The sequence below is a fragment of the Aurantimonas sp. genome (assembly GCF_964217435.1).
Classification (GTDB): domain Bacteria; phylum Pseudomonadota; class Alphaproteobacteria; order Rhizobiales; family Rhizobiaceae; genus Aurantimonas; species Aurantimonas coralicida.
In genome coordinates this window covers 112,179-167,417 of the sequence record NZ_CAXPJM010000020.1, presented here as the reverse complement: position 1 = coordinate 167,417, position 55,239 = coordinate 112,179, and the positions used below count along the sequence as shown (strand labels likewise).

The 55,239-nt window shown below is 68.8% G+C and carries 54 protein-coding genes (2 of these 54 running past the window's edge); 24 read left to right on the top strand and 30 right to left on the bottom strand.

What is annotated here, in order from left to right:
* Together addA and trxA are read left to right on the top strand one after the other, a co-directional pair.
* Nucleotides 1–2,591, top strand: the 3' portion of a protein-coding gene (gene addA, locus ACEQX1_RS09190; protein WP_370196753.1) for a double-strand break repair helicase AddA. Its footprint begins 1,039 nt before the window's first position; 2,591 of the gene's 3,630 nt are visible here — the last part of the coding sequence; the start codon falls outside the window, past its left edge; the stop codon is at nucleotides 2,589–2,591.
* Between the two features lie 54 nt (nucleotides 2,592–2,645).
* Nucleotides 2,646–2,966 (top strand): thioredoxin, encoded by a 321-nt coding sequence (gene trxA / locus ACEQX1_RS09185; protein ID WP_370196752.1) that lies wholly within the window; start codon nucleotides 2,646–2,648, stop codon nucleotides 2,964–2,966.
* Nucleotides 2,967–3,061: 95 nt separating this feature from the next.
* Here the strand turns inward: trxA and ACEQX1_RS09180 are convergent, their stop codons facing one another.
* The 8 genes from ACEQX1_RS09180 to ACEQX1_RS09145 form a co-directional block, all read right to left on the bottom strand.
* Nucleotides 3,062–4,396, bottom strand: a complete 1,335-nt coding sequence (locus ACEQX1_RS09180; RefSeq protein ID WP_370192442.1) for a folylpolyglutamate synthase/dihydrofolate synthase family protein — start codon at nucleotides 4,394–4,396, stop codon at nucleotides 3,062–3,064.
* A 44-nt stretch (nucleotides 4,397–4,440) separates the two neighbouring features.
* Complete coding sequence (gene accD / locus ACEQX1_RS09175) at nucleotides 4,441–5,385, bottom strand: acetyl-CoA carboxylase, carboxyltransferase subunit beta (RefSeq protein ID WP_187389945.1); 945 nt, start codon at nucleotides 5,383–5,385, stop codon at nucleotides 4,441–4,443.
* A gap of 135 nt (nucleotides 5,386–5,520) precedes the next feature.
* Nucleotides 5,521–6,354, bottom strand: coding sequence for a tryptophan synthase subunit alpha (gene trpA, locus ACEQX1_RS09170; RefSeq protein ID WP_370192439.1), 834 nt, complete (start codon nucleotides 6,352–6,354; stop codon nucleotides 5,521–5,523).
* 1 nt (nucleotide 6,355) lies between these two features.
* The gene (gene cutA, locus ACEQX1_RS09165) at nucleotides 6,356–6,676 is read right to left on the bottom strand and encodes a divalent-cation tolerance protein CutA (RefSeq protein ID WP_230788899.1); all 321 of its coding nucleotides are present in this window, start codon (nucleotides 6,674–6,676) and stop codon (nucleotides 6,356–6,358) included.
* Nucleotides 6,677–6,775: 99 nt separating this feature from the next.
* A complete protein-coding gene (gene trpB, locus ACEQX1_RS09160) occupies nucleotides 6,776–7,996 on the bottom strand; it encodes a tryptophan synthase subunit beta (RefSeq protein ID WP_187389948.1) in 1,221 nt (406 codons plus the stop codon).
* Nucleotides 7,993–8,679: a phosphoribosylanthranilate isomerase gene (locus ACEQX1_RS09155; protein ID WP_370192435.1), complete on the bottom strand. Its 687-nt coding sequence runs from the start codon at nucleotides 8,677–8,679 to the stop codon at nucleotides 7,993–7,995. The genes trpB and ACEQX1_RS09155 overlap by 4 nt, the downstream gene beginning before the upstream one ends.
* Before the next feature lie 89 nt (nucleotides 8,680–8,768).
* Nucleotides 8,769–9,521, bottom strand: coding sequence for a M48 family metallopeptidase (locus ACEQX1_RS09150; RefSeq protein WP_370192433.1), 753 nt, complete (start codon nucleotides 9,519–9,521; stop codon nucleotides 8,769–8,771).
* Between the two features lie 142 nt (nucleotides 9,522–9,663).
* Nucleotides 9,664–10,095 (bottom strand): DUF2852 domain-containing protein, encoded by a 432-nt coding sequence (locus tag ACEQX1_RS09145; protein ID WP_370192487.1) that lies wholly within the window; start codon nucleotides 10,093–10,095, stop codon nucleotides 9,664–9,666.
* A gap of 168 nt (nucleotides 10,096–10,263) precedes the next feature.
* Here ACEQX1_RS09145 and ACEQX1_RS09140 point away from each other — a divergent pair, with 168 nt between their 5' ends.
* From ACEQX1_RS09140 to ACEQX1_RS09130, 3 genes are all read left to right on the top strand, one after another.
* Nucleotides 10,264–10,707: a YqaA family protein gene (locus ACEQX1_RS09140; RefSeq protein ID WP_187389952.1), complete on the top strand. Its 444-nt coding sequence runs from the start codon at nucleotides 10,264–10,266 to the stop codon at nucleotides 10,705–10,707.
* Between the two features lie 105 nt (nucleotides 10,708–10,812).
* On the top strand, nucleotides 10,813–11,223 hold the full coding sequence (locus ACEQX1_RS09135) for a VOC family protein (RefSeq protein WP_024349451.1): 411 nt from the start codon (nucleotides 10,813–10,815) through the stop codon (nucleotides 11,221–11,223).
* Between the two features lie 21 nt (nucleotides 11,224–11,244).
* A complete protein-coding gene (locus ACEQX1_RS09130; protein ID WP_370192430.1) occupies nucleotides 11,245–11,919 on the top strand; it encodes a ceramidase domain-containing protein in 675 nt (224 codons plus the stop codon).
* 140 nt (nucleotides 11,920–12,059) lie between these two features.
* On the opposite strand, the gene ACEQX1_RS09125 is transcribed toward ACEQX1_RS09130, so the two are convergent.
* Complete coding sequence (locus ACEQX1_RS09125; RefSeq protein ID WP_370196751.1) at nucleotides 12,060–12,785, bottom strand: L,D-transpeptidase; 726 nt, start codon at nucleotides 12,783–12,785, stop codon at nucleotides 12,060–12,062.
* Nucleotides 12,786–13,031: 246 nt separating this feature from the next.
* Between ACEQX1_RS09125 and cueR the strand changes: the two genes are divergently transcribed.
* Both cueR and ACEQX1_RS09115 read left to right on the top strand, forming a co-directional pair.
* A complete protein-coding gene (gene cueR, locus ACEQX1_RS09120) occupies nucleotides 13,032–13,430 on the top strand; it encodes a Cu(I)-responsive transcriptional regulator (protein ID WP_188075198.1) in 399 nt (132 codons plus the stop codon).
* A 122-nt stretch (nucleotides 13,431–13,552) separates the two neighbouring features.
* Nucleotides 13,553–14,062 carry an MmcB family DNA repair protein gene (locus ACEQX1_RS09115; protein WP_370196750.1) on the top strand — a complete coding sequence of 170 codons (510 nt, stop codon included), beginning with the start codon at nucleotides 13,553–13,555 and terminating at the stop codon, nucleotides 14,060–14,062.
* Between the two features lie 21 nt (nucleotides 14,063–14,083).
* Here the strand turns inward: ACEQX1_RS09115 and ACEQX1_RS09110 are convergent, their stop codons facing one another.
* Together ACEQX1_RS09110 and ACEQX1_RS09105 are read right to left on the bottom strand one after the other, a co-directional pair.
* Nucleotides 14,084–14,659: an ActR/PrrA/RegA family redox response regulator transcription factor gene (locus ACEQX1_RS09110; protein WP_188075200.1), complete on the bottom strand. Its 576-nt coding sequence runs from the start codon at nucleotides 14,657–14,659 to the stop codon at nucleotides 14,084–14,086.
* A gap of 134 nt (nucleotides 14,660–14,793) precedes the next feature.
* Nucleotides 14,794–16,149: an ActS/PrrB/RegB family redox-sensitive histidine kinase gene (locus tag ACEQX1_RS09105; protein ID WP_370196749.1), complete on the bottom strand. Its 1,356-nt coding sequence runs from the start codon at nucleotides 16,147–16,149 to the stop codon at nucleotides 14,794–14,796.
* 210 nt (nucleotides 16,150–16,359) lie between these two features.
* Here ACEQX1_RS09105 and ACEQX1_RS09100 point away from each other — a divergent pair, with 210 nt between their 5' ends.
* On the top strand, nucleotides 16,360–16,854 hold the full coding sequence (locus ACEQX1_RS09100; RefSeq protein WP_370192424.1) for a ferritin-like domain-containing protein: 495 nt from the start codon (nucleotides 16,360–16,362) through the stop codon (nucleotides 16,852–16,854).
* Between the two features lie 75 nt (nucleotides 16,855–16,929).
* Here the strand turns inward: ACEQX1_RS09100 and ACEQX1_RS09095 are convergent, their stop codons facing one another.
* The 3 genes from ACEQX1_RS09095 to ACEQX1_RS09085 all read right to left on the bottom strand — a co-directional run bounded on the left by ACEQX1_RS09095 (nucleotide 16,930) and on the right by ACEQX1_RS09085 (nucleotide 19,625).
* A complete protein-coding gene (locus ACEQX1_RS09095; protein WP_370196748.1) occupies nucleotides 16,930–17,931 on the bottom strand; it encodes a 4-hydroxyproline epimerase in 1,002 nt (333 codons plus the stop codon).
* 19 nt (nucleotides 17,932–17,950) lie between these two features.
* On the bottom strand, nucleotides 17,951–19,219 hold the full coding sequence (locus ACEQX1_RS09090) for an NAD(P)/FAD-dependent oxidoreductase (protein WP_370196747.1): 1,269 nt from the start codon (nucleotides 19,217–19,219) through the stop codon (nucleotides 17,951–17,953).
* 112 nt (nucleotides 19,220–19,331) lie between these two features.
* Nucleotides 19,332–19,625 (bottom strand): hypothetical protein, encoded by a 294-nt coding sequence (locus ACEQX1_RS09085; protein ID WP_370192420.1) that lies wholly within the window; start codon nucleotides 19,623–19,625, stop codon nucleotides 19,332–19,334.
* Nucleotides 19,626–19,776: 151 nt separating this feature from the next.
* On the opposite strand from ACEQX1_RS09085, the gene pabB reads away from it, so the two are divergent.
* Genes pabB through ACEQX1_RS09070 form a run of 3 tightly spaced genes read left to right on the top strand, consistent with a single transcriptional unit; the run spans nucleotide 19,777 to nucleotide 22,614 of the window.
* On the top strand, nucleotides 19,777–21,180 hold the full coding sequence (pabB, locus tag ACEQX1_RS09080) for an aminodeoxychorismate synthase component I (protein ID WP_370192419.1): 1,404 nt from the start codon (nucleotides 19,777–19,779) through the stop codon (nucleotides 21,178–21,180).
* Nucleotides 21,177–21,773, top strand: a complete 597-nt coding sequence (locus ACEQX1_RS09075) for an aminodeoxychorismate/anthranilate synthase component II (RefSeq protein WP_370192418.1) — start codon at nucleotides 21,177–21,179, stop codon at nucleotides 21,771–21,773. Before pabB ends, ACEQX1_RS09075 begins: the two co-directional genes overlap by 4 nt.
* The gene (locus tag ACEQX1_RS09070) at nucleotides 21,754–22,614 is read left to right on the top strand and encodes an aminotransferase class IV (protein ID WP_370192416.1); all 861 of its coding nucleotides are present in this window, start codon (nucleotides 21,754–21,756) and stop codon (nucleotides 22,612–22,614) included. Before ACEQX1_RS09075 ends, ACEQX1_RS09070 begins: the two co-directional genes overlap by 20 nt.
* Before the next feature lie 15 nt (nucleotides 22,615–22,629).
* On the opposite strand, the gene ACEQX1_RS09065 is transcribed toward ACEQX1_RS09070, so the two are convergent.
* The gene (locus ACEQX1_RS09065; RefSeq protein ID WP_370192415.1) at nucleotides 22,630–23,040 is read right to left on the bottom strand and encodes a dihydrofolate reductase; all 411 of its coding nucleotides are present in this window, start codon (nucleotides 23,038–23,040) and stop codon (nucleotides 22,630–22,632) included.
* Nucleotides 23,041–23,320: 280 nt separating this feature from the next.
* On the opposite strand from ACEQX1_RS09065, the gene ACEQX1_RS09060 reads away from it, so the two are divergent.
* From ACEQX1_RS09060 to ACEQX1_RS09035, 6 genes are all read left to right on the top strand, one after another.
* Nucleotides 23,321–23,809, top strand: a complete 489-nt coding sequence (locus tag ACEQX1_RS09060; protein ID WP_029702777.1) for a MarR family winged helix-turn-helix transcriptional regulator — start codon at nucleotides 23,321–23,323, stop codon at nucleotides 23,807–23,809.
* Between the two features lie 88 nt (nucleotides 23,810–23,897).
* Complete coding sequence (locus ACEQX1_RS09055; RefSeq protein ID WP_370192413.1) at nucleotides 23,898–24,866, top strand: aldose epimerase family protein; 969 nt, start codon at nucleotides 23,898–23,900, stop codon at nucleotides 24,864–24,866.
* A gap of 178 nt (nucleotides 24,867–25,044) precedes the next feature.
* Nucleotides 25,045–26,607, top strand: coding sequence for a glucan biosynthesis protein (locus tag ACEQX1_RS09050; RefSeq protein ID WP_230788950.1), 1,563 nt, complete (start codon nucleotides 25,045–25,047; stop codon nucleotides 26,605–26,607).
* Nucleotides 26,604–26,921, top strand: a complete 318-nt coding sequence (locus ACEQX1_RS09045) for a hypothetical protein (RefSeq protein ID WP_370192411.1) — start codon at nucleotides 26,604–26,606, stop codon at nucleotides 26,919–26,921. Before ACEQX1_RS09050 ends, ACEQX1_RS09045 begins: the two co-directional genes overlap by 4 nt.
* A 64-nt stretch (nucleotides 26,922–26,985) precedes the next feature.
* The gene (gene mdoH, locus ACEQX1_RS09040; RefSeq protein WP_277024637.1) at nucleotides 26,986–28,779 is read left to right on the top strand and encodes a glucans biosynthesis glucosyltransferase MdoH; all 1,794 of its coding nucleotides are present in this window, start codon (nucleotides 26,986–26,988) and stop codon (nucleotides 28,777–28,779) included.
* Between the two features lie 40 nt (nucleotides 28,780–28,819).
* The gene (locus ACEQX1_RS09035) at nucleotides 28,820–30,007 is read left to right on the top strand and encodes an OpgC family protein (protein WP_370192410.1); all 1,188 of its coding nucleotides are present in this window, start codon (nucleotides 28,820–28,822) and stop codon (nucleotides 30,005–30,007) included.
* A gap of 69 nt (nucleotides 30,008–30,076) precedes the next feature.
* On the opposite strand, the gene ACEQX1_RS09030 is transcribed toward ACEQX1_RS09035, so the two are convergent.
* Nucleotides 30,077–31,576 (bottom strand): CoA-acylating methylmalonate-semialdehyde dehydrogenase, encoded by a 1,500-nt coding sequence (locus ACEQX1_RS09030; RefSeq protein WP_370196746.1) that lies wholly within the window; start codon nucleotides 31,574–31,576, stop codon nucleotides 30,077–30,079.
* A 127-nt stretch (nucleotides 31,577–31,703) separates the two neighbouring features.
* Here ACEQX1_RS09030 and ACEQX1_RS09025 point away from each other — a divergent pair, with 127 nt between their 5' ends.
* From ACEQX1_RS09025 to ACEQX1_RS09015, 3 genes are all read left to right on the top strand, one after another.
* On the top strand, nucleotides 31,704–32,591 hold the full coding sequence (locus ACEQX1_RS09025) for a LysR family transcriptional regulator (RefSeq protein WP_370192408.1): 888 nt from the start codon (nucleotides 31,704–31,706) through the stop codon (nucleotides 32,589–32,591).
* 177 nt (nucleotides 32,592–32,768) lie between these two features.
* Nucleotides 32,769–33,182 (top strand): universal stress protein, encoded by a 414-nt coding sequence (locus tag ACEQX1_RS09020; protein WP_370192407.1) that lies wholly within the window; start codon nucleotides 32,769–32,771, stop codon nucleotides 33,180–33,182.
* 162 nt (nucleotides 33,183–33,344) lie between these two features.
* Nucleotides 33,345–35,771: an EAL domain-containing protein gene (locus ACEQX1_RS09015; protein WP_370192406.1), complete on the top strand. Its 2,427-nt coding sequence runs from the start codon at nucleotides 33,345–33,347 to the stop codon at nucleotides 35,769–35,771.
* Here the strand turns inward: ACEQX1_RS09015 and cobT are convergent.
* Nucleotides 35,768–36,784, bottom strand: a complete 1,017-nt coding sequence (gene cobT, locus ACEQX1_RS09010; protein WP_024349427.1) for a nicotinate-nucleotide--dimethylbenzimidazole phosphoribosyltransferase — start codon at nucleotides 36,782–36,784, stop codon at nucleotides 35,768–35,770. The two genes, ACEQX1_RS09015 and cobT, sit on opposite strands and share 4 nt — an antisense overlap.
* A 108-nt stretch (nucleotides 36,785–36,892) precedes the next feature.
* Between cobT and ACEQX1_RS09005 the strand changes: the two genes are divergently transcribed.
* Complete coding sequence (locus ACEQX1_RS09005; protein ID WP_370192403.1) at nucleotides 36,893–37,669, top strand: adenosylcobinamide-GDP ribazoletransferase; 777 nt, start codon at nucleotides 36,893–36,895, stop codon at nucleotides 37,667–37,669.
* A gap of 5 nt (nucleotides 37,670–37,674) precedes the next feature.
* Here the strand turns inward: ACEQX1_RS09005 and cbiB are convergent, their stop codons facing one another.
* The 3 genes from cbiB to ACEQX1_RS08990 are packed head-to-tail and all read right to left on the bottom strand — an operon-like array spanning nucleotide 37,675 to nucleotide 40,990.
* On the bottom strand, nucleotides 37,675–38,664 hold the full coding sequence (gene cbiB, locus ACEQX1_RS09000; protein WP_370192402.1) for an adenosylcobinamide-phosphate synthase CbiB: 990 nt from the start codon (nucleotides 38,662–38,664) through the stop codon (nucleotides 37,675–37,677).
* Nucleotides 38,661–39,695: a threonine-phosphate decarboxylase CobD gene (gene cobD / locus ACEQX1_RS08995; RefSeq protein WP_370192401.1), complete on the bottom strand. Its 1,035-nt coding sequence runs from the start codon at nucleotides 39,693–39,695 to the stop codon at nucleotides 38,661–38,663. The genes cbiB and cobD overlap by 4 nt, the downstream gene beginning before the upstream one ends.
* A complete protein-coding gene (locus tag ACEQX1_RS08990) occupies nucleotides 39,695–40,990 on the bottom strand; it encodes a cobyrinate a,c-diamide synthase (protein ID WP_370192400.1) in 1,296 nt (431 codons plus the stop codon). Before ACEQX1_RS08990 ends, cobD begins: the two co-directional genes overlap by 1 nt.
* Nucleotides 40,991–41,061: 71 nt before the next feature.
* On the opposite strand from ACEQX1_RS08990, the gene ACEQX1_RS08985 reads away from it, so the two are divergent.
* Complete coding sequence (locus tag ACEQX1_RS08985; protein ID WP_370196745.1) at nucleotides 41,062–42,189, top strand: cobalt-precorrin-5B (C(1))-methyltransferase; 1,128 nt, start codon at nucleotides 41,062–41,064, stop codon at nucleotides 42,187–42,189.
* Nucleotides 42,173–42,925 carry a cobalt-precorrin-6A reductase gene (locus ACEQX1_RS08980; protein WP_370192399.1) on the top strand — a complete coding sequence of 251 codons (753 nt, stop codon included), beginning with the start codon at nucleotides 42,173–42,175 and terminating at the stop codon, nucleotides 42,923–42,925. The genes ACEQX1_RS08985 and ACEQX1_RS08980 overlap by 17 nt, the downstream gene beginning before the upstream one ends.
* Here the strand turns inward: ACEQX1_RS08980 and cobM are convergent.
* From cobM to ACEQX1_RS08950, 6 genes are read right to left on the bottom strand one after another with little or no spacing between them, the layout of a single operon-like run.
* The gene (gene cobM, locus ACEQX1_RS08975) at nucleotides 42,922–43,701 is read right to left on the bottom strand and encodes a precorrin-4 C(11)-methyltransferase (RefSeq protein WP_024349420.1); all 780 of its coding nucleotides are present in this window, start codon (nucleotides 43,699–43,701) and stop codon (nucleotides 42,922–42,924) included. The genes ACEQX1_RS08980 and cobM overlap by 4 nt on opposite strands.
* Nucleotides 43,698–45,542, bottom strand: a complete 1,845-nt coding sequence (cobJ, locus tag ACEQX1_RS08970; protein WP_370196744.1) for a precorrin-3B C(17)-methyltransferase — start codon at nucleotides 45,540–45,542, stop codon at nucleotides 43,698–43,700. The genes cobM and cobJ overlap by 4 nt, the downstream gene beginning before the upstream one ends.
* The gene (cobI, locus tag ACEQX1_RS08965; RefSeq protein WP_370194116.1) at nucleotides 45,539–46,282 is read right to left on the bottom strand and encodes a precorrin-2 C(20)-methyltransferase; all 744 of its coding nucleotides are present in this window, start codon (nucleotides 46,280–46,282) and stop codon (nucleotides 45,539–45,541) included. The genes cobJ and cobI overlap by 4 nt, the downstream gene beginning before the upstream one ends.
* On the bottom strand, nucleotides 46,279–47,502 hold the full coding sequence (gene cbiE, locus ACEQX1_RS08960) for a precorrin-6y C5,15-methyltransferase (decarboxylating) subunit CbiE (RefSeq protein WP_370194117.1): 1,224 nt from the start codon (nucleotides 47,500–47,502) through the stop codon (nucleotides 46,279–46,281). Before cbiE ends, cobI begins: the two co-directional genes overlap by 4 nt.
* 3 nt (nucleotides 47,503–47,505) lie before the next feature.
* Nucleotides 47,506–49,068, bottom strand: a complete 1,563-nt coding sequence (locus tag ACEQX1_RS08955; RefSeq protein WP_370196743.1) for a precorrin-8X methylmutase — start codon at nucleotides 49,066–49,068, stop codon at nucleotides 47,506–47,508.
* Nucleotides 49,069–49,101: 33 nt separating this feature from the next.
* Nucleotides 49,102–50,298: a sirohydrochlorin chelatase gene (locus ACEQX1_RS08950; protein WP_370196742.1), complete on the bottom strand. Its 1,197-nt coding sequence runs from the start codon at nucleotides 50,296–50,298 to the stop codon at nucleotides 49,102–49,104.
* 314 nt (nucleotides 50,299–50,612) lie between these two features.
* Here ACEQX1_RS08950 and ACEQX1_RS08945 point away from each other — a divergent pair, with 314 nt between their 5' ends.
* A complete protein-coding gene (locus ACEQX1_RS08945) occupies nucleotides 50,613–52,097 on the top strand; it encodes a cobyric acid synthase (RefSeq protein WP_370196741.1) in 1,485 nt (494 codons plus the stop codon).
* A 25-nt stretch (nucleotides 52,098–52,122) separates the two neighbouring features.
* On the opposite strand, the gene ACEQX1_RS08940 is transcribed toward ACEQX1_RS08945, so the two are convergent.
* The 4 genes from ACEQX1_RS08940 to ACEQX1_RS08925 all read right to left on the bottom strand — a co-directional run.
* Nucleotides 52,123–52,953, bottom strand: coding sequence for an SDR family NAD(P)-dependent oxidoreductase (locus tag ACEQX1_RS08940; protein ID WP_370196740.1), 831 nt, complete (start codon nucleotides 52,951–52,953; stop codon nucleotides 52,123–52,125).
* 141 nt (nucleotides 52,954–53,094) lie between these two features.
* A complete protein-coding gene (locus ACEQX1_RS08935) occupies nucleotides 53,095–54,381 on the bottom strand; it encodes an NAD(P)/FAD-dependent oxidoreductase (RefSeq protein WP_370195765.1) in 1,287 nt (428 codons plus the stop codon).
* A 1-nt stretch (nucleotide 54,382) separates the two neighbouring features.
* Nucleotides 54,383–54,538: a DUF3096 domain-containing protein gene (locus tag ACEQX1_RS08930; RefSeq protein WP_081451439.1), complete on the bottom strand. Its 156-nt coding sequence runs from the start codon at nucleotides 54,536–54,538 to the stop codon at nucleotides 54,383–54,385.
* 56 nt (nucleotides 54,539–54,594) lie between these two features.
* Nucleotides 54,595–55,239: the 3' portion of a 3-hydroxybutyrate dehydrogenase gene (locus ACEQX1_RS08925; protein ID WP_370195766.1), read on the bottom strand. Its footprint extends 135 nt past the window's final position; 645 of the gene's 780 nt are visible here — the last part of the coding sequence; its start codon lies off the right edge, out of view; the stop codon is at nucleotides 54,595–54,597.

Below are 55,239 nucleotides of genomic sequence, written 5' to 3'. Positions count from 1 at the left end.
TGCGGCTGTTCCGCGCCAGCGCCGCGGCGCTGGTGATCGCCGACGCCTTCGAGCGCGACTACGCCATCCTCAAGCGCCGGCGCGGACGGCTGGATTTCGAGGATCTGATCGTGCGGACCGCCGAGCTCCTGACCCGCTCGGCCGCCTCCGCCTGGGTCCATTACAAGCTCGACCAGGGCATCGACCATGTGCTGATCGACGAGGCGCAGGACACCAGTCCGCGCCAATGGCAGGTGATGCGCCAGCTGGTGGAGGAGTTCTTCGCCGGCGCCGGGGCGCGCGAGGTCACCCGCACGGTCTTCGCCGTCGGCGACGAGAAGCAGTCGATCTATTCCTTCCAGGGCGCCTCGCCGCGCATGTTCGCCGATGAACAGCGGGCCATGCGGCAGCGTGCCGAGGCCGCCGAGGCCCGCTTCGAAGAGGTGCGGCTGACCCAGTCCTTCCGCACCGCCGCCGACGTCCTGCGGGCGGTGGACACCGTCTTTGCCGATGCGGAAAACCGCAAGGGCCTGTCGTCGGGCGACGAGCCGCCGGCGCACCAGACCGCGCGGGGCGAGGCGCCGGGCCTCGTGGAGATCTGGCCGGTCTACCAGGCCGAGGAACAGCCGCAGTCGCGCGACTGGCTGCAGGCGATCGACTACGAGCCGGCCAATTCCCCGGCCAACCGGCTGGCACGGCGGATCGCCGCCCAGATCGGCGACTGGATCGGCGATCCCATCGCTCACAAGGGCGCGGTACGCCCGCTGGCGGCGGGTGACGTCATCGTCCTGGTGCGCAAGCGCTCCGGCTTCGTCGCCGCCATGGCCAAGGCGCTGCGCGACGCCGGCATCCCGGTCGCCGGCGCCGACCGTCTGGTCATCACCGACCATATCGCGGTGAAGGATCTGATGGCACTCGGCCGGACGGTGGCCAATTTCGAGGACGATCTGTCCTTTGCCGCCGTCCTGAAGTCGCCCTTCTTCGATTTCACCGACGACGACCTCATGGGGCTGGCCCTGTCCCGCGAGCGCCACGAGCCGCTGTCGCTCGGCCTGCGGCGGATCTGCGGGCCGGAGGGTCTCGGCCGCGTGCCGGAATTCGTGCCGGACGAAACGACCGAGGCGTTTCTGGCCAAATGCCGTTACGCGCTGACGCGGCTCGACGAATTTCGGGCCCGTTCGGGCTTCGAGACCATCTTCGCCTTCTATGCCCGCATCCTCGGCCCCGAGGGTGGCCGGGCCCGGCTGACGCGCCGGCTGGGATCTGACTCGGGCGAGGTCATCGATGCCTTCCTCGATCTGGCGCTGGCCGACGAGGAAGCGGGCGAACCCGGCCTCGATGCCTTTCTCGCGCGGCTGGCCGCCGCCCCGCCCTCGATCAAGCGCGAGATGGAGCAGGGCCGCGGCGAGGTGCGGATCATGACCACCCACGCCTCCAAGGGCCTGGAGGCGCCGGTCGTCTTCCTCGTCGATCCCGGCTCGGCCCCGTTCAGCCACGCCCATGGCGCCCGGCTGATGGAATGGCCCGACATGCCCGGTCTCGTGCCCGGCATGTCGCCGGGCTTCCTGTGGCGTGCCGCCAAGGATCTGGAGAACGACGCCATCGCCGCCCTCAAGGAGGCGGAAAAGGCCCGGGCCGAGGAGGAATATCGCCGGCTGCTCTATGTCGGCATGACCCGCGCCGCCGACCGGCTGGTCGTGTGCGGCGTCTCGGGCGTGCGCGGCCCGAACGAGAATTCCTGGCTGCAGCGGGCTCAACTCGCCCTGTCGGCGGAGTGCGAGCCGGTCACCGACGCCGACGGCGCGACCATCGCCTGGCGCTTCGGCGCAGCCGGGACGGGCGACAAGCTGGCCGCCGCGATCCAGCCGCAGCCCGACGCGCCCGCCCCGCTCGATCTGTCGCCGCTGCCGCCGGAAATCCTGCCGCCGCGGCCGCTGTCGCCGTCCTCCGCCGGCGAGGGCACCGAGATCGCCGAGGACGACGCGATCCCGCCTGAGGCCGCCCCGGCCTTCGTCTCGCCGGTGCTCAGCCAGACGGGCGATCCGTCCTTTGCCATCCGGCGCGGCCTGGCTGTCCACAAGCTCCTGCAGGTGTTGCCGGAGATGGCGGCGGACGCACGAGAGGCGGCCGCCCGGCGCTATCTGGCGACCGCGGCGCCGGAGATGCGTCTGGGCGATCACGACGCACTGGTGGCCTCGGCGCTGGCCGTCATGGACGATCCTGCCTTCGCCCCGATCTTCGCCGCCGGCAGCCGGGCCGAGGTGCCGGTCGCCGGCGAGATCACGCTCGCCGGCCGCAGCTATCGCGTCAACGGCACGATCGACCGGCTCGCGGTCACCGCAACGCGGGTGCTGATCGTCGACTACAAGACCAACCGGCCGCCGCCCGCCTCGCTGGCGGAGGTCTCGCCGGCCTACATCATGCAGCTGGCGCTCTACCACGAGATGCTGAAGCCGCTCTATCCGGACCGGCCGATCGAGGCGGCGCTGCTGTTCACCGAAGCGCCGCGGCTGATCGCCCTGTCGGAAGCGGTGATGGAGCAGGCGGTCGCGCGCCGCCGGGCGTCCACCCAATCGGCAACGGAGCGTCAAGAGAACGGCGCCATCGCTTGATTTGGCGCCAAGCGACTTCTACGTAACGAGGCGAACAGGATTTAGGAGCCGACCATGGCCACGACAAAGATCGACACCAGCAATTTCCAGACCGACGTCCTCGGCAGCGACAAGCCCGTCGTCGTCGATTTCTGGGCCGAGTGGTGCGGGCCCTGCAAGATGATCGCGCCGAGCCTCGAGGAAATCTCCAGCGAGATGGACAATGTCCGGATCGCCAAGGTGAACATCGACGAGAACCCGGATATCGCCGCCCAGTACGGCGTGCGTTCGATCCCGACGCTGATGCTCTTCAAGAATGGCGAGCATGCGGACACGATGGTCGGTGCGCAGTCCAAGTCGAAGCTCGTCGACTGGATCAACAAGGGCGCCGCCTGAGAGGCTCAGCGTCCAGCGCCATCGCGATGAACTGAAAAGGCCCGGGTCGATCGCCCGGGCCTTTTTTGTGTGATGGGCTCAGAGACCGCGGGAGTTCAGCGCGGGGCGAGACCGCTGCTGGAGAGGACGTCGCCGACCAGATAGAGCGAACCGCAGATCAGGAAGCGTGGCGCGCGGCTGTCGTCCCAGCTGCTGGAGACCAGCCGGATCGCCTCCTCGACACTGTCGCAGGGCTCGGCGTCGAGACCCGCGTCGATCGCCGCCTCGGCCAGATCGTCGGGATCGATGCCGGCATCCGACGAGCCGACGGGCACGGTGAAGACATGCCGGGCAATGCCGGCGAAGGCCGCGAAGAAGCCGGTCGGGTCCTTGGTATTGATCATCCCGACGATCAGGAACAGCGGCCGCGAGACCCGCTCCTCCAGATCGGCCAGCGTCTCGGCGATGGCGGCGCCCGCACCGGGATTGTGGCCGCCGTCGAGCCACAGCTCCGAGCCCGGAAACGCCGCCCGGTAGAGCGGACCCGAGGCAATCTGCTGCATCCGTCCCGGCCATTCGACATGGGAAAGGCCGGCCTCGATCGCCTTGTCGGCCGGTGCGAAACCGCCATGGCGCAAAGCGGCGATGGCGGTTGCGGCGTTGGTCAGCTGATGGCGTCCCGGCAGCCGCGGCATCGGCAGGTCGAGAAGGCCCGACTCGTCCTGATAGACCAGCCGCCCATGTTCCTCATAGGCGAAGAAGTCCTGGCCGTAGACGAGCAGCGGCGCCCCGGCGCGGTCGGCCATGGAGGTCAGCACTTCCAGCGCGATCGACTCGTTCTGTTGGCCCAGCACCACCGGCACGCCGCGCTTGATGATGCCGCCCTTCTCCGCCGCGATCAGTTCGACGCGGTCGCCGAGATAGGACTGGTGATCGAGCGAGATCGCGGTGATGACCGTGACGGCCGGTTTCTCGATGACGTTGGTGGCGTCGAAGCGACCGCCGAGCCCGACTTCCAGAAGCACCGCGTCGGCGGGATTCTCCGAAAACAGCAGGAACGTCACCGCGGTGAGGATCTCGAAGACGGTGATCGGCGCGCCGGCATTGGCCTTCGCGGCGCGGGCCACGGCCTCGGCCAGCATCGCGTCGTCGACCAGCGCCCCGGGCTCGCCCTTGCGGCCGATGCGGTAGCGCTCGTGCCAGTTGACGAGATGCGGCGAGGTATGGGCGTGCACCGCCTGCCCGTCGGCCTCAAGGATGGCCCGGCAGAACGCCGTGACGGAGCCCTTGCCGTTGGTGCCGGCGATGTGGATCTGCGGCGGCAGCTTGCGCTGCGGCTCACCGAGCTCGGTCAGAAGCCGACGGATGCGGTCGAGCGACAGGTCGAAGCCCTTCGGATGCTTCAGCATCAGGGCATCGATTTCGGCGGCGGCCAGCGAGGTCGTTGTCATCGGAAAGAATTACGCCAGTGCGGGGAGCGATGCAAAAAGGTCGCTCAGCCCGCGGCCTGCGATTCCGGCGCCTGGACTGGCTCGGATCCCATGGCCTCGACCGGCTCGGCCACGATCGCCTCCTCCTCGACGGCCTCGGCCGGCTGCCGGGTCAGCAGCTTCAGGAGATTGGCGATGGTCGGGCGCAATTCGTGACGATGCACGACCATGTCGACCATGCCGTGGGCCATCAGATACTCGGCGCGCTGGAAGCCCTCGGGCAGCTTCTCGCGGATCGTCTGTTCGATGACGCGGGCGCCGGCAAAGCCGATCACCGCGCCCGGCTCGGCAATGTGGACGTCGCCCAGCATCGCATAGGAAGCCGATACGCCGCCGGCCGTCGGGTTGGTCAGGACGACCATATAGGGAAGCCCCGCCTCCTTCAGCATCTCCACCGCCACCGTGGTGCGCGGCAGCTGCATCAACGACAGGATGCCCTCCTGCATGCGCGCGCCGCCGGAGGCGGCGAACAGCACCACCGGGCGCCGCTCGGCGATGGCGGTCTCGAAGCCCTTGATGATCGCCTCGCCGGCGGCCATGCCGAGCGAGCCGCCCATGAAGGCGAAGTCCTGGACGATGGCCATCACCGGCACGCCTTCCAGGCTGCCGCGCGCCGCCAGCACGGCGTCGTCCATCTCGGCCTTCGCCTTGTATTCCTTCAGCCGGTCGACATAGCGCTTGGAGTCGCGGAACTTCAGCGGATCGACCGCGACCTTCGGCAGTTCGATGGTCTCGAAGGCGCCGTCGTCGAAGAACGCCTTCAGCCGGTCGCGGGCCCGGATGCGCATGTGGAAGCCGGAGGACGGCACCACCCACTGGTTGGCTTCCAGATCCTTGTGGAAGACCATCTCGCCGGTCTCGGGACATTTGATCCAGAGGTTTTCGGGCACTTCACGCGTGGCGAGGAGGCTCGAGATCTTCGGGCGAACGTAGTTGGTGATCCAGTTCAAGGCACTTGTCCCGTGGCAAAATCGGTCCGGCAGCCGGTGCCGGCGAGGGGCGGCAGCGCAATCGCTGCCGCAGGAATTAGGCGGTCACGCATCCCTGTCGACGGGACGCGTCACGCCCCGGACATGGTCGCCCGCTCAGGACTTGGCAAGATGGGCGGCACGCACGCCGCCGGCGATCTCGCTGACGAGGTCGCGCACGTCGCTCACCGTGCGAGCGGTGGCGCGGCCGTTCTCCAGCGACTGCTCGATCGCCTTGACGATCGCCGAGCCGACGACGACGCCGTCGGCGCCCTTGCCGATCTCGCGCGCCTGGTCGGCGGAGGTCACGCCGAAGCCGACGCAGACCGGCAGGTCTGTGTGCTTCTTGATGCGGCCGACCGCGGCGGCGACCTTGTCCGCATCGGGAGCGGCCGAGCCGGTGATGCCGGTGATCGAGACGTAATAGACGAAGCCGGAGGTGTTCTTCAGCACTGCCGGCAGGCGCTTGTCGTCGGTCGTCGGAGTGGCGAGCCGGATGAAGTTCAGCCCCTTGTCGAGCGCCGGCAGGCAGAGCTCGTCATCCATCTCCGGCGGCAGATCGACGACGATCAGCCCGTCGACGCCGGCCTCCAGCGCATCGGCGACGAAGGTCTCGACGCCGTAGATGTAGATCGGGTTGAAATAGCCCATCAGCACGATCGGCGTCGTCTGGTCGCCTTCGCGGAAAGCGCGGACCAGCGACAGGGTCTTCTTCAGGCTGGCGCCCGCCTGCAGCGCCCGCAGACCGGCCTTCTGGATTGCCGGGCCGTCGGCCATGGGATCGGAGAACGGCATGCCGAGCTCGATGATGTCGGCGCCGGCCGCCGGCAGCGCCCGGGCGATCTCCAGCGCCGTCTCGTGGTCGGGATCGCCGGCCATGACGAAGGTCACGAAGGCGGGGCGACCCTCTTCCTTCAGCGCGCGGAACCGGTCTTCGATGCGTGTCGTCATGTCAGGCTTTCGTCACCTCGGCGACCCATTCTGCGGTCGCCGCGTCCACGTGGTCGACCTTGAAGCCGAAGATCGCGGGCGTGTCATAGGGATGGTGTTCGCGGATCGCCGCCGCGCAGGCGTCGAACCGGTCCGCCGTGGTCTTGATCGTCAGCGGCCACTCGTCGTGGCGCTCCTTGCTGCCCTGCCAGACATAGCGGCTGTCGACTTCCTTGCCGATATTGACGCAGGCCGCGAAGCGACCGTCGATCAGGACATGCGACAGTTCCCGCGCTTCATCGAGCGACGGGCAGGTGACGTGGATTTCGACGATGTCGGTCATGCAGGCTCGCTTCGCTCGCTGGCTTCTCCAGCGTTGTCAGCTTGGTTTTTCGGACATTCCGCTTCCCGGGCCGCCGATCGCCGCGGCCCGTCCGGTCGTCTAGAGATCGACCCCGAGATGCTTGGCGGCGGTGAAGACGTCCTTGTCGCCGCGCCCGCAGAGATTCATCACGATGATCTGGTCCTTGCCCATGGTCGGGGCGCGCTTGACCACTTCGGCCAGCGCATGGGCCGGCTCCAGCGCCGGGATGATGCCCTCGGTGCGGGTCAGGAGCTGGAAAGCCTCGAGCGCTTCGGTGTCCATGATCGGCACATATTCCACCCGGCCGGAATCCTTCAGCCAGGAATGCTCCGGCCCGATGCCCGGATAGTCGAGGCCGGCCGAGATCGAATGGCCTTCCTTGATCTGGCCGTCGTCGTCTTGGAGCAGATAGGTGCGGTTGCCGTGGAGAACGCCGGGGGAGCCTGCGGTCAGCGAGGCACAATGCTCCTCGCCCTCAAGGCCCTTGCCGCCCGCCTCGACGCCGACGATGGCGACATCCTTGTCGTCGAGGAAGGGATGGAACAGGCCGATGGCGTTGGAGCCGCCGCCGACGGCCGCCACCAGCATGTCCGGCAGGCGCCCTTCGGCGGCCATCATCTGCTCGCGGGTCTCCTTGCCGATCACCGACTGGAACTCGCGCACCAGCTCCGGATAGGGATGCGGGCCGGCGGCGGTGCCGATCAGGTAATAGGTGGAATCGACATTCGTCACCCAGTCGCGGAGCGCCTCATTCATGGCGTCCTTCAGCGTGCCGTGGCCGGCGGTGACCGGCACGATCTCGGCGCCCAGGAGCTTCATGCGGAAGACGTTGGGCGACTGCCGCTCGACGTCGGTCGCGCCCATATAAATGACGCAGGGCAGGCCGAAGCGGGCGCAGACCGTGGCGGTCGCCACGCCATGCTGGCCGGCGCCGGTCTCGGCGATGATCCGGGTCTTGCCCATCTTGCGGGCAAGCAGGATCTGGCCGAGGCAGTTGTTGATCTTGTGCGAACCGGTGTGGTTCAGCTCGTCGCGCTTGAAATAGATCTTGGCGCCGCCGAGCTTCTCGGTCAGCCGCTCGGCGAAATAGAGCGGCGACGGCCGGCCGGTGTAATGGGTGTTCAGCCCGTCGAGCTCGGCCTTGAACGCCGGGTCGACGCGGGCGGTCTCCCAGGCTTCCTGCAGATCGAGGATCAGCGGCATCAGCGTTTCGGCGACGAAGCGGCCGCCGAAGATGCCGAAGCGGCCTTCCTCGTCGGGGCCGGCGCGGAAGGAATTCGGGGTCAGCGGCTGGTTCACGAGACTCGTGCCTTTCTCGCCGGCTCGCCCAGGCGATCCAGCGCATCGAAGAAGCTGTGCATGCGGCCGGCATCCTTGACGCCGGGGGCGCTCTCGACGCCGGACGACACGTCGATGCCGGACGGATCGGCGATCCTGACGGCCTCGGCGACGTTGTCGGCGTCGATCCCTCCGGAGAGCATATAGGCCATTTGCGGGTCAAGGCCCGACCCGGCGGCCGAAAGCAGCGTCCAGTCGAAGGAGACGCCGTTGCCTCCCGGCAGATCGGAGCCCTTGGGCCGCTTGGAATCGAGCAGGATGCGGTCGGCGACGCCGGCATAGGGCGCGACCGCGGCGAGATCCTCGGCGGCAGAAATCGGCAGCGCCTTCATCACCTTCAGCCCGGTGCGCGCCTGGATGTCGCGCACCCGCTCCGGCGTCTCGCGGCCATGCAGCTGCAGCCAATCCGGCTTCACGTCGCTGGCGAAACGGTCAAGCAGCGCATCGTCGGGATCGACGGTGACGATCACGGTCTCGGCGCGGCCGCCGACCGTTGCGACGATCTCGGCCATCGGCCCCACGTCCATATGCCGCGGGCTTTTGGCGAAATGCACAAAGCCGACATGGCTTGCGCCACGCTCCAGCGCCACCGCGAGGGTCTCGGGTGTGGACAGTCCGCAAATCTTGACGTCGAAGGCTCGCAAAAGCCGTACTCCCGAAGGTCGGATCGCACTCTTGGCGCCCTTATCGCGCCTCTCGCCCCGGCCTGTAAAGGATGCGGCAAAACCGCGGGTCAGGCGCCGGAACAATCGATGGCGTGGAGGCCCGCACCGTGGCGCTTCAGCCAGTCGCGGCCGTGGTCCATGCCCGGGCAAAGCTCGCGGCAGAGCGCCCAGAACGACGCGCCGTGGTTCATTTCGCGAAAATGCGCCACCTCGTGGGCGGCGAGATAATCGAGCACCTCCGGCGGTGCCATGACGATGCGCCAGGAAAAGGCCAGTCGCCGGTCGATGGTGCAGGAGCCCCAGCGGCTGCGCGTGTCCTTCAGCGCCATCGAGCGCGGACGCAGGCCGACGGTCGCCGCATGGCGATCCACCGCCGCCTGCAGATCCTGCCGCGCCTCGCGCTTCAGCGTATCAACGACACGGCGCACGAAGTGCTCCGGCGCGCCGCCGACCATGAGGCACGCCTCCCCGTCGACCGTCTCGAAGCGCGATGCCCGGCGCTCCGGCGCCGACACGAGCCGCAACGTGCCGCCGCGAAACGGAATGGTCGCGCCGTCGGCGACGACCACCTGCCCCGGTGCCCGGGCCACGCGTTCCTCGACCCAGCCGCGATGGCGCTCCAGGAATTCGGCGATCGCCCGGCCCGACACCTGGCGCGGCGCGGTCACCACCACGCCCGAGGCACCGGGAGCGAGCCGCAGGATCATGCGCTTGGCGCGGGGGTTACGCCGCACGGTCACGGCGACGGGGCCGTCGGCGAGATCGAGCCGTTCGGGGATTGCCGAGACGCGCGGCTTGGCATGGGGAAAGAGGAAGGACATCGGCAGCCGGACAGGGATGGGCGGCGATACGCCGCCGTTCGAATCGCAGTCTACACCCTCACGACACGAAAAACGGCGACGCCCGAGGGACGCCGCCGCCTTTTTCATGGACGCCCGGCCGGGCCGGGCGCCATCGTTTCGGTCAGGCCGGCTGGCCGTCGACCACCGGACCATCGTCGCGGCGCTTGCCGCGCTCGGCCATGAAGCGGTCGAACTCCTGCTGGTCCTTGGCCCGGCGCAGTTCGCGCGCATAGGCGGCGAATTCGGCCTCGGCCTCGTGCAGGCGGCGGCGCTCCTCGTCGAGGCGGCTGAGTTCCTTCTCCCGCCAGTCGTCGAAGGCGACATTGCCGGTCCGCGGGGCGCTGAAGGGGCTGCCCCCGCCGGCGCGCTTCAGGCCGCCGAACAGGCGGTCCGTCGTCTCATTGACGTCCCGCTTGAAGCCGTCCAAACGGTCACCCCAGAGGATGTAGGCCAGCATCGCCAGGCCGAGAGGCCAGAAGATCATGAAACCGCCAACCATCAGGGCAATCGTGGCAGGCGTCCATGCCGGACGAATCAAAGCTCGCGAAGTCATCGCAGTCACGTTCCTTTCGAAAATGGCCGCGACGCTGAGGCACCGCGGGGGCTTCGACATGTCTTGCTGCAGTATCCACAACATGGTGACTGGCGAAACGGCGTTCAATCTCCCGCGCGCGAAAATTGGCCGGTGCGAGCGTTTTTCGGTTCGCCCGGCGGCCCCGCGATGACGCTGTTCGCCGCCTGCGCGGGCCTGTTCTGGAGTGCCTTCCTCGCCGCGACGCTGTTGCCCGGCGCCTCGGAGATCGTGCTGGTCGCGCTGCTTGCTGAAGGCGTCGGCGAGCCCTGGCTGCTGGTCGTCGTCGCCGGTGTCGGCAACACGCTCGGCTCGGTGGTCAACTGGGTCTGCGGCCGCTTCCTCCTGCACTATGCCGACCGCCGATGGTTTCCGGTGCCGCCGCGCCATCTCGACAGGGCCACGGGGTTCTTCAACCGCTACGGCGTCTGGACCCTGCTGCTTGCGTGGTGGCCGCTCGGCGGCGATGCGCTGACGGTGATCGCCGGCGTGCTGCGGGTGCCGCTCCTGCGCTTCACCATCCTCGTCGCGATCGGCAAGTTCGCCCGCTACGCGGTGGTCGCCGGCGCGACGCTCGCCTGGCCCGGGCTCTGACGCAGGTGCCCGGCCGGGGCATCGCGTCGAGGGGTATGAAGTTTTGATGACCCGGATCGCGAAACGCGATTACGATGCTATCCTCGTCGCAAGGGAGGAGCCGCGATGCCATCGACCGTCATTCCCACCATTCGCTACGAGAATTGCCGCAAGATGATCACCTGGCTCTGCGATACACTCGGCTTCAGCCGCCACGCCGTCCACGAGGATACCGACGGCAGTATCCTGCATGCCGAACTCGTCCATGGCGACGGCATGGTGATGGTGGGCGACGCCCGGGACGACGCGTTCGGCGCGTTGCAGACCACGGCGAAGGCCGGCGCGCCCGTGTCCCAGAGCCCCTATCTGGTGGTCAAGGATGTCGACCATCTCTACGAGGCGGTGCAGGCGGCCGGCGCGACCATCGTCGTGGATCTGCAGGAGAAGAGCTACGGCTCGAAGGAATTCGCCTGCCGCGATCCCGAGGGCCAACTCTGGAACTTCGGCACCTACGATCCCTGGCGCACCGGACAATAGGCCTGACGCGACGGCGCGGCCATGGACTGGACGCAACCGATCGACGCCTATTGCGAACGCCTGGGAGCCGGCTTCTGGGCCGAGCCGCTGAATGCGGTCTCCAATCTCGCCTTCCTCGTCGCGGCCGCAGCCGGCTTCGCGCTGTGGCAGCGGACCGGCGGACGGGATCGGCCGGTATGCCTGCTCGCCGGCCTCGTCGCCATCATCGGCATCGGTTCGTTCCTGTTCCACACCTTCGCCAACCGCTGGTCGAGCCTTGCCGACGTCCTGCCGATCGCACTCTTCATCTACGCCTATTTCTTCCTGGCGCTGCATCGTCTCGTCGGGCTCCGCCGTTGGGCGGCGGGCCTCGGCACCGCCGCCTTTCTGGGCGCCTCGATCCTCTCGGAGCCGCTCTTCGCAGGAATGGTCGGATCCTCGGCGGGCTACGTGCCGGCGCTTCTCGCCATGCTCGGCATCGGCGGCTATCTGGTCGCGGCCCGGCACCGGGCAGGTCCCGCGGTTCTTGCGGCCGGGACGGTCTTTGCTGTCTCCCTCAGCCTGCGCATGGCCGACATGCCGCTCTGCGCGGACTGGCCGCTCGGCACGCACTTCCTCTGGCACGTCCTCAATGCGGTGACACTGGGACTGCTGCTGGCCGCCGCCGTGGCGGGCCGCCAACCGGAGACCGAGGCCGCAAGAGCCACCGCACGCTGAAGCGCGGCGGGGTCGATCATCCAGTTCGATAGCGCAGGACAAAAAAAGGCCGGACGCCTCCCCCGAAGCATCCGGCCCTGGCGGTCCCCCGCCCTGTAAACTGGTGCCCGGCGACGGATCGCCGGAGACAGCGCCTCTGCTCAGCGAGCGGCGAGGCGCTCCTTGCCCTGCTTGACCACGACGCGCGCATCCATCGGAACGCGCTCGTACAGGTCGATGATGTCCTGGTTCATCAGACGGATGCAGCCCGACGAGGCGGCGGTCCCGATGGTCCACCATTCCGGCGTGCCGTGCAGGCGGAACAGCGTGTCCTTGCCGTTCTGGTAGAGATACAGCGCACGGGCGCCGAGCGGGTTGGTCAGGCCGGGCTCCATGCCGTCGCGATAGGGCTCAAGGTCCGGCTTGCGGTCGATCATCTCGGCCGGCGGAAACCATTTCGGCCAGGAGCGCTTGGCGCGGATGTTGGCGTCGCCCGCCCAAGAGAAGCCGGCGCGGCCGACACCGATGCCGTAGCGCATCGCCATGCCGTCGGCCTCGACCACGTAAAGGAAGCGGTTCGGCGTATCGACCACGACGGTGCCCAGCTCGTATTCGCGGCCTTCCGGGAAGGACACGCGCTGGCGCAGATACTGCGGATCGATCTTCTCGGTCGGAATCGCCGGCAGCGCGTAGCCATCATCGACGACGGCCGAATAGCCGAGCGCCGAGGTGGCGCCGAGGCTGCCTTCGTTCGGCAGGTTGGTCGGTGCGGTGTAGGCGGAGACCCCGGACGGCGCCAACGATGCGCGCTGGTTGCTCGCGCAACCGGCAGCCACGGCCAGCGAGAGGACCGCAGCACCAAGGAGAAGGGAACGTTTGCTCGTCATCGAAAATGCCATGTTCGGGGTGGGATGGGATCAGTTCGCCGAACGAACCGCGCACCGGAGGAGCGCCGACCATCTGTAGCCGTCTCCTCGTTAGTCCGCGTCCATCCGTCAGGCAATACGAGATGGAAGCACGGCGTTGGTTAACGAAGGCTTTGTTGCCGCTTGGTGACAGTTGACGGCGGCGGTCGCCGCGACATCTCAGGCGCACTCTGGGACGTTCGCAACCTGAGCTACGAGGGCTTTTTGATGAACATCGGAGAGGCGGCCCGGCTGTCCGGCCTCCCCCCCAAGACGATCCGCTATTACGAGGAAGTCGGGCTGGTCAAACCCTCCCGGGCCATCAACGGCTATCGCAATTACGGCGATCGCGATGTGCATCTCCTGCGGTTCCTCCAGCGCTCGCGCTCGCTCGGCTTCACCATCGAGGAAGCGCGGCGGCTGATCTCGCTCTACCAGGACGAGGGGCGGCGCAGCGAGGACGTGAAGTCCATGGCCAGTTCCCGCATGGCCGAGATCGACCGCAAGATCGCCGAGCTGCAATCGCTGAAACGCGCCCTCGCCGACCTCAGCGAGCGCTGCCACGGCGACGACGGCCCGGACTGCCCGATCCTCGAGGAGATCTCCGGGGACCGCACCAGCCGCTGAGCCACGCCTTCGCATCGTCGGCGTATCGGTACCGCGGCGCGCGACTGCGACGTCCCGCCGCGTTTCTGGTTTGTTCGCGTTTTCGCTTGCCGAGAGCATCGCGGCTCGGCTAGGTCTCGATCATGCCGATCATATCCCCCTTCCGCGTCGACCCGCTGGTCGACGGTCGCCAGTCCGAGCGTGCCATGATGGTGCGCCGGGGCGTGCAGCGCCTGATGCTGGCGCGCAAGGTGTCGCTGCTGCCGGAAATGGCGCTGGCGTCCGGCCGCCGGGCCGACCTCGTCTGCCTGTCGGAAAAGGGCGAGATCACCATTATCGAGATCAAGACCTCGATCGAGGATTTCCGGGTGGACCGGAAATGGCCGGACTATCTGCAGCATTGCGACCGGCTGTTCTTCGCCACCCATCCCGGCGTGCCGGCGGACATCTTTCCCGAAAGCTGCGGGCTGATCGTGTCGGATGGCTATGGCGCAGAAATCCTGCGCGAGGCGCCGGAAGACAGGATCGCGCCGGCGACGCGCAAGGCGATGACGCTGCGTTTCGCGCGGCTGGCCGCCGACCGCCTGGTACAGGCGGAATGGGCGGCCAATCCGTTCATGACCGGGCTGGCCGGCGAGACGGATGCGGACTGACCGCCGCCGCTGGATGCGGGCTCAGCGCGGCGCGCGCTTGGCGAGGATCCGCTGCAGGGTCCGGCGGTGCATCGACAGCCGGCGGGCAGTCTCGGAGACGTTGCGATCGCACAATTCGTAGACGCGCTGGATATGCTCCCAGCGGACCCGGTCGGCCGACATCGGGTTCTCCGGCGGCGCGGCGCGGTCGCCCGCCTTGCGGCTGAGTGCAGCGATCACTTCGTCGGCATCGGCAGGCTTGGCGAGATAGTCGATGGCGCCGAGCTTCACGGCGGTGACGGCGGTGGCGATGTTGCCATAGCCGGTCAGCACCACCACCCGGGCATCCTCGCGCGCCCGCTGCAGCGCCTCGATCACGTCGAGCCCGTTGCCATCGGCCAGCCGCATGTCGACGACGGCGCAGGCCGGTGCCGAGCGTTTCAGGGCGGCGAGCCCTTCCTCGACGCTCTCGGCGGTCACCACATCGAAGCCGCGCTGCTCGAGCGCCCGGCTCATGCGCTGCAGGAACGGGCGGTCGTCATCGACCAGAAGCAGCGATCGGTCACCTTGCGGCAGAAACGACCGCTCAGGAGCAGTCCCTACAGTTTCGGTCAACATCGGCGTTCCTTTCCTTTGTCCGGGAAATGGAGCGCCGGGCACACGCCTTCAACGGCTTGCACCCGCCAGAAGCGGCAATCGGCATGCGACCGAAGTACGCATCCGGCATTCGCCGCCTCGGCTCTGCCGCCGCGTCAGTCGCGGTTGGCCGGCCGGTTGGACAGGAAGACGTCCCGCGGCCAGGAGATCACCACCACCGCGCCATTGGCGACGCGGCCACGGCTTGCCCGGTTGGCGAAGCTGATCGAGGCGCCGGAGCGTTCGAGCAGCGTCTTGGCGATGAACAGGCCGAGGCCGAGACCGCCGCCGGTATTGCGCTCCGTCGAATCGCGGTCCGACATGTAGGGGTCGCCGATCCGGTCGAGGATTTCGGGCGCAAAGCCCGGCCCGTCGTCCAGCACCTCGATATAGACCTGGCTCTCGCTCCAGCCGGCGCGGATGATCACCTCGCCATCGGCAAAGTCCACCGCGTTCTCGACGATGTTGCCGAGGCCGTAGACGATGCCGGCATTGCGGCGGGCGACCGGCTCGGCGCCATCGCGCTCGACCGTCTCGACCTTCAGCGCGACGCCGAAATTGCGGTGCGGCTCGGCCACCTCGTCGATCAGCGACATCACCGACAGACGCGCCAGATGGGTCTCGCTGGACGAGGACAGGGAGCTGAGCTGGCGTAGGATCGTGCGGCAGCGCTCCGACTGCTCGACCAGCAGATCCACGTCCTCGCGCTGCGGATCGTCGGCCGGCACCGAACGGCCCATTTCCTTGGCGACGAGGGCGATGGTGGCGAGCGGGGTGCCGAGCTCGTGGGCGGCGGCAGCGGCCAGCCCGTCGAGCGCCGACAGATGCTGCTCGCGCTGCAGGACGAGTTCGGTGGCGCTCAGCGCATCGGCGAGCGCCCGCGATTCCGCCGCCACGCGGTAGATGTAGATCGAGGAGAAGACGAGGGTCGTGACGATGGCGAACCACAGGCCGCCGACATAGGAGATCGGCAGTTCCAGCGACATGCCGTGGGGCCAAGGCACCGGCATGTGGAAGAAGGCCAGCGCCGTCGTGCAGACCACCGCGAGGAGCCCCACCCCCACCGTCGTCAGCGGCGGCTGCGTCGCCGAGGCGATGATCGAGGGCACCACAAGGAACACCGTGAACGGGTTCTCGATGCCGCCGGTGAGGAACAGGAGGCCCGTCGGCTGCAGGATGTCGAAGGTCAGCACGCCGGCCGCCGCCGTCGAGGACAGCCGCCGGCTCGCCGGGAAGCTAACCGACAGATAGATGTTCAGCGCCACCGAGGCGGCGATCAGCGCAAGGCAGGTGCCGATCGGAAACGGCCACCACAGTCCCCAGGCCACGAAGACGCAGGCCGCAGTCTGGCCAGCGACGGAGAGCCAGCGCAGCCGCACCAGCGTCGCCAGGCGCAGCCGCTGGCTCTCGCGCATCATGGTCACGAAAGCCGGCAGGCGGAGGTCGAAACTGGAACGGGTCGCCTGGTCCATGATCGGCTTCAACTATTCTTGAAAGGAAATCGGAGACTTACCGTCTAGCCCGTCATCCGCATCGCCGAAAGTGGTCAAAGCCGCGCGGGGTGTCCGGGCAGCCGGGACCAAGTGCCGCGCCGGTTCCCGTCATGGAACACCCGGCCTGCATTTGCCCTTTACCGTCCCGAAGCGCCAAGGCGCACAGGATCAAGACGGAAGGGACGCATCATGGCTCTCGCCAATCTCAAGGACATCTATATCGACCAGCTGCAGGACATTCACAGCGCCTGCAACCAGTCCGCCAAGGTCACCCGCGAGCTCGCCGGCGTCGCCACCGACGGCGACCTGAAGAGCGCGCTGGACGCCGGCGTCGCCGGCATCGAGGACGGCATCGCCACGCTGAAAGAGATCATCGCCGCCCATGGCGCCGATCCCTCGGGCGAATTCTGCAAGGGTATGGAAGGCCTCGTCAAGGAAGCCCGCTCGCACGGCATCGAGGAGGACATCACCGATCCCGACGCCCGCGACGCAATGATCATCACCCAGTATCAGCGCATGGCCCATTACGCGATCGCCGGCTATGGCTGCCTCGAAGCCTTCGCCAAGCGTCTCGACCTGAAGGACGACGCGCAGAAGCTGCAGAAGTGCCTGGACGCCACCTATCACGGCGACAAGACGATGACGCAGATCGCCACCGGCGGCATCAACAAGGCCGCCGCGTAAGCATCCCGCGACAAAGCCAATATCAGGGCCGTCGGCGCATCCGCGCCGGCGGCCTTTTTCGTGCGGCGCTTCAGCCTACAGCACCTGGAAACCGTGCTGGAACGGGTCGCGGTCGTCGATGAAGATCGTGTTGATACCGGTCAGCCGGGCCCAGCCGGCGATGGACGGCACGATCGCCGGCTTGCCGCCGATCTCGGCCGCGGCCTCGACCCGGCCGTGGAACAGCGAACCGATGATGCTCTCGTGGACAAAATCGTCGCCCGGCGCGAGGCGTCCCTTCGCCGCCCATTGCGCCATGCGCGCAGAGGTGCCGGTGCCGCAGGGGCTGCGGTCGATCGCCTTGTCGCCGTAGAACACCGCGTTGCGGGCCGTGGCCCCCTCCATTGTCGGCTCGCCGGCCCACAGCACATGGCGCAGGCCGCGGATCGCCGGGGTGTCCGGGTGCACGAACTCATGGGTGTCGTTCAGCGCTGCGCGCAGCGGGCCGGACAGGGCGACAAGCTGGGAGGCAGTGAAGTCGGACATGTCGCGGAAATTGGGCTGCGGATCGACGATGGCGTAGAAATTGCCGCCATAGGCGATGTCGACCGTCAGCGGACCGAGACCGGGGCAGTCCACCGCGATGCCTGCGGCGTGCAGGAAGGCCGGCACATTTGTCAGCCGGACCTCCTCGACGAAGCTGTTTTCCTCGCGGTAGCGGCAGGTGACGACGCCGGCCGGCGTGTCGAGCCGCAGGATCCCGGGCTCCTTCGGCCGGACGAGCCCGTGCTCCAGCGCCATGGTCACGGTGCCGATGGTGCCGTGGCCACACATGGGCAGGCAACCGGAGGTCTCGATGTAGAGCACGGCCACGTCGCAATCGTCGCGGGTCGGCGGATAGAGGATCGCGCCGGACATCATGTCGTGGCCGCGCGGCTCGAACATCAGCCCGGTGCGGATCCAGTCGTAATCGGCCATGAAATGCGCCCGCTTCTCGATCATCGTGGCCCCGTCGAGGAACGGGCCGCCGCCGGCGACGAGGCGGACGGGATTTCCGCAGGTGTGACCGTCGAGGCAGAAGAAGCTGTGGCGTGCCATGAGGATCTCCGGTGGCAGGTCAGGCGAAACGGCGCGGCGAGAAGGCCGCGAGATTGATCGGCGTCGGCGTGCCGGTGACGAGATCGGCGAGAATGCGCGCCGTCGCCGCCGACTGGGTCAGGCCGAGATGGCCGTGGCCGAAGGCGTACAACACGCGGTCGGTCGCGGACGCGGGACCGATGACCGGGAGCGAGTCCGGCATGGACGGCCGAAACCCCATCCACTGCCGGCCGCCCGTGGTGTCGAGTTCGGGCAGGAAGCGCATCGCCTTCTCCAGCATGGTCGCCGACCGACGATAGTCCGGCGGGCGGTGCAGACCGCCCAGTTCCACGGCGCCGCCCACCCGGATGCCGGATGTCAGCCGGCTAACCACGAAGCCATGGCCGGGGAAGGTCAGCTGCCGCTTGAGGTCGAAGGCGCCCGGCGGCAGCGTGGTGTTGTAGCCGCGCTCGGTCTCCAGCGGCAGGGTGTCGCCGAGGGCGGCCGCCAGCGGCTTCGACCATGCGCCACCCGCGACGATGGCGTGTCGTGCCAGGAGGTCCGACCCGTCCGCCAGCTTCAGGCATACCGTGTCGCCGGCCGGCGCGAGGCCACGCAGCTCGGCGTGGACGATCCGCCCGCCCCGCTCGACGATGCGGTCGGCCAGCGCCCTGGCATAATCATAGGGATCGGCGATCGACTGCCAGCCGGGCACGAAGGTCCCGTGGGTGAAGCGCGGCGACAGGCCCGGCTGCAATTGCGCGATGCCGGCGGCGTCCAGATGGCGACAGGCGATGCCGGCGGCCTCGCGCGCCCGCCAAGCCCCCAGCGACGCCTCGAACTCGGTGCGGCTTTCGTAGAGTTCCAGCGCCCCGTCGGAGCGTAGCATTGCGTCGAGCCCCGCCGCCGTGATCAGCCGGCGGGTCTCGGTGCTCGCCAGCTCCATCATCGCCACCTGCGCCGCGAAGCTGGTCGCAAAGGCGGCGGGGCGGCTGGCGCGCCAGAAGCGGAACAGCCAGGGCGCGATGGTCGGCAGATAGGCCGGCGGCACGCTCAACGGGCCCAGCGGATCGAGCAACCAGCGCGGTGCCTTGCGCAGGATGCCCGGCGAGGCCAGCGGCATGACATCGCTGAACGCGAAGGCCCCGGCATTGCCGAAGCTGGCGCCGTGGGCGACCTCGCCCCGCTCGATCAGGACGACTTTTTGCCCGCGCTCCTGCAGGGCGAAGGCGGCGGTGATGCCGACGATGCCCGCGCCGACGATCGCGACATCCGCATCGATTGTCCTGCCGTCACTGGTGGACGCCATCGCCTGTCCCCGCCACTGGTTCCTCGCAGCGATGCCGCAAGAACGACCGATGCACAAGGGGCGCGGCGGATGGCCACCACGCGCCATTCAGGCTGGACGCCGGCGACCGGCGTCAGTCCGTGCGGCCGGCCCGGCAGCGGCGATAGGCGGCCTCGCCCTGGTCGAGCGCCCGCTGGCGCGTCAGCGCGCGCACGCCGAACCCGTCCTCCCCGCGATCGATGCGGTTCTCGTAGCTGTTGCCGGCGGTCTGGCGGGCATACTGGCGGCAGAAGGCATCGGAACCGCGGGGGTTCTCATTGGCCGACACCCGCGCGCCGACGATGGGCGAGCCGTTGGGATAGGGGGCGGTGCTGTTGCAGCCGGCAATGCCGGCAAGGACGGCAACCAGAAGAAGGGCGGATCGCATCCTGGATCTCCGAATCAGAGGCAAGCTGGCCGGATAGATGGCGCTGGTGGGCTGCCGCGCCAGTGGCCCGGTCCGAAGCCGGACAGGGCGGCCGGGCCGAGGCGGCGAAACCGGTTTGACGGGGCCCCGGAGATCAGGGCATCTGCCGGGGATGGTGTATGACGAGATCGCTCCCCTTGCGCCGCAGATCGCGGCGGCCCGGCTGAGGCCCCTCGGCGGCCTGGCGTTTCTCGATAGCGCCATGCGTCACGCGACGCTGGGGCGGTATTCCTATGTCGCCGCCGCCCCTTTCGCCGCCTTCACGGTGGACGCCGAAGGTGCGATGCTCGATGGACAGCGCCTCGACGGCCCGCCGCTTGCGGCGCTCGACGCGGTCCTTGCCGCGCAGCGCCAGGAAGCGCATCCCGAACTGCCGCCCTTCCAGGGCGGTGCCGTCGGCTTCATCGGCTACGAATTCGCCCGGCATCTGGAAACGCTCGCCGCGCCGGCCGATCTCGACCCGGCCAAGCCCAGCCTGCGCTTCGATCTCTACGACACGGTTCTCGCCTTCGACCACGAAGCCGACCGCGCCTTCGTGGTCGGCGCGCGCCGGGCCGGCGAAAGCGACGACGTGCCAGCCCGGGCGCGCATCGCACGCTTCCGTGCCGCGCTGGAGACCGAGGCGCCGGCGCTGGGTACTGGTGCCCGGCCGGGGGGCCTCGACTGGCGCTCCAATTTCTTTGCCGACGACTACCGGGCGGCGATCCAGAAGGTGCGCGACTACATCCTGGCCGGCGACATCTACCAGGCCAATGTCGCCCAGACCTTCACCGCCAGGCTCCCCGCCGCCTTCGATCCCTTCGCGCTCTATCTGCGGCTGCGCCGGACCAATGCCGCGCCCTTCGGCGCCTATCTGGAGCATGACAGCCTCGCCATCGCGTCCTCCTCGCCGGAGCGCTTCCTGAAACGCGACGGCGACACGGTGGAGACCCGCCCGATCAAGGGCACGGCGAAGCGCTCCGCCGACCCGGAGGAAGACCGCGCCTTGGCAGAGGCGCTGCTGGCCTCGGAGAAGGACCGGGCCGAGAACGTCATGATCGTCGATCTCCTGCGCAACGACATCTCGCGCGTCTGCACGGCCGAATCCGTGGAGGTGCCGGTGCTGTGCGGCCTCGAAAGCTACGCCTCGGTCCATCACCTCGTCTCGGTGGTGACCGGAACACTTCGGCCCGGTCGGACCGCCGTCGACCTCATCGCCGCGACCTTTCCGGGCGGCTCGATCACCGGCGCGCCGAAGATCCGGGCCATGGACATCATCACCGAGATCGAGAACACCGCCCGTGGCCCCTATTGCGGCGCCATCGGCTATCTCGGCTTCAACGGGACGATGGACCTCAACATCGCCATCCGCACCGTCAGCTTCGAGGCCGGCACGGCGCGGTTGTCGGCCGGCGGCGGCATCACCGTCCTGTCGGACCCGGCGGCTGAATACGAGGAGACCTTCACCAAGGCGACCCGCGTCTTCGCGGCCTTCGACGCGGACGATAGGAACGGTGCGAAGGAGGGTCCGCGATGATCCTCGTCGTCGACAATTACGACAGCTTCGTCTTCAACGTCGCCCGCTATCTCGAACGACTGGGCGGCGCCATCGAGGTCGTGCGCAACGATGCCCTCACACTGCAGGAGATCGACGCGCTCGCACCCTCGGCGGTGATCATCTCGCCGGGTCCCTGCTCGCCGCGTGAGGCCGGCATCTCGCTCGACCTGGTGCGGCAATTGTCCGGCCGCGTGCCGATCCTCGGCGTCTGCCTCGGCCATCAGGTCATCGGCGAGGTCTTCGGCGGCACCGTGACCCGGGCCCTCAAGCCCATGCATGGCCGTGCCTCGCGGATTGCCCATGGCGCGGCGAACCTCTTCGACGGATTGCCGCAACCGACAATGGTCGGGCGCTATCATTCGCTGATCGTCGAGGAAACGCCGGCGATGCGTGCACACCTCGCCATCGACGCCCGCTCGGACGAGGGCGAGATCATGGCCCTGTCGCACCACACGCACCCGACTTGGGGCATCCAGTTCCACCCCGAATCCGTTTTGACCGATCGCGGCGAACGGATCTTCGAGAATTTCCTGTCCCTTGCGGAGCGTTGGCGTGGACGAGATCTGGATTGACGGCGGCTTTGCGCCGGCGCCCGGCGCCGTTGCCGCGAACGACCGCGGCCTGACCCTTGCCGACGGGGTGTTCGACACGTCGCTGGTTCTCGGCGGCAGGGTGTTTCGCCAGGAGGCCCATCTCGACCGACTGATGGCCGCCGCGGCCAGCCTCGCCATTCCCGCGGACCGCGCGGCGCTGGAACTGGCGATGACGGCGCTGGCCGAGCGACGCGGCGACGGGGCGATCCGCCTGACGCTGACCCGCGGCCCCGGCGCACGCGGCCTCGCCTTTCCCGCCGATCCGCAGCCGACGCTGATCGGCACTGCGGCGCCGCTCGCCCCCGCGATGATGTTCGCCCCGCTGCGGCTTCAGGTCTCTGAGATCCGCCGCAACGAGACCTCGCCGACGGCGCGGGTCAAATCGCTGGCCTATCTCGACAGCGTCCTTGCCAACCATGCCGCGAGGCAGGCCGGCGCCGACGAGGCGCTGTTCCTCAACGGGGCGGGCCGTGTCGCCTGTTCGGCGCTGGCGAATGTCTTCGTCCTGGCGGGGACCGAGATCGTCACGCCGCCACGCGACGACGGCGTCCTCGACGGCATCGTGCGGGGCTGGATTCTCGTCAATGCCGGTGCCTTCGGCTTGTCGGCGGTCGAAAGGTCCCTGACGCTCCCCGATCTCGCGGCGGGCCGGATCGTCCTCACCAACAGCCTGCGCCTGATCGCGCCGGCCAGCCTCGATGCGCCGGCGCCGGTCATGCCGGCCCCACCCTTGCGGGCGCTGATGGAAGGGCTCTGCGCCGCCATCGCGGAAGAATGCGGGGTCGATCCTCGCGACCGCGGAGCGGTGCTGCCCGGCTGAACCGAGCCGCGCGCCTCAGCGCTGCGTCGTACCGCCCGCCAGGAGCCAGGCCGGATCGAACCAGGTATCGGCCTCGCCGTCATAGGGCAGCGTGTTGATGTCCCAGTGCCGCACATAGCGCGCATAGACGTCCCAGACCGCCGGGCCGCCGCCGATATAGACCACCCGCTCGCCGAAGCTCTCGAGCACCGTCTGCGGATCGTCGGACGAGCGGATTTCCACGATGGTGCGATCCTTGCGGGCGAAATCCGGGAAGGACGCGACGGTCTTTGGCCCGGCGATCAGCACATGACCGCGGGTGATCTCGAAAAAGCGCTCGACATCCTCGGTGTAGACGCGTTCGGGACGCCCCTCCCACGGCATGCCGCCATCGAGGCCGAGTTGTCCGCTCCGGCCGATCGCGCAGATGACCCTGACGTCGGGCATGCGTCCCGCTCCTCTGTGCCGCACGTCGACCGACGACGCGCTCCGGTTGTGGTCTGATGCCAGATTCGGCGCGGCGAGACCATTGTTCACCGGGAACCGATCGCGGAATTTCTCGTTCGACAAACACCGCGGACCCCGCGTCAGCAACGTTCGGGCCGTGCCGGCCGCCCGTCGCGCGCCACGAACTGCCAGCCTTGCGGATACTATGTATGGCTGTCTTTTTCGTGCGAAGAATATAGCAGTTTAAGGACCGGCCCTCGGCTAACGGTTAACCGGGATCATGGATACGAACACACAGACAACAGCATCGGTCCACACCGATCCTTCGACGATGATGACGCCGGTGATCGTGCCGTCGCTCCTGTCGATCGCCAAGTCCACCCGGGCCTTTCTCGCCCTGCTTCTTGCCGATATCGGACTGCATCCCGGCCAGGACCAGCTCCTCGACCGTCTCGATCCCCTTGCCCCGGTTAGCGTGTCGGCGCTGGCCGAACAGCTTTCGGTGCGACCCTCGACGGTGTCCAAGATGCTGGACCGGTTGATCGAGAAGGGGCTCGTCGCCCGCTCGGCCAACAGTGCCGATGCGCGCCGCACGATGGTGCAGCTGACCCCGGACGGCGAGCGGGTGCAGGCGACCGTACGGAACGTCTGGCAGCGGCTCGAGATCGATCTCGCCCAGTCCCTGACGCAGGACGAACTGCAGGTCCTGCAGAGTTCCTTGACGCGCACCGGCGATATCCTGACCCAGAAGCTGCGACGCCTGCGCTAGGCGCGCGGCTGCCACGCGGGCGCTCGATTGACGCGCGCCCCGGCACTGCCTATTCCGCGATCGCCGGCTTGCGGCAGCGGAGGGGACAATGCCGATAAGCGAGTTCGTGACGATTGCCGGCAGCGGCCTCAGCGCCGAGATCGCGACAGCCGGCGCAGCGGTCCGGGCCGTTCACCTCGACGGATTTGCCCATTCGCTGGTCGTCGGCGCCGCCGACCCCGAGCATTACACGGCCGGCAACCGCGAATATCTCGGCGCCACCATCGGCCGCTTCGCCAACCGGATCGGCGAAGGCCGCTTCACCATCGACGGCCGGGGCTCCCAGCTCGCCCGCAACGACCCGCCCAATCATCTGCATGGCGGCCCGAAGGGCTTCTCGACCCGCATCTGGACCATCGTCGAGCGCACCCCGGACGCGCTGACCCTGAGCCTCGTGTCGGCCGATGGCGACGAGGGCTATCCCGGGACCGTCGACATCACCGCCCGCTTCGCGATCCTGCCGGAGCAGACGCTGTCGGTGAGCTACGAGGCGACCAGCGATCGCCCGACCCCGGTGAACCTGACGACGCATTTCTACTTCAATCTCGACGGCAGCGACGACATTCGCGGCCACCGGCTGACGCTGGCGGCGGATCGCTATCTGCCGATCGACGCCGCGGCGCTTCCGACCGGGGCGATTGCACCGGTGGCGGGCACGCCGTTCGACTTCGGCGCCGGCCGGCTGGTGGGCGAGGCCCCGGATCCGCTCGACCACAATTTCTGCCTGGCCGATGCGCCGGAGGCCGCGCCGCGCCTTGCCGCCCGGCTCGCGGGCGAGGCGAGCGGCATCACCCTGGCGCTCTCCACCACCGAGCCCGGCTTGCAGGTCTATGACGGCGCCAAGCTGGATGGCTCGATCATGGGCCATGGCGGGGTGCCGATCGGCAGCCGCTCGGCCCTGGCGCTGGAGCCGCAGGGCTGGCCGGATTCGCCCAATCGGCCCGAGTTTCCCCGGGCGATCCTGCGGCCGGGCGAGACCTATCGCCATCACAGCCTCTACCGTTTTTCCGCCGGCTGACACACGCCCTGCCCTCGTCAGGAAGCGTTCATCATCCGGGCCTACAAGCCTGTGCGCGGCGGCTATGTAATCGCCGCAATTGTGCCTATGCTCACGCCTTCGTGTCTGTTCTCAAACTCACAAGCAGCCCGTGAATCACAAGAGTTTTGCGTCCCGCCGTACCGCGCTGAAGACAGGTGTGGCCCTCACCCTCGCAGCGCTTCTGCCCCGTCCCGGCTTTGCCCAGGAGACGGAGGCTCCCACGCCGCCGGCCCGACAGCCGGCAACCGTCGGCGCGCCCGATGCGCCGTTCACCTTCGATGAGCTGGCCGCGCGCATGCAGCAGCGCGCCGGGGAATCCTACAGCGCGCCGGCCAACGACCTGCCGCAGGAAATCCTCGACCTCAATTACGACGAGCACCGGGCGATCCGCTTCCGGCCGGACCATGCCCTGTGGCGCGCCGAGCCGGTGGAGTTCCACCTGCAGGCCTTCTATCCCGGCTGGGTGTTCAAGGAGACCACCAAGGTCTTCGTCGGGCAGAACGGCGTCTACAATCGCCACGATTTCGCGCCCTCGGATTTCGAATACCGCCCGCCGCTGGATCCCTCGAAATTCCAGGACCTGCCGCTGGACGGCGTCGCCGGCTTCCGGATCCACGCGCCGATCGAACGGCCGGACTATTTCGACGAGCTGGTGACCTTCCTGGGCGCGAGCTATTTCCGCGCGCTGGGCACCGGCACCCGCTACGGGCTGTCGGCCCGCGGCCTCGCCATCAACACGGCGACCAGCGAGACCGAGGAATTCCCGCGTTTCAGCGCCTTCTACATCGACGCGCCGAAGCCGGGCGACTCGCGCATCCGGCTGATGGCGGAGCTCGACAGCCCGAGCCTCACCGGCGCCTATTCCTTCCTGATCACGCCGGGCCCGCAGACCACGATCGACGTGACCACCCGGCTGTTCTTCCGCACCGACGTCAACCGCGTCGGCATCGCGCCGCTGACCTCCATGTACACTTTCGGCGAGAACGACCGCTTCGGCCGCGACGACTTCCGTCCCGAGGTCCATGACAGCGACGGCCTGTGCATTCGTCGGGCCGATGGCGAGAAGCTGTGGCGGCCGCTGAAGAACCCCGAAAACCTGGCGATGTCCTATTTCCAGGAGACCAGCCCGCGCGGCTTCGGTCTCCTGCAGCGTGACCGCGACTTCTCCCATTACGAGGACATCGAGGCCCGGTACGAACTGCGGCCGTCGCTGATGATCGAGCCGCTGGGCGACTGGGGCAAGGGAACCGTTGAGCTCGTCGAGATCCCGACGGATTCGGAAGCCAACGACAACATCGTCGCCTTCTGGGTGCCCGAGGCCAAGGCCGAAGCCGGCGGCGCGATGGAGTTCAGCTACCGGATGCACTGGGGCCTCGACGTCGAGCCCGAGGACAACCAGGCCAAGGTCACCGGCACCTTCATCGGCGTCGGCGGCAACGCGGCGGATGCCGACCTGTCGACCCATCGCATCGCGATCAATTTCGAAGGCGGCAGCATTGCCAAGCTGCCCGCCGATGCCCAGATCGAGCCCCTGATCGACGTGCCGGACAACACCCGGCTGATCCATTCGGGAATCGCGCGGCTGCCCAGTGGCGGCTGGCGCGTCGCCCTGGAACTCGAGAAGACCGATTCACAGCCTGCTGAACTTCGCGTGAAACTTTCGATGCTGCAGCGCATTGTCAGTGAGACGTGGCTCTATCAATGGACGAACAGGACATGACCGTTTTTGCAACGGAAGACCGCCGCTCCATGCAGGAGACCAATGCCGGCCGACTGATCGGCCGGGCTGATCTGGACGACGATGTCGTACTGGACGCCGTGCGCACGCGCCTTGCCGCGAGCGGGCGTTCCGACGACGCCGAAAGCGTGCTGGCCGCCGCCATGCGGGGCGATGCGGCATCGCTGGCCTTCGTGCGCACGGTCGCCGTGCCGCCGCCGGTGGCCCGGCTCACCATGCCGATCCAGCCGTTGACCGGCCGGCCGCTGCGCTTCCCGACGATCTCGCTCGGCCGCCTTTCCGCCGACCGCAATTGATCACCATGCCTGAACGGCCCGGGGTGATCCGGGCCGTGGCACCATCTCACCGACGGACACCGCGTTGATCACGGCTCAGCGTCTTCTCTTCGCCCTGGCCTCCGTCGTGCTGGCGGCGATCGCAGCTTCGCTGTTCTTCATCGTCGTGACGGTGAACGGGGTGACCTATCTGCACATCGTGCAGATCAGCCTGCTCGTGCTGTGCTGCCTCTGGCTCGCCTGGGGCTTCAACATGGCGCTGGCCGGCATCATGTCGTCCGGCGCGCCGCCGCGCCGCCGGGCGCTGCCCGGCCATGTCAGCCGCACCGCCATCCTCGTCCCCGTCTACAACGAGGACGCCGAGGCGGTGCTGGCGCGCGTCGGTGCCATGTATGAGGGTCTGCGCAGCATCGGCGGGCTCGACGCCTTCGACTTCTACATCCTCAGCGATTCCACCCGGGCCGAGAACGTTGCCGCCGAACGGCGCGGCGTCGATATGCTGCTGTCAGAACTCGGGGCAGCCGGCCGGCTCTACTACCGCAACCGCGAGAAGAATGTCGGCCGCAAGGCCGGCAACATCGCCGACTTCGTCACCACCAGTGGCGGCGCCTACGACTACATGCTGGTGCTCGACGCCGACAGCCTGATGCGGCCGGAGACCATGGTGGAAATGGTCGCCCGGATGGATGGCGACCCCGAACTCGGCCTGTTGCAGACCCAGCCGCTGATCATCGGCCGGCGCACCCTGTTCGGCCGTGCCTTGCAGTTTTCCGCAGCCCTGTTCTCGCCGGTCTTTTCGCGCGGCATCGCGGTGCTGCAGGGCCGCGAGGGGCCGTTCTGGGGCCACAACGCCATCCTGCGCGTACGTGCCTTCGCGGCGTCCTGCGGCCTGCCCGACCTGCACGGCCGTCCGCCCTTCGGCGGCCATATCCTCAGTCACGATTCCGTCGAGGCGGCGCTTCTGGCGCGGGCCGGCTACAAGGTGCAGGTCGATCCGGACCTCGAAGGCTCCTACGAGGAAGCCCCGGCCAACATCATCGAATATGCCAAGCGCGACCGCCGCTGGTGCCAGGGCAATCTCCAGCACGGCAAGCTCCTCGCCGCGCCCGGGCTGAAGCTGTGGAGCCGCGTCTCGCTGGCCAGCGGGATCATGGCCTATGCCGCCTCGCCGATCTGGCTGATGTTCCTGATCGTCAGCCTGCTCGACCCGATCCTGGCACCGGAGCCGAACTATTTCCCGGCCGATTCCCTGTTCCCGGTGTTCCCGCGCCCCGAGACCGGCAAGGCGCTGCTCCTGCTCTTCGGCATCTTCGTGCTGCTGCTCCTGCCCAAGACGCTGATCGCGGTCGGCAGCGCCTTCACCGCCCGGCGCCGGCGGTTCGGCGGAACGCTTGCGGTCCTGGCCGGCGCGACGGCGGAACTGGTGATGACCAGCATCCTCGCCCCGGTGATGATGATGTTCCAGTCGAAGGCCGTGGCCGAGATCCTGATCGGCGCCGATGCCGGCTGGCCGTCGACCGAGCGCGCTGACGGCAGCCTGCCGCTCGACGCTGCCTTCAAGGCGAGCTGGTGGATGGTGCTGGCCGGCGGCCTCGTGCTGTTCGCCACGATCAACTACGCCCCGAACCTCGTCCTGTGGACCCTGCCGATCGCGCTGCCCCTCGTTGCGGCGCCGGTCCTGATCAGCGCCACCGGCAACCCGGCGCTGGGCGACTGGGTGCGTCGCCAGCGCCTGTTCGAGACCCCCTTCGAGTCCGATCCCGAGCCGGTGATCCGCAGCTATGCCCTCTGGCAGGAGCGACTGGCCCGTCTTTCGGCCGGTGCCGACCTTGAGAAAGCCACAGTGTCGGTGGCACCGGTTCTGCCCGATCCCGCATGAGGCTGCCCCCGAGACGATGACCGCTGTCACCCGTACTGCCTTGAAGTCACCCCGCGATTACCGGGTGGACTTCTGGCGCGGCATCGCGCTCGCGATGATCTTCGTCAACCACATCCCCGGCAATGTCTGGGAGAACTTCACCTCCCGCAATTTCGGCTTCTCGGACGCGGCCGAACTGTTCGTCTTCCTGGCGGGCTTCGCCTCAGCCTATGCCTATGCCCCGCTGTTCCTGGCGGGCGAGCGGGTCGCCGCGACGCTGAAGGCGTGGCGCCGGGCGGGCGTGCTCTACCTCGTCCACATCACCCTGACCGTGGCCGCCATCGGCATCTTCTCATGGGCCGCGCTGGCGCTCGGCTATGGCGACATGATGCGCACGATCGGGCTGCGCTCCTTCATCACCATGCCGATGGAAACGATGATCGGCGTTGCCGGCCTCGGCCACCAGCTCGGCTATGTGAACATCCTGCCGATGTATTGCGTGCTCCTGCTGATGCTGCCGCTGCATCTGGCTCTGGCGCAGATCAGCCGCGGCGCGATGCTCGCCGGCGCCATCCTGATGTGGATCGTCGCCTATGTCTGGGCGATCGACGTGCCGGCCTTCCCGCTGCCGGGTGGCTGGTTCTTCAACCCATTCTCCTGGCAGCTGATCTTCGCCGTCGGTCTCTATTGCGGCCTGAACCGCCGCGAGACGGGCGTCGCCGTGCCCTATCGGCCATGGCTCTATGCGCTGGCGCTCGCCTATGCGCTGCTGGCCTTCCTGACCATCCGCTTCGGCCTGTGGTGGATCTGGGGCCAGAGCCCGCTGCCGGTGCTGATCACCGGCTTCGACAAGACCTATGTCAGCCTCACCCGGCTGCTGCATGTGATGGCGATCTGCTACCTCTTCGCCAATGCCGCGGCGACCTCGCCCTTCGCCAACATCTCGCGCGACAACATCTTCACCATGCTGGGTCGGCATTCGCTGCCGGTCTTTGCCGTCGGTACCGTTCTGTCGCTGTGCGGCCAGGTGCTGAAGCATGGTTCGGAACCGTCGATCTGGTTCGACACGCCGATGGTGCTGGCCGGTCTCGCGATCCTCTTCGGCCTCGCGCGCTATCTCGACTGGTGGCGCGTTGCCCAGAAGGTCACGGTGCGCAGCAGCGAGGCGGCCGCCGAGAGCGCACGCGGCGCCATGGCCACGCCGGACGAGCCGCTGACGCCGATCCTCAAGACCCGCCGCCCGGTCTGACAGTCTTTCCCCGCATGCGAAAACGGGCGCCGATGGCGCCCGTTCTGCATTCTGTCGTCTGTGTCCGTCCTACCGCATGACCGGCATGGCGAACTCGGCACCGTCCTTGATGCCCGACGGCCAGCGGCTCGTGACCGTCTTGGTGCGGGTGTAGAAGCGGAAGGCGTCCGGGCCGTGCTGGTTGAGGTCGCCGAAGCCCGAGGCCTTCCAGCCGCCGAAGGTGTAATAGGCCAGCGGCACGGGGATCGGCACGTTGACGCCGACCATGCCGATATTGATGCGGCTGGCGAAGTCGCGGGCGGCGTCGCCGTCACGGGTGTAGATCGAGACGCCATTGCCGTATTCGTGGCTCATCGGCAGGTCGATCGCTTCCTCGTAGTCCTTGGCGCGCACCACCGACAGGACCGGACCGAAGATCTCGGTCTTGTAGATGTCCATGTCCTTGGTGACGTTGTCGAACAGGCAGGCGCCGACGAAGAAGCCATTCTCGTAGCCCTGCATCTTGAAGCCGCGGCCGTCGACGGCGAGCTTGGCGCCCTCTTCGACACCCCTGTCGATCAGGCCCAGCACGCGCTTTTGCGCCTCGCGGGTGACCAGCGGTCCCATGTCGACGTCGTCGCCGGCCGTATAGGGCGCGATCTTCAGCGCCTCGACCCGCGGGATCAGCTTCTCCATCAGGCGGTCGGCGGTCTCCTTGCCGACCGGAACGGCCACGGACACCGCCATGCAGCGCTCGCCGGCCGCGCCGTAGCCGGCGCCGATCAGGGCGTCCGCCGCCTTGTCGATGTCGGCGTCCGGCATGATGATCATGTGGTTCTTGGCGCCGCCGAAGCACTGGACGCGCTTGCCGTTCGCGCAACCGCGCGAATAGATGTACTGGGCGATCGGCGTCGAGCCGACTAAGCCGATGGCCTGGATGTCCGGATCGTCGAGGATCGCGTCCACCACGCCCTTGTCGCCGTTGACGACATTGAGAATGCCTTCGGGCAGGCCGGCCTCGATCATCAGCTCGGCCAGCATGATCGGCACCGACGGGTCGCGCTCGGACGGCTTCAGGATGAAGGCATTTCCGGCGGCGATCGCCGGAGCGAACTTCCACATCGGAATCATCGCCGGGAAGTTGAACGGCGTGATGCCGGCCACCACGCCCAGCGCCTGACGGATCGAATAGAGATCGATGCCGGGGCCTGCGCCTTCGGAGAACTCGCCCTTCAGGAGATGCGGCGCGCCGATGCAGAACTCGGCGACCTCGAGGCCGCGCTGCACGTCGCCCTTGGCGTCGGGGATGGTCTTGCCGTGCTCGCGCGACAGCACCTCGGCCAGCTTGTCCATGTCGCGGTTCAGAAGCTCGACAAACTTCATCATCACGCGGGCGCGGCGCTGCGGGTTGGTCGCCGCCCAGGCCGGCTGGGCCGCCTTGGCATTCGCGACCGCCGCGGTCAGCTCATCGGCGCTCGCCAGCGCGACCTGAGCCTGGACCTCGCCGGTGGCCGGATTGAAGACGTCGGCCGTGCGGCCGCTCGTGCCGGCGACGCGCTTGCCGCCGATGAAATGTCCGATCTGTTCCATCCGGTTTCCTCCTGTTGCGGGTGTTGCCCTCAGTCTTCGCGCAGGCTGCGGCGAAAGCCAATCCTTCGCTTTGCGCATCCGTTGTGCGTAAATTGAAGTCCTTTGCGGAGATTGAAGGGGAACGGACGTGAACTGGGACGATGTCAGGCTGTTTCTCGCGGTGGCACGGGCCGGACAGATCCTGGCGGCCGCGCGGCGCCTGGAACTCAATCACGCGACCGTCGGCCGGCGGCTGACGGCGCTTGAAACGGCACTCGGCGCCCGGCTTCTCGACCGGCGCCCGAATGGCTGCGAGCTGACGCCCACCGGTCGCGACTTCCTTGAACAGGCCGAGCGCATGGAAGCAGCCATGCTGGCGGCGCGTGCCGATATCGGCGCGACCGAACTGGCGCTTTCCGGCACCGTGCGGGTGGGAACGCCCGACGGTTTCGGCACCGCATTCCTCGCCCCCCGCCTCTGGCGGCTGACCGAACGCCACCCTGACCTCACCGTCCAGCTCGTGCCGGTGCCCCGCGCCTTCTCGATCTCACGCCGCGAAGCCGACATCGCGATCACCGTCGCCCGTCCCGAGGCAGGGCGGCTGGTCGCCGGAAAGCTCACCGACTATGCGCTGGGGATCTATGCCTCGCGTGGCTACATCGCCGCCCATGGCGCCCCGGCCTCGCTTGCCGAGCTGGGTCGGCACCGTCTCGTCGGCGCGGTCGAGGACCTCCTCTACAGCCCGAGGCTCGCCTACCACACCGACATCGTCGCCCACTGGCCGGCACATTACGAGGTATCGAGTGCGATCGGCCAGACCGAGGCGGTAGCGGCCGGCGCCGGGATCGGCATCCTGCACGGCTTCATGGCCGCCGATCGCCCCCAGCTCGCGCGCATCCTGCCAGCGGAAACCATCTACCGCAGCTACTGGCTGGTCTATCACGAGAGCGTCCGCGACATCCGCCGGATCGCCGCCGTCGCCGACTTCATCCGCGACTGCGTGAGCGCCGAGCGTGCGGTCTTCGCCGCCGGCTGATCGAAGTCTCCATCGCCGCGGGTTCGACGCGAGAGCCGAGGGTCTTATGTGGTCCTGAACCAGCGGACATACGTCCGGGTCAACGCGAGCATCCGGACGGACGCTTGATCGCCGTCAATCCTTCGACCGCCGCGCCATGCGCATATCGGTCGGAGCCCGAACGCCAAGGAGACCGCCATGTATGCCAGGATCATGATCCCCGTGGACCTCACCCATGCCGACAAGCTCGACAAGGCGCTCAAGACGGCCGCCGGTCTCGCCAGCCTCTACAATATCCCCGTGCACTATGTCGGCGTGACCTCCAACGCGCCGTCCGGCGTCGCCCATACGCCGGAGGAATATACCGCGAAGCTGGAAGCCTTCGCGGCGGGCCAGGCCCGCGACCACGGCCTCGAGCAGACGTCGAAGGCCTATGTCCGCCACGATCCGAGCGTCGAGCTGGGTCGGACCCTTCTGGACGCGGTCGACGAATGCGGCGCGGACCTCGTGGTGATGGCGTCGCATGTCCCGGGGCTGCCGGACCATCTCTTCGCTTCCCATGGCGGCTATCTGGCCTCGCACACCACCGCATCCGTCTTCGTGGTGCGCTGACCGGAGCGGCCCCGGCGCCGGCCATCGCGCCTGACCACCTGTCATTACTGTCAATTTTACATTTCCTTCACGGAAGGGAGGGCAAAGTCCGGTCGTCTTAGTTTCAGCGTCGCGATCGGTTTGCCGATCCAAACGGCCGGATATTCGGCGACAGGTGTTTCCTTGGCCGCATTTGGGCAGAACTTTCTCGTCGACCATTCCCTTGGTTTCGTCGCGACGGCACTCGTCGTCTGCGCCATCATGGCCGCGATCGTCCTGACCGTTCTCGACCGCGCCAGCTCGGTCGAAGGCGGCCGGCGCTACAAATGGATGGCGGTCAGCGCCGCGGTCGCCGGCCTCGGCGTCTGGACGACCCATTTCGTGGCGATGCTCGGCTTCCGGCCCGACGTCATTCTCGGCTACGATCCCATGGTCACGATCGTGTCGGTGTTCGTCGGCATCCTGTTCGTCGGCCTGCCCCTGGCAGCAACCGTCCTGGTGCATTCCCGGGCCGCCCGGATGGCGCTCGGCGCGATCGCCGGCCTCGGTGTCGGCGCCATGCACTTCACCGGCATGAGCGCGTTGCAGGGGTGCCTCGCCGCCTACGATCCACTGGTCACGCTGATCTCGCTCTTCGCCGGCGCCGGGTTCTTCGCCGCGGCGATGTCGATGCCGCCCCGTGGGAAGCAGCGCCTCGCCGTCGCCACGCTAATGGTGCTGGGCGTCTGCTTCCTGCATTTCATCGCGATTGCGGGCCTGACCCTCAGCGCCGCCCCGGCCGCCGAGGTCTGGATCGTCGAACCGGTGACGCTGTCGGCCTTCGTCGCCCTCGCCGCGCTGATGATCTTCATCACCGCCTTCATCCTGGCCGTGAACGGCGAGAAGCTGGACGCCTCGTCGCGGGCGGCCGCTGCCGACGCGGCGGAGCATCTGCGCGTCCTGTCGGCGGCGCTCCAGAACATGTCGAACGGCCTCGTCATGGTCGGCCCGGACGGGATCATCACCCTGCACAACGAGCGCGCCTACGAGCTGCTCGGCATCGGCCCGAACGAATTGCGCTCAGGGCTGGCCCTGTCGTCCTTCCTCGACAATTTCGGCCACAAGGCGGGCTGGGACGCGGCACGGATCGACCGGGTGATCGACAATCACACCGTCTGGATGCGCCGCTCCACCATCACCCGGGTCGAACACCATCTCGCCGACGGCCGGGTCATCGGTGTCGCCTGCTGCCCGATGGCCGACGGCGGCGCGATCCTGACCTATGACGACATGACCGAGGCCCGGCAGGTCCAGGCCACGATCACGCACATGGCCTATCACGACGCGCTGACCGGACTGCCGAACCGTCGCAGCTTCCAGGACGAGCTGAAGGCGCGCTTCGATTCGGCCAAGCCGACCACCATCGTGATGATCGACCTCGATCGGTTCAAGGCGGTGAACGACACGCTCGGCCATCCGGTCGGCGACGCGCTGCTCATCCAGGTCGCGGACCGGCTGCGGGCCTGCTGCGATCCGAACGATCTGATCTTCCGCCTCGGCGGCGACGAGCTGGCGATCCTGCCGGGCGACGACGAACACAGCGATACGCTGGCCCGCCGCGTGGTCGAGGGCTTCGAGCGCCCCTTCACGGCCGACAAGCACCGCATCAGCATCGGCTGCAGCGTCGGCCTCGCCACGGCCGACGACGTGGACGACCCGGACCTGGTCGTCCGTCAGGCGGACTTGGCCCTCTACAAGGCCAAGAAGAACGGCCGCAACCGCATCGAGCGCTACGAAAGCGGCATGATGGAGGATGCGGTCAAGCGCCGGGACCTGGAAATGGACATGGTCCGGGCGTTGAAGGAGGGCCAGTTCTCGCTGAATTATCAGCCGCTGTTCAACCTGCCGACGCGCGAACTCGTCGGCTTCGAAGCACTGATCCGCTGGACCCATCCGACCCTCGGCCTGATCTCGCCCGTCGACTTCATCCCCTTGGCCGAGGAGACCGGGCTGATCACCGAGATCGGCGAATGGGTGTTGAACGAAGCCTGCCGCGAGGCCAGCCGCTGGCCCGGCGAACTCTACGTGTCCGTCAACGTCTCCCCGGTCCAGCTGCACAAGACCGACATGCTGCGGCAGGTGACGAGGGCGCTGGCCGAGCACGGCCTGACGGCGCAACGCCTGGAGCTGGAGCTGACCGAAACGGCCATGGTCGACGACGGCCGCCGGATCAACGCGACCCTGACCGCCCTGCGCAGCCTCGGGGTGCGCATCGCGATGGACGATTTCGGCACCGGCTATTCGTCGCTGGCGCATCTGCGCGAATTCGATCTCGACCGGATCAAGATCGACCGCAGCTTCATCGATTCCGCGCCCGACGACATCAGTTCGCTGGCGGTGCTGCGGGCCGTCACCATGATGGCCAAGGACCTGTCGATCGCCACCACCGGCGAAGGCGTGGAAAGCGAGGAGCAGCTGGCCCGCCTGCTCGACCTCGGCTGCGGAACGGCCCAGGGCTATCTCCTCGGCCGCCCCATGACGGCCGAGGCCGCCCGGGCTCTCATGCAAACCAGTGACGCCATGCAGCAGGCCGTCGCCGGGATCGCACCCGGCGAGCTGGCGCGGGCCTAGACCCGGTTCGAGACCGCCGCCTGTTCGAAGGTCGCCATGCCGGAATGACATTCGGCCGCCGCCTTGACGATGCCGGCGGCGAGCGCCGCCCCGGTACCCTCGCCGAGCCGCATGCCGAGGGCGAGCAGCGGCACCTTGTTCATCGTCTCCAGCGCCCGGATATGGCCCGGCTCGGCCGAGACATGGCCGAACAGGCAATGATCGAGGGCCTGCGGGTCCATTGCGTGGAGCACCGCCGCCGCCGCCGTCGAGACGAACCCGTCGACGATCACCGGCACCTTCTGCATGCGCGCGGCAAGGATCGCGCCGGCCATCGCCGCGATCTCGCGTCCGCCGAGGCGCCGCAGCACCTCCAGCGGATCCGACAGATGCCCCGCGTGGCAGGCCAGGGCCCGGGCCACGACCTCGGCCTTCTTTTCCACCCCGGCCGAATCCTGTCCCGCGCCCGGGCCGACCCAGTCGCGCGGTTCGCCGCCGAACAGCGCCGTGAAGATCGCCGCCGCGACGGTGGTGTTGCCGATGCCCATCTCGCCGATGCACAGGAGGTCGGGCTCTCCGGCCAGCACCTCCATGCCGAAGGCCATGGTGGCGGCGCAGGTGCGCTCGTCCATCGCCGCCTCTTCGGTGATGTCCTTCGTCGGCACTTCCAGCGCCAGGTCGAAGACCTTCAGGCCGAGATCATAGGCCGCGCAGATCTGGTTGATCGCCGCGCCGCCGGCCGCGAAGTTCGACACCATCTGTGCCGTCACCTCGGGCGGAAAGGGTGAGACTCCCTGCCGGGTGACGCCGTGATTTCCGGCAAAGACCGCGACCAGCGGGCGCCGCACGGCCGGCTGGCGCCCCTGCCAGGCGGCCAGCCACTCCGACAGTTCCTCCATGCGGCCGAGGGCGCCGGCCGGCTTGGTCAATTGCGCCTCGCGCTCGCGCTTGGCGTTCACCGCGGCCACGTCGGGGCCGGGCATGCGGCGCACCAGATCGCGAATGTCGTCGAAGGGCAGTCCGGTGGTGGACATGGAGCGAATCCTCTAGGTTCCGGAACGTTGACGGCGCGCGGCGCCGCTCGGGAATGGAAAGCGTTGCGGCCGCAATGGCGCAGCCGCGCGCGGGGAGCAAGGGCCGCCATGGAGCGATATGTCGCCGCGACGCTGCGCAGCCTCGCTTTCCTCACCCGCATGCCGCCGGTCCCATGGGCCTTCACCGGCCATCATCCCCTCGGCGACGACACGCACGCCTTTCCGGTGGCGGGCGTCATCGCCGCGCTGCCGGCTGCTCTGGTTCTGATGCTTGCCGCCGCGCTCGGCCTGTCGCCGCTGGTCGCCGCGACGCTTGCCGTCGCCGCGCTGGTGTTCACCACCGGCGCCCTGCACGAGGACGGGCTGGGCGACGTCGCCGACGGGCTCGGCGGCCATCACGAGCGCGAACGCGCGCTGGCGATCATGAAAGACAGCCGGGTCGGCAGCTATGGCGCGCTGGCTCTCGTCCTGTCGGTTGTCCTGCGCATCGCTCTCGTCGTCGAACTCGCGAGCACCTACGGAGCCCCCAGCGCCGCGCTTGCGCTGCTCGCCGTCGCGGCGGCCAGTCGCGGCGCCATGGCCTGGCTGTGGTCGTCGCTCGTCTCGGCCGATCCCGGCGGCCTCGCCGACCGCGTCGGCCGCCCCGACACCCGCACCGGTCGGCTGTCGCTCGTGATTGGCACGATCCTCTATCTCGCCGGCGGTCTCTTCGCCTGCGGCATCGGGACGACACTGGCCGGCTACGCCTTCGGGGCGCTGACCCTTTTCGGCTTCCGTCGTTTCATCATGCGCCGGCTCGGCGGCCAGACCGGCGATTGCCTCGGTGCCGCGCAGCAGCTCGTCGAGCTGGCAGCGCTGACGGGCCTTGTCATCTCCATCGGCTGAGACGCTCACAGGCCGAGGGTCCAGGCTGCGAGCGCGAGGATCGCCGCGATCGACAGGAGAAGATTGGCCATCCCGCCGAACAGGCCGATCGCCGCCGCGATGTCCGCGACTTTCGCGGCGCGCCGTCCCGCCGCATTGAGCATCGGCGCATCGACCACGAGCTCGCCGTAGCGCCGCGGGCCGCCCAGCGACAGATCGAGGGCGGCCGCAACCGCCGCCTCTGGCCAGCCGGCATTGGGCGAGCGGTGCCGCGGCGCGTCACGCCGGGCAATCGCCATGACTGATCCGATAAGAGACAGGCGGCGGGCGCGAAACGCAGCGGCGAGGGCGAAGAGCAGCGCCGTGAGCCGCGCCGCCGGCCAGTTCATGGCGTCATCGAGCTTGGCCGAGGCGAAGCCGAAGGCGCGGTAGCGGGCATTCATATGGCCGATCATCGAATCGGCGGTGTTGACCGCCTTGTAGGCCAGCAGCCCCGGCAGGCCGAAGACCAGATACCAGAGGAACGGTGCCACCACCCCGTCCGAGGCGTTTTCGGCAAGACTCTCGATCGCCGCCCGGCAGACGCCGGCTTCGTCCAGCGCATCGGGGTCGCGGCCGACGATCATCGCCACCGCTCGACGGCCCCCGGCCAGCCCTTCACCCTCCAGCGCGTCGGCGACGGCGCGCACATGGTCGACGAGGCTCTTCTGGGCGAGAAACACCGCCAGGACGAGGATCTCCAGCGCCCAGCCGAGCGGTCCCGCCATGGCGAAGACACGCGATAGGACGAGGCCGATCGCGGCCGCTCCGCCGACGAGGATCGCAGCGGCGACAAAGCCGTTCCGTCGCCGGCGGGCCTGGGAATAGCCCTCGCGGTTGAGCCTCGCATCCAGCGCATCGACGGCCTTGCCGAACAGCACCACCGGATGCGGCAGACGGCGCCAGAGCCAATCCGGGTCGCCCACCAGCCGGTCCAGCCCCGTCCCGGCAAGAAGCAGGGCGAAATGCAGGCTCATGGCGCGCCGTCGATTTCGGCGAGCGCCGCGCGCAACGCCGCTTCAAGACGCGCGGCCTCTGCCCCATCCGCAGGATTGCCGAATCGCAGCCAGTCGCCGGGCGTCTGGAACGGACGTGTGAGAATGCGGCGCCGACAGAGTGCAGCAAAGAGATCGTGGGCGCGCGGATGCGCGACGGTGGCGAACAGCCCCGTGCCGCCCACCAGCGGCAGGCCAACGGCGCCGAGCGTGGCCCTCAGGAACCGTTGCTGCCGCAGGATGCCGGCCCGCGTCTCCGCTACGAGAGCGTCATCGCCCAGCAGCGCCGCGCCGATGGCAAGCGCCGGCCCGGAGACCGCCCAGGTGCCGAGCCTCTCGCCGAGCTGCGCGGCCAGGGCCGGCGTCGTCAGTGCAAAACCGAGGCGCAGCCCCGCCAGACCGAAGAACTTGCCGAAGGAGCGATAGACCAGCAGCCCGTCGCGCCCCGTGCAGGGCGCGAGCGAGCGGGCCCCATCGACATCGGCAAAGGCTTCGTCGACGATCAGAAGGCCGTCCCGCGCCGCCAGCCGATCGGCGAGGGCGAGCAGTTCCGCCGGCTCGAAGACGCGGCCATCGGGATTGTTCGGGTTGACGACCACCACAATCCGCGCCTCGGCCGACACCGCCTCCAGTTGCGCGAAACGGCTGACCCGGTGGCCAGCGGCGGCGAAGGTCAGGGCGTGCTCGGAATAGGTCGGCGCGAGGATCGCGACATCCGTCGGCGCGAAGAGATGCGGAAGCGCCGCAATCAGCGCCTGCGTTCCGGGCGCGGCGACGATGCCGGCCCTGTCGGGCGCGCCGTAGCAACGTCGCGCCGCCGCCAGCGCGGCGTGCTCGAGCCCGGCCTCGGGCAGCCGCTGCCAGAGCGTCGGATCGAGTTCCGGCAGGCAAGGCGGTGACGGATTAATGCCGGTCGACAGGTCGAGCCAGTCGGCCCGCGCGCCGCCATGGCGTGCGATCGCCGCATCCAGTGCCCCGCCATGCTGGAGCGCTTTGGGATCGGGCGACGCCATCACGCCTCCGCGTCGATGAGATGGAGGAAGGAGCCGAAGACGCTTCCCCGCCGCAGGCCGTAATCGCCCAGTGCCGCGCCGCGCGCATCCTCGGCGGTGAACAGCGGGTCGCCCGGCCTTTCCGAGACGATGGCCGTGTAGTGAAACTCATGCGCCCGCAGCGCCCCGGCCCAGGGACCCGGGCCGCACGGCGTCAGGCGCCGATAGCCGAGATGCAGCCGACGCTCGCAAAAGCTCGTGCGCAGCGGCAAGAGGCCGAGCATCGGATGAGTGTCGCCCTCCGCATCGGTCAGCGCCTCGCCGAGCACCATATAGCCGCCGCATTCGCCATAGATCGCAACGCCCCTCGCCGCCGCGGCCAGCATGGCTGCCTTGAAGCGGCTGGCCCCGGCGATCTGCCCGGCATGGAGCTCCGGATAGCCGCCCGGCAGATAGATCGCGTCGGCGCGGTCGTCGGGCGCCTCGTCGGCCAGCGGCGAGAAGAAGGACAGTTCGGCCCCGGCCCGGCGCCAACCATCCATGAGATGCGGATAGGCAAAGGCGAAGGCCGCGTCGCGGGCGATCGCGATGTGGTGGCCGAGCGGGGCGAGCGGTGGCGCCGGAGGATGGTTGCGCTCGGGATCCCCGCCGCCGGCCAGAGCGGCAAGGGCCGGCACGTCGCAACCGGTTTCGATCCAGTCGGCGGCACGGTCGAGGAAGGCATCGAGATCGGCGTGCTCGCCGGCCTGCACCAGCCCCAGATGGCGCTCGGGCAGGGCAAGATCGCCCCGTCTTGGCAGCACCCCCAGCACCGGAATGCCAAGCGGTGTCAGCGCCTCGGTGAGCAGCGCGGCATGACGCGGCGAGCCGACACGGTTGAGGATCAGGCCCGCGATCCGGGTATCCTCGCGATGGCTGGCGAAGCCCCGGACCAGCGCGGCCACCGAATGGGACTGGCGGGCGCAATCGACGACCAGCATGATCTTCAGGCCAAGCCCTGCGGCGAGATCGGCGGCCGAACCGCTGCCATCGGCCGCGCCATCGAACAGGCCCATCATCGCCTCGACGACGAGGCCACCCGTCGCGCGAGCCTCTGCCGCCAGCCCTTCAAGCAGCGCCGGCCGCATCGCCCACGGGTCGAGATTGACGCAGGGCGCGCCGCTGGCGGCGGCATGGAAGGCGGGGTCGATATAGTCCGGCCCGGCCTTGGCCGATCCGACCGCGATGCCCCGGCGCCGCAGTGCCCGCAGGAGCCCGAGGGTCACGCTGGTCTTGCCGGCGCCCGAATGGGGCGCGGCGATCATCAGTCCGCTCATCGCCCGGCCTCCGGCCCTGCATCGGCAACCGGACGCTTTCCGCCGGCCGCCGCCCCGCCTATAAGGCGCCGATGGGCTTCAATCTCGGCGACGACAGGACGGACGGGTCCCGCGACAAGGGCGAAAGCCTGCGCCGCGGCTGGACCACGGGCGCCTGCGCCACTGCAGCCACCAAGGCGGCCCTCACCGCGCTTCTGACCGGCGACTTCCCTGATCCGGTGACGATCACCCTGCCCAAGGGCGAGACGCCGGCCTTCGCGCTGAACCGCGCCGAACGGACCGGCGACAACGCCATGGCGGCGATCATCAAGGATGCGGGCGACGATCCCGACGTCACCCATCTCGCCGAGATCATAGCCACCCTCTCCTTCGCCGCGCCCGGCTCCGGCATCGTCTTTCGCGCCGGGCCCGGCGTCGGCACCGTGACCCGCGAAGGACTGCCCATCGCCGTCGGCGAAGCGGCGATCAATCCGGTGCCGCGGCAGATGATGCGTGACGTCGTTACGGCGCTCTGCGGCGAACACGGCCGCTCGTCGGATGTCGAGATCACCCTGTCGGTCACCGATGGCGAGGTGCTGGCGGCCAGGACCTGGAACCCGCGCCTCGGCATTCTCGGGGGCCTGTCGATCCTCGGCACGACCGGGATCGTCCACCCATTCTCCTGCTCGGCCTGGATCCACTCCATCCATCGCGGCATCGACGTGGCGCGGGCGGCCGGGCTCGACCATGTCGTCGGCGCCACCGGCTCGGCCAGCGAGGACGCCGCGCGGGCGTTGCATCCGGAGCTGCCGGAGATCGCCTATCTCGACATGGGTGATTTTGCCGGCGGGCTGCTCAAATATCTGCGCGCCCATCCGGTGCCCCGCGTCACCATCGCCGGCGGCTTCGCCAAGCTGACCAAGCTGGCCCAAGGCGCAATGGACCTGCATTCCGGCCGCAGCCAGGTGGACTTCGCCTTCCTCGCCGACCTGGCCGAGACGATCGCGCCCGGGCGCGGTGCCACGCTGCGCGAGACGATCCTCGGCGCCAACACGGCCAAGGCCGTGCTCGATCTGTGCGCAGGCGAGAACATCGATCTTGCGAACGCCATTGCCGTGCGGGCGCAGGGCAGCGCCGCCGCCATCCTGCGCGGCGCCCCCGTCACGCCGCACATCATCGTGGTCGACCGGGCCGGAGGCGTGGTTGCCCGCACCGGCTGAGACGATCCTGATCCTTGGCGGCACCGCGGAGGCGAACGCGCTGGTAAGCCGGCTCTGCGCGAGCGAGCCCGCGCCGCGGATCGTCCTGTCGCTCGCCGGCCGCACGGCCAGGCCGATCCTGCCTGCGGGCTGCGAGATCCGCATCGGCGGCTTCGGCGGCGCCGAGGGGCTTGCGGCCTTCCTGCGGGAGGCGGGCGCAAGCTGGCTGGTGGATGCCACCCATCCCTTCGCCGCCGGCATCTCGCGCAACGCCGCCAGGGCCGCAGCGCTTGCCGACGTCCAGCGGATCGCGTTCGTCCGCCCGGCCTGGGACAAGCAGGCGGACGACACCTGGATCGACGCCGATTGCCTTGGCTCTGCGCGGGACGCCCTGCCCGTCGGCGCAAGGCCGTTCCTTGCGCTGGGGCGGCAGCATCTCGCGCCCTTCGCCCATCGGCCGGACCTGACGCCCGTCGTGCGGATGATCGATCCGCCGGAGCCGCCATTGGCGTTTGCCGCCGAGATCGTCCTCGGCCGGCCATCCTCAGACGCAGAGACCGAAGCCGCGCTGCTGCGCCGGCTCGGCGTCACGCATCTCGTCTGCCGCAATTCCGGTGGCGCGACGTCATACGCCAAGGTCGAGGCGGCCCGCCGGTTGGGCCTGCCGGTGGTGATGATCGCGCGGCCCCCGGCCCCGCCGCCGCCGCTGGCCGGCTCGCTCGACGCGGTTCTCGCGCTCCTCGGCATCGCCGCCTAGACCGCGGCCTGCTTGCGCCTCGGCCGCAGCACATGGACATGGCCGGCGTCGTAGAGCTTGGAATCGATGAAGTCCTCGGCGCCCAGCGCCCGGCCGACGAAGATCAGTGCGGTGCGGGTCAGCTTGGCCTCGCGCGCCTTGCGGTGAATGTCGCCCAGCGTGCCGTGGATGAACGCCTCGTCGGGCCAGCCGACGCGATAGGCGATCACCGCCGGGCAATCCTCGCCATAGGCCGGCAGCGGCAGAAGCTCGCGCTGGATATGGGGGATATTGCGCACCGAAAGATGGATCGCCAGCGTCGCGCCGCTCTGGCCGAGCGTCGACAGTTCCTCGCCTTCCGGCATCTTCGACGATTTCATCGCCGTGCGAGTCAGGATCACCGTCTGGCAGATTTCCGGAACCGTGAGCTCCGTCTGCAGCGCCGCCGCCGCGGCGGCGAAGGCCGGCACGCCGGGGGTGATGTCGAAGGGAATGTCGAGCGCCTTCAGGCGGCGGATCTGCTCGGCGATGGCGCCGTAGAGCGACGGGTCGCCGGAATGCACCCGGGCCACGTCCTCGCCGCGTTCATGCGCCGCCGCCATCTCGTCGACGATCTCGTCCAGCGTCATCGGCGCCGTGTCGAGCACCTTCGCCCCCTCGGGTGCGGCCTTGACCACCGCCTCGGGCACCAGCGAGCCGGCATAGAGGCAGACCGGGCAGGATTCGATCAGGCGCAGGCCGCGCACGGTGATCAGGTCGGGCGCGCCGGGTCCGGCGCCGATGAAATGGACGGTCATGCCGCGTTGTCCTTTCGAGGGCTCTCCGCCATGCCGGTGCCGGCCTTCCCGGCATAGCCGCGGGGCGTATAGACCCATTCCCGCCCGTCGCCGGTGGCCACGGTGCGCGTGTCGGACGAGCCGACGATCACCACGGTCAGCATGTCGACATCGTCGACGTCGAGGGCGCTCAGCGGCACGACACGCAGGCGTTCGCCCGTGCGGCCGAGATTGGTGGCGAGGATCACCGGTGTGTCGGCGGGGCGATGCTTCAGCAGTTCGTCGCGGGCGAAGGCGAGCTGAGTGCGGCGCTTGCGCGAGACGGGATTGTAGAAGGCGATGACGAAGTCGCCCTCGCCCGCCGCGCGCACCCGTCGCTGGATGTCGTCCCAGGGCGTCAGCAGGTCGGACAGGGAGATGGTGCAGAAATCGTGGCCGAGCGGTGCCCCGGCGCGGGCCGCGGCGCCCTGCAACGCCGAGATGCCCGGCGAACATTCGATGGCGATGCGCCTGGCATCGGCCGACACGCCGTCCTTGTCGAGGAGCTCGAAGACCAATGTCGCCATGGCGTAGATGCCGGCATCGCCCGAGCAGACCAGCGCGACGTCGCGGCCCTTGCCGGCCAGTTCCATGGCGTGGCGCACCCGCGCCTCCTCCATACCGAGGTCGAAATCGTGACGCGTCTTGCCGTCGGCCAGCGGACCGAGCAGGTCGAGATAGAGCGAATAGCCGATGAGATCGCTGGCCGCGGCGACCATGTCGCTGACCTCCGGCGAGCGCCATTCGGCGCCGCCCGGGCCGATGCCGACCACCGAGAGCCTGCCCCGCGCCCGGCCGATGCGGCCTGCGTCCAGCGGTCGAGGCGCCTCGGCGAGCGCGGCGGTGACCCTGCGGCTCTTGCGCTTGGCGAGCCGCAGGCACCCGTCGGTGCCGACGGATGCCAGCGCCGCACCCTCGGCGACGCCGTGGCAGCCGGTCTCGGCAAAGACGATGTCCGAGGGCGTGGCAAGACGCGGCGCTTCGGCCTCCAGCTCGGCGGCTGCAAAGAACCGCGCCGGCACGCCGAAATGCGCAGCTACCGCATGAACCGCCGGCTCGTCCGCCTTCAGGTCGATGGAGGCGATGGCGGCCAGCGCCAGCGGGCTGACGCCGGCTTCGGCAAGCGTCGCCTCGGCCAGCGCGATCGCCTCCTCGGCCGGCGCATGGCGCTCGCTGCCGATGCCGAGAACGAGGCTCTGCGGCCGGTAGAGCAGTTCACCGGCATTCGGTTCCCCTGCTTCCATGCTGGCGCGCAGGCGTACCGCGCCGTCCAAGGCGAAGGGAATCCGCGAGGTGGTCAGCCAGTCGGCGGCGGGCGCGGCCTCGCCCTCCAGCCTGGCATGGGCGCCGGAGACGAGCGCCGCCATGGCCGGCTTGGCATCCTGCGGGTTGTCCAGACGCCAGCCGGCCGGCGGCGCATCGAGCGCGACGCCGAAGCGCAGGTCGCCGGCGGTGGTGACGGCGGCGACGCCGCCGAGTTCGGCTGCGATCGCTCGAGCCAGATCGTTGGCACCGTGATGACCGCCGAGCAGCGGCACGGCGGCCGAGCCGTCCTCGGCGACGGCAACGACGGGCGGCTCGGCGGATTTATCCGACAGCAGCGGCGCAAGGATGCGGATCAGCGCCCCCGCCGCCATCAACGCGACGATCGGCCGGCCCTCCCGGAACAGCGCCTGCAGATGCGGACCGGCGACCTCGAAACGAACGGGCGCGTCAAGGCAGCGGCCGGCGGCACCGTGGATCTCGCCGCCGAGATGCGTCGCAAGACGATCCGCGAGCGGCCGGGCTGCGTCGGACAGAATGATGATGGCCGGGTTCGTCATTGCGCGGTCTCCCGGCGCTGGATGACCGCGTCCCGAATGCCGGGCTCGGCACCGCGATAGCCGAGGATCATCGAGAAATAGGGGGCGTCGCCGGTCACGTCGGCCAGCGGCATGATGCGCTCCTCGGGCAGGGTCACGCGCTCGCAATATGCGCAGGCGTCGGTCAGGTCCATCGCGCCGAGCAGCGCCTTCACGCGGCCGAAATGCCGCCCGAGCTTCATGATGGCAAAGGCCTCGGACGCTTCGATCCGCTGGCGCAGGGCATCGTCGTCGAGGGGCCCCGGGATCACCGTCAGGATGTCGTTGCGGGCGGCCAGCGGGCGGCGCGAGGCGGCGGTGGCGGCCATCACCGAGGAGACGCCGGGCACGATCTCGACCGGAAAGCGGCGCGACAGGCGCTCGAACAGATACATGAAGGAGCCGTAGAAGAACGGATCGCCCTCGCAGAACACCGCCACGTCCTGGCCGGCGGCCAGCCGGTCGCCGATCCTTGCCGCGGCCTCGTCGTAGATGGCGGCGGCGGGAAAGCGCTCGGTGCGCATCGGCACGACGATGGCGATCTCTTCCTGCGCGCCGGTCAGATAGCCGTCGACGATGGCGCGGGCAAAGCTCGTGCCGTGGTCCGGCGCGGGATAGGCGATCACCGGCGCGGCCTTCAGGATGCGCAGCGCCTTCAGCGTCAGGAGTTCCGGATCGCCCGGCCCGACGCCGAGCCCGTAGAGGGTACCGGGCGCGCTCACGGGCGGTCGCTCTTGGTCACATGCCAGTGGATGACCGGCATGGCCGGCCGGAAGCCGCGATAGGGCCCGACCTTTTCGGCCCGGTCGACCTGGATGCGCATCAGCTCGCCGCCGAGCCGCGCATGCAGGTCGAGGAGGATCGCTTCGGATTCCAGCGTGACAGCGTGGGCGACCATCCGCCCGCCGGGCTTCAGCGCTTCCCAGGCGGCGTCGAACACGCCGTCGGTCAGGCCGCCGCCGATGAAGATCGCGTCCGGGGCCGGCAGATCAGCGTAGGCGTCCGGGGCGGTCCCCTCGACGATGCGGAGTTCCGGCACACCCAGCGCGTCCGCATTCTCGCGGATCATGGCCAGACGCTCGGCGACCGGCTCGATGGCGATTACCGCCATGCCCGGCGCCGTGCGCAGCCATTCCACCGAGATCGAGCCCGAGCCGGCGCCGACATCCCACAGGAGATGGCCCGGCAGCGGCTGCAAGGCCGAGATGGCGAGGCCGCGCAGGACCCGTTTGGTCATCTTGCCGTCATTGACGAAGGCGTCGTCGGCAAGCCCCGGCACCAGCGGCCGCGGTTCGGCGGCCCGGCCCGCGACGCATTCCACCGCGACGGTGTTGAGGTCGGCGATGCCCGTCAGCTCGAAATCGGCCGCGACCGTCGCGCGGATGCGCTCGCGGGTGCCGCCCAGATGCTCGCAGACGACGATCCGGCTGGGCCCGTAGCCGCGCCCGGTGAGCAGCCGCGCAAGAGCCTGCGGCGAGCTCCCGTCGGCCGAATAGATCAGCAGCCGGGCGTCCGGCGCCAGATGCCGCGACACCGTCTCGAGCGGGCGCCCGTGCACGGTCAGGCACTGGCAGTCGGCCAGCGGCCAGCAAAGCGCGGCGGCGGTCAACTGGAACGCGGAGGGTGACGGCAGCACCCGCATTTCGGCTGGGTCGACATGACGCGTCAGCGTCGCGCCGACGCCGAACCACATCGGATCGCCGGTCGCCAGCACCACGGTCGGCGAGCCGGCACAGGCCTGCAGCGCGATCATGGAATCGCCGAAGGGCTTTTCCCAGGTGATCTGCTGGGCGCTGAAATCGTCCAGCATCGCCAGATGGCGCTCGCCGCCGAAGATCGTCTTGGCGGCACGCAGCGCGTCCAGCGCTTCCGACGACAGCGAGTCGAGCCCGCCATCGCCGATTCCCACCACCGTCAGCCAGGGCTGGGCCGCGTCGGTCATGGCCTATTCGAGCCCCTGTGCCCGCGCGTTGACCGCGGCGGCCGCCATGGCGCTGCCGCCGCGCCGGCCGGTCAGGGTCACGAAGGGAATGCCGCGCGGGTCGCGCACCAGCTCGGCCTTGGATTCGGCTGCGCCGACGAAGCCGACCGGCAGGCCGACGATCAGCGCCGGCCGTGCCGCGCCCTCGTCGATGCGCTCCAGCAGGCGGAACAGCGCCGTCGGCGCGTTGCCGATGGCGACGATGGCGCCGTCCATGACGTCGTTCCACAGATCGACCTGGGCCGCCGACCGGGTCGTGCTCTCGCGCTCGGCAATGCGGCGCGTGCGCGGATCGTTCAGCCGGCAAACGATCTTGTTCTGCTGGCGCAGCCGCGACGAGATGATGCCGTGGGAGACCATTTCGGCGTCACAGAGGATCGGCGCGCCCCGGTCGAGCGCCGCGCGTCCGGCCTCGATCGCGTCCTCGGACAGGACGAGGTCGGAGACGATGTCGGGCATGCCGCAGGCATGAATCAGCCGAATGGCGAGGTCGTGGGCGTTTTCCGGCAGGTTCGACAGGTCGGTCTCGGCGCGGATCTGCCGGAAGCTCTCGGCATAGATCGCGGCGGGATCGCGCAGATAGTTGAGCCGCGAGCCCGGCGCGACATAGGCGTCCGGCTCCTCGGCCGCCGTCTCGGCCAGCCGGTGGCCAAGGCCGGCGATCCAGCCTTCCTCGGTCAGGACGCTGCCGCGCTCGGCCTCGGAGAGGTCGGTCGGCGCCGCCAGGAGCTCGCCGAAGCGGCCCTCGGCGTCGAAGCGGGCGAAGATGTCCGCCAGCCCTTCCACCTGCGCCTCGTCGAGACAGGATTTCTCCCCCTTCTCGATCGCCGCGAGGCTCGGATAGATCTCGGCGAGCACAATCGGCGCGCCGAGATCGTCGGCAAAGCGCGTCTCGAAGGGCCAGACCGACACGTGCTCGGCAAATTCAGGATCGCGGCGCAGATGCTCGAGCCGGGCAATGCCGGTGATCGCCTGGCTGCCGACGCTGCCGGCGAAGGCCAGCTTCCAGACCGGCTGGGCCTTGGCGGTGCGCTGCTCGGCGAGGCGCTTTTCGGGCAACGCCGTCGGATAGGGCTCGGGCCGCGCAACCGGCAGGCCCGGCACTTCCTGGTGCATCGGACGGCCCCAGTACATCGGCGCGAAGGCCAGCGCCTCGCGGTTCAGCCGGCCGGTGACCTCGAAGCGGTTGGAGAAATTGTCGTCGCGGTCCTGCATCGCCTCGGCGAGGAAATGCCACAGGGCGCGCCAGTCCGGCGTCCCGGCGATCGCCGCGGCCGCCCCGGCGGGATAGCCGAAGGGGAAGTCGAAACCGGCGAAGACGCGCTTGTTCTCGGCCAGCGAGTCCCGGAAGAACTGCCGCAGCATCGCCATCGCCGCCGAGCGAGTCGACGGGTTGGCGGTTTCCAGGAGCCGCGTCTCGGCACCCTCGCGCTCGGCAAAGGCGATCCAGATGGAATCCTTGCCGGTGGTCGGCGTGTTCGATGCGGACCAGTCGACGATCGCGTAGCGGTCGAACAGCGGCGTCATCCGATCCTCGTGAAGCTGGAGTGCGGCACCCCGTCAGCCCTTGCGCATGGAGCGCGGGCCGAGCGGGTGGTCGGCATGGGGATAGGGGTGGTGATGGTGGTCGGCACCGCCATGACCATGCGAATGGCCGTGACCGTGCCCGTGAGCATGATCGTGCGCCGCGTGGTGATGGTGGCCGTGGGAATCGGCGTGGGAATGGTCATGCCCATGGCCGTGCCCGTGATCGGCGGCTGTTTTATGGTCATGCGCGTGGACATGGCCATGATCGTGGCCGTGGGCATGCCCTGCCCCCGAAGCTGCCGCTGCGGCCGTCCGGCAGGCCCCGGTACAGACCGTGTCGCAGAGCGTGCAGTCGGCCGACGAGCCGACGCCCTCGACGTGATGGTGATGGCTCTCCTGCGCCAGGCCCACTTCCGCCTCGAAGCCCAGCACCTGCTCGCGGTACTTGCACATCTGGCAGTTCATGTTGTTGGTGCCCTTGAGGATCTCGCCGAGGCGGTCGACGAAGGTCTCCACCACCAGATCATGGGCGCCGAGATAGGATGCCTTGAGGAAGCGGATCTCGGGATGGGCGGCGGCGACGATGTCGGTCTGGTCGTAGATCCGCCGCACCAGGACGCCGGTGAACAGGAAATACGGGAAGACGACGATGCGGCTGTAGCCGAGGCGGCTGGCATGTTCGAGGCCCGGCTCGACCAGCGGGAAGGTGACGCCCGAATAAACCGTCTCGCCCCATCCGAAGCCGAGGCCCTCCCACAGCATCCGCATGACCTTGGCGACGTTGGAATTGGCGTCGGGGTCCGAGGCGCCGCGGCCGACCACCACCAGCATGGTGTCGTGCAGCGGCTCGCCATCCTGCCAGCCATCGGCGCGCAGGCATTCCTTGATGCGCTCGCCGGCGGCGCGGATCATCTTCAGATCGACGCCCAGCTCGCGGCCATATTCGATGCGCAGGCCATTGGCCGCGGCATAGGTGTTGAGGACGGAAGGGATGTCGTTCTTGGCGTGGCCGGCGGCAAACAGCATGCCCGGCAGCGCCAGCACCGTCTCGGCGCCCGATGCCTTCAGTTTGTCGAGGCCGTCGCGGATGACGGGCTTGGCAAATTCCAGATAGCCGTGCTCGACCGACCAGTCGGGCAGCCGGGTGCGCAGCTTCTCGGCGAGGCCGCCGAACTCGATCATGGCGCCCTGGTCGCGGCTGCCATGGCCGCACAGCATCAAAGCCTTCATCGCCCCCGTTCCTCTCATCTCGAAGCCGGAGGAGCCGCGGCGGCCGGAGCCGGTCTGCGGTTCGGTCCGACAGCTCCGTCTTGGCCCCCTGCTTGGGTCGGCCGCACCGGAATGATTTCAGCCCGTCACGCGGGCACCGTCAGTTCAAGCCATGGCCTAGACCGCAAGCCGCCCCGCCGTCAAACGAAGTGTTCGCGAGCCCGGCCGAAGGGCCCGGCAACGGTGCTTGGGTCGGCGGTCGCAGCAATGCTATTGCGGGGCAGAGACACAGCTTCCGTTCCTGCCGCCTGCCCGCCCCGCCAAGGATCTGCCGCATGCCCCGGACCCCCGCCATCATGCTCCAGGGCACCGGATCGGATGTCGGCAAGACCGTGCTGGTCGCCGGCCTCTGCCGGCTGTTTGCCCGGCGCGGCCTGAAGGTGCGGCCGTTCAAGCCGCAGAACATGTCGAACAACGCCGCCGTGGCGCTGATTCCGGAGACCGGCGGCTTCGGCGAGATCGGCCGCGGGCAATGGCTGCAGGCACTGGCCTGCGGCACGGCGCCAACGGTCGACATGAACCCGGTGCTCCTCAAACCGCAATCGGAGACCGGCAGCCAGATCGTCCTGCGCGGCCGGGTCGCCGGCGAGGCGAAGGGCCGCGATTACCAGCGGCTGAAGGCCGGCTTTCTCGACACGGTGCTCGACAGCTTCGCACGGCTCTCCGCCGATGCCGATCTCGTCATCGTGGAGGGCGCCGGATCGCCGGCCGAGATCAATCTGCGCGCCAACGACATCGCAAACATGGGCTTTGCCACCGCCGCCGACGTGCCGGTGATCCTCGTCGGCGACATCGACCGCGGGGGCGTCATCGCCTCGCTGGTCGGCACCCACGCCATCCTGCCCGAGACCGACCGGCGGCAGATTGCCGGTTATCTGATCAACAAGTTTCGCGGCGACGTCTCGCTGTTCGACGACGGGCTCGCCGCCATCACCGACTTCACCGGCTGGCCGAGCCTCGGCGTCGTGCCGCATCTCGCCGCCGCGGCGAAGCTGCCGGCCGAGGATTCGGTGGCGCTGGAACGATTGTCGGCGCCAGGCGCCGGACGGAAGCTGACCGTCGCCGTGCCGCTGCTCGGCCGGATCGCCAATTTCGACGATCTCGACCCGCTGAAAGCCGAGCCGGATGTCGAAGTCGTCTTCGTGCGGCCCGGCGACCGGCTGCCGGATCATGCCGCGCTGGTGCTGATCCCCGGCTCGAAATCGACCATCGGCGATCTGGCCGCCTGCCGGGCGAATGGCTGGGACCGGGATCTTGCTGCCCATCACGCCCGCGGCGGCCATGTCGTCGGCCTGTGCGGCGGCTACCAGATGCTCGGCCGCGTGGTGCGCGATCCGCATGGCATCGAGGGGCCGGTGCACGAGGCAGAGGGGCTTGGACTGCTGGATGTCGAAACGGTCATGGAGCCGGAAAAGACCGTGCGGGAGGCGCGGGTCACCGCGCCCGACGGCGCGCCGCTCGACGGCTACGAGATCCATCTCGGCCGCACCGCCGGCCCCGACTGCGCCCGGCCGGTCTGCCTCATAGACGGGGCCCCGGACGGGGCGACATCGCCCGACGGACGGGTCTTCGGCACCTATCTGCACGGGCTGTTCGGCGCCGATGGCTGGCGCCGCAGCTTCCTCGCCCGCTTCGGCCTCGACGCCGCCGACACCGGCTACCGGGCGGGTGTCGAAGCCGCCCTGGATGCGATCGCGGACGAGCTGGAGCGGGTGATCGCCGTCGATCGCCTGCTCGCCCTCGCCCGCAACCGCGAATGAACCCGGCGCCCTAGCGGCCCGCGGCCTAGGCCTTGAACTTCTCGGCCCAGTCGCTGTGCCAGCGCGACAGCGGCGGCCGGTTCTCGACGATGTCGCCCGCCGCCCAGGCGATGCGCTTCTCGTCCATCTCGCGGGTCACCTCGCCATCCGGGCAGAGGATGTAGAAATCGTCGGTGCCGAGCTTCTCCAGCATGAAGTCGGCGGTCTGTTCCGGCGTCCAGGCGCCGTCGGGCTTCTCGACCCGTTCGCCCCGCGTCAGCGGGGTGAAGACGAAGCCCGGGATCATCAGCCGCGCCTCGACCCGGCAGCCCTCGCGGTTGCGCAGATCGTGCTGCAGCGCCTCGGTGAAGGCCTTCAGCCCGGCCTTGGAGACGTTGTAGGCCGGGTCTCCCGGCGGCGTGGTGATGCCCTGCTTGGAGCCGCTGACGACGATCAGGCCGGGCTCGCCGCCGGCGACCATGCGCTCGCCGAAGATCTGGGCGACCTGGATGGCGCCGTGCAGATTGACCCGCAGCACCGCGTCCCAGTTGGCCTGCGGCCCGAAGATGCTGCTGCCCGGTTGGATGCCGGCATTGTCGAACAGAAGATGGATCGTGCCGAAGCGGCCGAAGAGGTTCTTGGCCAGCGCCTCGACCGCGGCGCGGTCGCCGACATCGGTGTTCGACGTCAGAACCGTGCCCGACGGGCTTTCGGCGGCGACGGCCTCCTTGGCGGCGGCGAGCCGCTCCTCGATCCGGTCGACCAGGCAGACGGTCATGCCGGCGGCGGCAAAGCGCTTGGCGGCGGCAAGGCCGATGCCGGACGCGCCACCGGTGACGACGGCGACATTGCCGTCCGCAATGACGGGATGGGTCATTGTTGGTTCCTTCTCACGGGGCATGGCTTGTGGAAATGATCCGACGCCGGGGGCGTGCGACGGACTAACATCGGCATTTCGCGTCGATCCGCAAGGGGCGGCGCACCGCCCGCCGCCAGGGGCAGCGACGGGCGGCAGGCTTCAGCCGTGCAGCTTCAAGGCGGGCCCGCGCGCCGGGCTGATGACGTCGGCGACGATCGCCACCGTGCCCCGCAAGGGCCCCAGCACCGCCCATTGATGCTGGCGCTGCAGGGCATGATAGGCGGCGGTGGCGAACTGGCCGGCGACGTAGAAATCGTCCTTGCGGGCAAAGCCGATCAGCCCCACCGAACCGGCCCGGCCCAGCGACACCAGCTTGCCCTTGTCGCGGAAGACGAAGGGGCCCGGCGTTTCGCCGGCCAGTGCCTTCGGGATCGCCGAGGCGAGATAATCGGCCTGCTGGCTGGCGCATTGCGCCGTCGGCGGCAGCGGCATCGCGGCACCGGCCGGCGTATGGCTGGCGGCGTCGCCCAGGACGTATATCGCCGGATCGACGGTGGTGCGCAGCCGGTCGTCGACGACGATGCGGCCCTTGCGGTCCATCTCGAAGTCGGCGAGCCCCTTCAGGCAGGGATGGCCGACCAGCCCGGCCGCCCAGACGGCGATGTCGGCGGGCCAGCTCTTGCCGTCGGCGGAGCGGACCTCGCTGGCCGTGACCGCCGCGACCCTGGCGCCGGTCTCGACCGCGACGTCGAGCGCCTTCAGCCGGTCGGCGACACCGGTCCGCAGCTCGCCATTCGCCCCCGGCATCAGTTCGGGCGCCGCCTCTAGGATCGTCAGGTCGAGCAGCTTGCGGCGCGCGTGCTCGTCCTCGGGTTCGAAGAAGGCCTGTTCGGACAGGCGCAGATGGGCGGCAAGCTCGGTGCCGGTCGCGCCGGAGCCGATGATGACGATCCGCGCCGGATTGGCGCCCGCCCGCGCGGCGATCATCGCTGCGATGAACAATTCGCGGAATTCGTCGGCATCGGTCTTGGTGTCGAGCCGGATGGCGTGTTCGGCAACGCCCTCGGTGCCGAAATCGGTGGTGACGCCGCCCAGCGCGACGACGCAGACATCATAGGAGAGGTGGCGCGCCGGGGTCAGAAGCCGGCCATCCTGGTCGTGCATGTCGCCGAGCCGCACGGTCTTCGCCGCCCGGTCGATCGCCTCGACCCGGCCCTGCTCGAAGCGGAAGCCTCGCATCTTGGCCAGCATGTAGAAGCCGATCTCGGCAAGCGTCGAATTCACCGTGCCGGCAGCGAATTCGTGCAACCGCGGCTTCCATAAATGGGTGCTGACCGCATCGACCAGCGTCACGGCGCAGCTCTTGTCGGCGGCCAGTTCCGCCGCCAGTTCCAGCCCGCCGGCGCCGCCGCCGAGGATCAGGACGCGTTTGCGTTGCGCCTGCATGTCAGCCGGCCAGCCGGGCCAGCGCATCCGGGAACAGCCCGGTCAGACCGATGAAGATCAGATAGAGCGCCACGATGATGTTCAAAAGCCGCGGGATGACGAGGATGAGAACCCCCGCGATCAGTGCGACGATCGGCTGGATACTGATGATTTCCATGATGCTGTCCCTTCCATGGCGGATGACCCGCGACGGGAGATAGGACCGGCATCGCGTCAGGCCATGTACCAGCCGTGGCTCGGGACGATCGACTGGCCGGTCAGCGCATTGGAGCGGAAACCGGCGAGGAACACCGCGATCTCGGCGACGTCCTCCATGGTGGTGAATTCCTGGTCGACGGTGCCGCCCAGCATGACCCGGTCGACCACCTCCTTCTCGGAAATGTTCAGGCTGGCCGCCTGTTCGGGGATCTGCTTCTCGACCAGCGGCGTCTTCACGAAGCCGGGGCAGATCGTGTTGGCGCGCACGCCGTGCTTCGCGCCCTCCTTGGCCATCACCCGGGAGAGGCCGAGAATGCCGTGCTTGGCCGCGACATAGGCAGATTTCAGCGCCGACGCCTCGTGGCTGTGCACCGATCCCATATAGATCAGCGAGCCGGACTTCTGCGGATACATGTGCTTCACACAGGCCTTGGTCAGCAGGAACGAGCCGTCGAGATGGATGGCCAGAACCCTGCGGAAATCGGCATAGGGGAAATCCTCGATCGGATGCACGATCTGGATGCCGGCATTCGAGACCATGGTGTCGATCCGGCCGAAGTGGCGCGCCACCGCGTCGACTCCGCTGTTCACCGCCTCCTCGCTGGTGACGTCCATCTCCACCGCCATCGCCTCGGCGCCGGCCTCTTCCAGTTCGCCGAC

Bases quoted from the DNA above. Each gene is read 5' to 3' on its own strand.
- trxA (WP_370196752.1), top strand. From the start codon at position 2,646: ATGGCCACGACAAAGATCGACACCAGCAATTTCCAGACCGACGTCCTC.
- ACEQX1_RS09180 (WP_370192442.1), bottom strand. From the start codon at position 4,396: ATGACAACGACCTCGCTGGCCGCCGCCGAAATCGATGCCCTGATGCTG.
- trpA (WP_370192439.1), bottom strand. From the start codon at position 6,354: ATGACGACACGCATCGAAGACCGGTTCCGCGCGCTGAAGGAAGAGGGT.
- cutA (WP_230788899.1), bottom strand. From the start codon at position 6,676: ATGACCGACATCGTCGAAATCCACGTCACCTGCCCGTCGCTCGATGAA.
- ACEQX1_RS09150 (WP_370192433.1), bottom strand. From the start codon at position 9,521: ATGTCCTTCCTCTTTCCCCATGCCAAGCCGCGCGTCTCGGCAATCCCC.
- ACEQX1_RS09145 (WP_370192487.1), bottom strand. From the start codon at position 10,095: ATGACTTCGCGAGCTTTGATTCGTCCGGCATGGACGCCTGCCACGATT.
- ACEQX1_RS09140 (WP_187389952.1), top strand. From the start codon at position 10,264: ATGACGCTGTTCGCCGCCTGCGCGGGCCTGTTCTGGAGTGCCTTCCTC.
- ACEQX1_RS09135 (WP_024349451.1), top strand. From the start codon at position 10,813: ATGCCATCGACCGTCATTCCCACCATTCGCTACGAGAATTGCCGCAAG.
- ACEQX1_RS09130 (WP_370192430.1), top strand. From the start codon at position 11,245: ATGGACTGGACGCAACCGATCGACGCCTATTGCGAACGCCTGGGAGCC.
- ACEQX1_RS09125 (WP_370196751.1), bottom strand. From the start codon at position 12,785: ATGACGAGCAAACGTTCCCTTCTCCTTGGTGCTGCGGTCCTCTCGCTG.
- cueR (WP_188075198.1), top strand. From the start codon at position 13,032: ATGAACATCGGAGAGGCGGCCCGGCTGTCCGGCCTCCCCCCCAAGACG.
- ACEQX1_RS09115 (WP_370196750.1), top strand. From the start codon at position 13,553: ATGCCGATCATATCCCCCTTCCGCGTCGACCCGCTGGTCGACGGTCGC.
- ACEQX1_RS09110 (WP_188075200.1), bottom strand. From the start codon at position 14,659: ATGTTGACCGAAACTGTAGGGACTGCTCCTGAGCGGTCGTTTCTGCCG.
- ACEQX1_RS09105 (WP_370196749.1), bottom strand. From the start codon at position 16,149: ATGGACCAGGCGACCCGTTCCAGTTTCGACCTCCGCCTGCCGGCTTTC.
- ACEQX1_RS09100 (WP_370192424.1), top strand. From the start codon at position 16,360: ATGGCTCTCGCCAATCTCAAGGACATCTATATCGACCAGCTGCAGGAC.
- ACEQX1_RS09095 (WP_370196748.1), bottom strand. From the start codon at position 17,931: ATGGCACGCCACAGCTTCTTCTGCCTCGACGGTCACACCTGCGGAAAT.
- ACEQX1_RS09090 (WP_370196747.1), bottom strand. From the start codon at position 19,219: ATGGCGTCCACCAGTGACGGCAGGACAATCGATGCGGATGTCGCGATC.
- ACEQX1_RS09085 (WP_370192420.1), bottom strand. From the start codon at position 19,625: ATGCGATCCGCCCTTCTTCTGGTTGCCGTCCTTGCCGGCATTGCCGGC.
- pabB (WP_370192419.1), top strand. From the start codon at position 19,777: ATGGTGTATGACGAGATCGCTCCCCTTGCGCCGCAGATCGCGGCGGCC.
- ACEQX1_RS09075 (WP_370192418.1), top strand. From the start codon at position 21,177: ATGATCCTCGTCGTCGACAATTACGACAGCTTCGTCTTCAACGTCGCC.
- ACEQX1_RS09065 (WP_370192415.1), bottom strand. From the start codon at position 23,040: ATGCCCGACGTCAGGGTCATCTGCGCGATCGGCCGGAGCGGACAACTC.
- ACEQX1_RS09060 (WP_029702777.1), top strand. From the start codon at position 23,321: ATGGATACGAACACACAGACAACAGCATCGGTCCACACCGATCCTTCG.
- ACEQX1_RS09055 (WP_370192413.1), top strand. From the start codon at position 23,898: ATGCCGATAAGCGAGTTCGTGACGATTGCCGGCAGCGGCCTCAGCGCC.
- ACEQX1_RS09045 (WP_370192411.1), top strand. From the start codon at position 26,604: ATGACCGTTTTTGCAACGGAAGACCGCCGCTCCATGCAGGAGACCAAT.
- ACEQX1_RS09030 (WP_370196746.1), bottom strand. From the start codon at position 31,576: ATGGAACAGATCGGACATTTCATCGGCGGCAAGCGCGTCGCCGGCACG.
- ACEQX1_RS09020 (WP_370192407.1), top strand. From the start codon at position 32,769: ATGTATGCCAGGATCATGATCCCCGTGGACCTCACCCATGCCGACAAG.
- cobT (WP_024349427.1), bottom strand. From the start codon at position 36,784: ATGTCCACCACCGGACTGCCCTTCGACGACATTCGCGATCTGGTGCGC.
- ACEQX1_RS09005 (WP_370192403.1), top strand. From the start codon at position 36,893: ATGGAGCGATATGTCGCCGCGACGCTGCGCAGCCTCGCTTTCCTCACC.
- cbiB (WP_370192402.1), bottom strand. From the start codon at position 38,664: ATGAGCCTGCATTTCGCCCTGCTTCTTGCCGGGACGGGGCTGGACCGG.
- cobD (WP_370192401.1), bottom strand. From the start codon at position 39,695: ATGGCGTCGCCCGATCCCAAAGCGCTCCAGCATGGCGGGGCACTGGAT.
- ACEQX1_RS08990 (WP_370192400.1), bottom strand. From the start codon at position 40,990: ATGAGCGGACTGATGATCGCCGCGCCCCATTCGGGCGCCGGCAAGACC.
- ACEQX1_RS08985 (WP_370196745.1), top strand. From the start codon at position 41,062: ATGGGCTTCAATCTCGGCGACGACAGGACGGACGGGTCCCGCGACAAG.
- cobM (WP_024349420.1), bottom strand. From the start codon at position 43,701: ATGACCGTCCATTTCATCGGCGCCGGACCCGGCGCGCCCGACCTGATC.
- cobJ (WP_370196744.1), bottom strand. From the start codon at position 45,542: ATGACGAACCCGGCCATCATCATTCTGTCCGACGCAGCCCGGCCGCTC.
- cbiE (WP_370194117.1), bottom strand. From the start codon at position 47,502: ATGACCGACGCGGCCCAGCCCTGGCTGACGGTGGTGGGAATCGGCGAT.
- ACEQX1_RS08955 (WP_370196743.1), bottom strand. From the start codon at position 49,068: ATGACGCCGCTGTTCGACCGCTACGCGATCGTCGACTGGTCCGCATCG.
- ACEQX1_RS08950 (WP_370196742.1), bottom strand. From the start codon at position 50,298: ATGAAGGCTTTGATGCTGTGCGGCCATGGCAGCCGCGACCAGGGCGCC.
- ACEQX1_RS08945 (WP_370196741.1), top strand. From the start codon at position 50,613: ATGCCCCGGACCCCCGCCATCATGCTCCAGGGCACCGGATCGGATGTC.
- ACEQX1_RS08940 (WP_370196740.1), bottom strand. From the start codon at position 52,953: ATGACCCATCCCGTCATTGCGGACGGCAATGTCGCCGTCGTCACCGGT.
- ACEQX1_RS08935 (WP_370195765.1), bottom strand. From the start codon at position 54,381: ATGCAGGCGCAACGCAAACGCGTCCTGATCCTCGGCGGCGGCGCCGGC.
- ACEQX1_RS08930 (WP_081451439.1), bottom strand. From the start codon at position 54,538: ATGGAAATCATCAGTATCCAGCCGATCGTCGCACTGATCGCGGGGGTT.